51 protein-coding genes (1 of these 51 cut by a window edge) are annotated in these 56,618 nt (G+C 72.9%); 34 read left to right on the forward strand and 17 right to left on the reverse strand.

Annotated elements, in window-relative coordinates:
- On the reverse strand, positions 1-199 hold a 199-nt coding region (locus ACFQQI_RS15595), incomplete at its 3' end, for a hypothetical protein (RefSeq protein WP_378565128.1).
- Between the two features lie 377 nt (positions 200-576).
- Here ACFQQI_RS15595 and ACFQQI_RS15600 point away from each other — a divergent pair.
- The 6 genes from ACFQQI_RS15600 (at position 577) to ACFQQI_RS15625 (ending at position 8,279) form a co-directional block, all read left to right on the forward strand.
- Positions 577-1,560 carry a hypothetical protein gene (locus ACFQQI_RS15600; protein ID WP_378565131.1) on the forward strand — a complete coding sequence of 328 codons (984 nt, stop codon included), beginning with the start codon at positions 577-579 and terminating at the stop codon, positions 1,558-1,560.
- A gap of 69 nt (positions 1,561-1,629) precedes the next feature.
- Positions 1,630-3,579 (forward strand): M13 family metallopeptidase, encoded by a 1,950-nt coding sequence (locus ACFQQI_RS15605; RefSeq protein ID WP_378565134.1) that lies wholly within the window; start codon positions 1,630-1,632, stop codon positions 3,577-3,579.
- Positions 3,576-4,307 (forward strand): 2-phosphosulfolactate phosphatase, encoded by a 732-nt coding sequence (locus ACFQQI_RS15610; RefSeq protein WP_378565137.1) that lies wholly within the window; start codon positions 3,576-3,578, stop codon positions 4,305-4,307. The genes ACFQQI_RS15605 and ACFQQI_RS15610 overlap by 4 nt, the downstream gene beginning before the upstream one ends.
- 14 nt (positions 4,308-4,321) lie before the next feature.
- Positions 4,322-4,771 carry a pyridoxamine 5'-phosphate oxidase family protein gene (locus ACFQQI_RS15615; protein WP_378565140.1) on the forward strand — a complete coding sequence of 150 codons (450 nt, stop codon included), beginning with the start codon at positions 4,322-4,324 and terminating at the stop codon, positions 4,769-4,771.
- A gap of 201 nt (positions 4,772-4,972) precedes the next feature.
- Positions 4,973-7,069, forward strand: coding sequence for a RecQ family ATP-dependent DNA helicase (locus tag ACFQQI_RS15620; protein ID WP_378565143.1), 2,097 nt, complete (start codon positions 4,973-4,975; stop codon positions 7,067-7,069).
- A 52-nt stretch (positions 7,070-7,121) separates the two neighbouring features.
- Positions 7,122-8,279, forward strand: a complete 1,158-nt coding sequence (locus ACFQQI_RS15625) for a CDP-glycerol glycerophosphotransferase family protein (protein ID WP_378565146.1) — start codon at positions 7,122-7,124, stop codon at positions 8,277-8,279.
- Here the strand turns inward: ACFQQI_RS15625 and ACFQQI_RS15630 are convergent, their stop codons facing one another.
- The 3 genes from ACFQQI_RS15630 to ACFQQI_RS15640 all read right to left on the reverse strand — a co-directional run bounded on the left by ACFQQI_RS15630 (position 8,280) and on the right by ACFQQI_RS15640 (position 10,680).
- Entirely contained in the window at positions 8,280-9,773 is a 1,494-nt protein-coding gene (locus tag ACFQQI_RS15630; protein ID WP_378565149.1) for a DHA2 family efflux MFS transporter permease subunit, read from the reverse strand. It lies immediately after the preceding gene.
- 96 nt (positions 9,774-9,869) lie between these two features.
- Positions 9,870-10,358 (reverse strand): glutathione peroxidase, encoded by a 489-nt coding sequence (locus ACFQQI_RS15635; RefSeq protein ID WP_378565152.1) that lies wholly within the window; start codon positions 10,356-10,358, stop codon positions 9,870-9,872.
- Positions 10,359-10,383: 25 nt separating this feature from the next.
- Entirely contained in the window at positions 10,384-10,680 is a 297-nt protein-coding gene (locus ACFQQI_RS15640) for a DUF2249 domain-containing protein (RefSeq protein ID WP_378565155.1), read from the reverse strand.
- 55 nt (positions 10,681-10,735) lie between these two features.
- On the opposite strand from ACFQQI_RS15640, the gene ACFQQI_RS15645 reads away from it, so the two are divergent.
- From ACFQQI_RS15645 to ACFQQI_RS15710, 14 genes are all read left to right on the forward strand, one after another.
- Entirely contained in the window at positions 10,736-11,440 is a 705-nt protein-coding gene (locus ACFQQI_RS15645; protein ID WP_378565158.1) for a helix-turn-helix transcriptional regulator, read from the forward strand.
- Positions 11,437-12,534 carry a hypothetical protein gene (locus ACFQQI_RS15650; protein ID WP_378565161.1) on the forward strand — a complete coding sequence of 366 codons (1,098 nt, stop codon included), beginning with the start codon at positions 11,437-11,439 and terminating at the stop codon, positions 12,532-12,534. The genes ACFQQI_RS15645 and ACFQQI_RS15650 overlap by 4 nt, the downstream gene beginning before the upstream one ends.
- Complete coding sequence (locus tag ACFQQI_RS15655) at positions 12,531-15,056, forward strand: multicopper oxidase domain-containing protein (RefSeq protein ID WP_378565164.1); 2,526 nt, start codon at positions 12,531-12,533, stop codon at positions 15,054-15,056. Before ACFQQI_RS15650 ends, ACFQQI_RS15655 begins: the two co-directional genes overlap by 4 nt.
- A 333-nt stretch (positions 15,057-15,389) precedes the next feature.
- Positions 15,390-19,094, forward strand: a complete 3,705-nt coding sequence (locus tag ACFQQI_RS15660; RefSeq protein ID WP_378565167.1) for a nitrate reductase subunit alpha — start codon at positions 15,390-15,392, stop codon at positions 19,092-19,094.
- Entirely contained in the window at positions 19,094-20,764 is a 1,671-nt protein-coding gene (narH, locus tag ACFQQI_RS15665) for a nitrate reductase subunit beta (protein WP_378565171.1), read from the forward strand. The genes ACFQQI_RS15660 and narH overlap by 1 nt, the downstream gene beginning before the upstream one ends.
- A 115-nt stretch (positions 20,765-20,879) precedes the next feature.
- A complete protein-coding gene (gene narJ / locus ACFQQI_RS15670) occupies positions 20,880-21,488 on the forward strand; it encodes a nitrate reductase molybdenum cofactor assembly chaperone (protein ID WP_378565174.1) in 609 nt (202 codons plus the stop codon).
- Positions 21,489-21,513: 25 nt separating this feature from the next.
- Positions 21,514-22,269, forward strand: a complete 756-nt coding sequence (gene narI, locus ACFQQI_RS15675; protein ID WP_378565177.1) for a respiratory nitrate reductase subunit gamma — start codon at positions 21,514-21,516, stop codon at positions 22,267-22,269.
- Positions 22,266-23,489, forward strand: coding sequence for a nitrate/nitrite transporter (locus ACFQQI_RS15680; protein ID WP_378565181.1), 1,224 nt, complete (start codon positions 22,266-22,268; stop codon positions 23,487-23,489). Before narI ends, ACFQQI_RS15680 begins: the two co-directional genes overlap by 4 nt.
- A 36-nt stretch (positions 23,490-23,525) precedes the next feature.
- Positions 23,526-24,473 (forward strand): hypothetical protein, encoded by a 948-nt coding sequence (locus ACFQQI_RS15685; protein WP_378565184.1) that lies wholly within the window; start codon positions 23,526-23,528, stop codon positions 24,471-24,473.
- 118 nt (positions 24,474-24,591) lie between these two features.
- On the forward strand, positions 24,592-25,617 hold the full coding sequence (locus ACFQQI_RS15690; RefSeq protein WP_378565579.1) for a zinc-binding dehydrogenase: 1,026 nt from the start codon (positions 24,592-24,594) through the stop codon (positions 25,615-25,617).
- Between the two features lie 9 nt (positions 25,618-25,626).
- Positions 25,627-28,317, forward strand: coding sequence for a DEAD/DEAH box helicase (locus ACFQQI_RS15695; protein ID WP_378565187.1), 2,691 nt, complete (start codon positions 25,627-25,629; stop codon positions 28,315-28,317).
- Entirely contained in the window at positions 28,317-28,973 is a 657-nt protein-coding gene (locus ACFQQI_RS15700; RefSeq protein WP_378565190.1) for a hypothetical protein, read from the forward strand. The genes ACFQQI_RS15695 and ACFQQI_RS15700 overlap by 1 nt, the downstream gene beginning before the upstream one ends.
- Before the next feature lie 29 nt (positions 28,974-29,002).
- Positions 29,003-29,452, forward strand: a complete 450-nt coding sequence (locus tag ACFQQI_RS15705) for a potassium channel family protein (protein ID WP_378565193.1) — start codon at positions 29,003-29,005, stop codon at positions 29,450-29,452.
- 2 nt (positions 29,453-29,454) lie between these two features.
- Positions 29,455-30,513 carry an FUSC family protein gene (locus ACFQQI_RS15710; RefSeq protein WP_378565196.1) on the forward strand — a complete coding sequence of 353 codons (1,059 nt, stop codon included), beginning with the start codon at positions 29,455-29,457 and terminating at the stop codon, positions 30,511-30,513.
- On the opposite strand, the gene ACFQQI_RS15715 is transcribed toward ACFQQI_RS15710, so the two are convergent.
- From ACFQQI_RS15715 to ACFQQI_RS15725, 3 genes are all read right to left on the reverse strand, one after another.
- A complete protein-coding gene (locus tag ACFQQI_RS15715) occupies positions 30,479-31,036 on the reverse strand; it encodes a TetR/AcrR family transcriptional regulator (RefSeq protein ID WP_378565199.1) in 558 nt (185 codons plus the stop codon). The two genes, ACFQQI_RS15710 and ACFQQI_RS15715, sit on opposite strands and share 35 nt — an antisense overlap.
- 20 nt (positions 31,037-31,056) lie before the next feature.
- Positions 31,057-31,446 carry a thioredoxin gene (gene trxA, locus ACFQQI_RS15720; RefSeq protein ID WP_378565202.1) on the reverse strand — a complete coding sequence of 130 codons (390 nt, stop codon included), beginning with the start codon at positions 31,444-31,446 and terminating at the stop codon, positions 31,057-31,059.
- Between the two features lie 84 nt (positions 31,447-31,530).
- On the reverse strand, positions 31,531-34,851 hold the full coding sequence (locus ACFQQI_RS15725; protein WP_378565204.1) for a hypothetical protein: 3,321 nt from the start codon (positions 34,849-34,851) through the stop codon (positions 31,531-31,533).
- A gap of 154 nt (positions 34,852-35,005) precedes the next feature.
- Here ACFQQI_RS15725 and ACFQQI_RS15730 point away from each other — a divergent pair, with 154 nt between their 5' ends.
- From ACFQQI_RS15730 to ACFQQI_RS15755, 6 genes are read left to right on the forward strand one after another with little or no spacing between them, the layout of a single operon-like run.
- Positions 35,006-36,517 (forward strand): carboxyl transferase domain-containing protein, encoded by a 1,512-nt coding sequence (locus tag ACFQQI_RS15730; protein ID WP_378565582.1) that lies wholly within the window; start codon positions 35,006-35,008, stop codon positions 36,515-36,517.
- A complete protein-coding gene (locus ACFQQI_RS15735; RefSeq protein WP_378565207.1) occupies positions 36,517-38,256 on the forward strand; it encodes an acetyl/propionyl/methylcrotonyl-CoA carboxylase subunit alpha in 1,740 nt (579 codons plus the stop codon). Before ACFQQI_RS15730 ends, ACFQQI_RS15735 begins: the two co-directional genes overlap by 1 nt.
- Positions 38,253-39,188: a hydroxymethylglutaryl-CoA lyase gene (locus tag ACFQQI_RS15740; RefSeq protein ID WP_378565210.1), complete on the forward strand. Its 936-nt coding sequence runs from the start codon at positions 38,253-38,255 to the stop codon at positions 39,186-39,188. Before ACFQQI_RS15735 ends, ACFQQI_RS15740 begins: the two co-directional genes overlap by 4 nt.
- Positions 39,185-40,279, forward strand: coding sequence for a hypothetical protein (locus ACFQQI_RS15745; RefSeq protein ID WP_378565213.1), 1,095 nt, complete (start codon positions 39,185-39,187; stop codon positions 40,277-40,279). Before ACFQQI_RS15740 ends, ACFQQI_RS15745 begins: the two co-directional genes overlap by 4 nt.
- On the forward strand, positions 40,276-41,382 hold the full coding sequence (locus ACFQQI_RS15750; RefSeq protein WP_378565216.1) for a hypothetical protein: 1,107 nt from the start codon (positions 40,276-40,278) through the stop codon (positions 41,380-41,382). Before ACFQQI_RS15745 ends, ACFQQI_RS15750 begins: the two co-directional genes overlap by 4 nt.
- Entirely contained in the window at positions 41,379-42,593 is a 1,215-nt protein-coding gene (locus tag ACFQQI_RS15755; RefSeq protein WP_378565219.1) for a hypothetical protein, read from the forward strand. The genes ACFQQI_RS15750 and ACFQQI_RS15755 overlap by 4 nt, the downstream gene beginning before the upstream one ends.
- Here ACFQQI_RS15755 and ACFQQI_RS15760 read toward each other — a convergent pair.
- Positions 42,554-43,246, reverse strand: a complete 693-nt coding sequence (locus ACFQQI_RS15760) for an EcsC family protein (RefSeq protein ID WP_378565222.1) — start codon at positions 43,244-43,246, stop codon at positions 42,554-42,556. The two genes, ACFQQI_RS15755 and ACFQQI_RS15760, sit on opposite strands and share 40 nt — an antisense overlap.
- Positions 43,247-43,296: 50 nt before the next feature.
- On the opposite strand from ACFQQI_RS15760, the gene aat reads away from it, so the two are divergent.
- The gene (aat, locus tag ACFQQI_RS15765; RefSeq protein WP_378565225.1) at positions 43,297-43,974 is read left to right on the forward strand and encodes a leucyl/phenylalanyl-tRNA--protein transferase; all 678 of its coding nucleotides are present in this window, start codon (positions 43,297-43,299) and stop codon (positions 43,972-43,974) included.
- Here aat and ACFQQI_RS15770 read toward each other — a convergent pair.
- Together ACFQQI_RS15770 and ACFQQI_RS15775 are read right to left on the reverse strand one after the other, a co-directional pair.
- A complete protein-coding gene (locus tag ACFQQI_RS15770; RefSeq protein ID WP_378565228.1) occupies positions 43,971-44,306 on the reverse strand; it encodes a rhodanese-like domain-containing protein in 336 nt (111 codons plus the stop codon). The two genes, aat and ACFQQI_RS15770, sit on opposite strands and share 4 nt — an antisense overlap.
- Before the next feature lie 10 nt (positions 44,307-44,316).
- Entirely contained in the window at positions 44,317-45,183 is an 867-nt protein-coding gene (locus tag ACFQQI_RS15775) for an Fpg/Nei family DNA glycosylase (protein ID WP_378565231.1), read from the reverse strand.
- A 54-nt stretch (positions 45,184-45,237) separates the two neighbouring features.
- Between ACFQQI_RS15775 and ACFQQI_RS15780 the strand changes: the two genes are divergently transcribed.
- The 4 genes from ACFQQI_RS15780 to ACFQQI_RS15795 all read left to right on the forward strand — a co-directional run bounded on the left by ACFQQI_RS15780 (position 45,238) and on the right by ACFQQI_RS15795 (position 48,615).
- Positions 45,238-45,507, forward strand: coding sequence for a hypothetical protein (locus tag ACFQQI_RS15780; RefSeq protein WP_378565234.1), 270 nt, complete (start codon positions 45,238-45,240; stop codon positions 45,505-45,507).
- Positions 45,508-45,661: 154 nt separating this feature from the next.
- Positions 45,662-46,849 (forward strand): ATP-binding protein, encoded by a 1,188-nt coding sequence (locus tag ACFQQI_RS15785; protein ID WP_378565237.1) that lies wholly within the window; start codon positions 45,662-45,664, stop codon positions 46,847-46,849.
- 13 nt (positions 46,850-46,862) lie between these two features.
- Positions 46,863-47,669: a glycerophosphodiester phosphodiesterase family protein gene (locus ACFQQI_RS15790; protein ID WP_378565240.1), complete on the forward strand. Its 807-nt coding sequence runs from the start codon at positions 46,863-46,865 to the stop codon at positions 47,667-47,669.
- A 10-nt stretch (positions 47,670-47,679) separates the two neighbouring features.
- On the forward strand, positions 47,680-48,615 hold the full coding sequence (locus tag ACFQQI_RS15795; protein ID WP_378565243.1) for a DUF5926 family protein: 936 nt from the start codon (positions 47,680-47,682) through the stop codon (positions 48,613-48,615).
- Between the two features lie 140 nt (positions 48,616-48,755).
- On the opposite strand, the gene ACFQQI_RS15800 is transcribed toward ACFQQI_RS15795, so the two are convergent.
- From ACFQQI_RS15800 to larB, 5 genes are all read right to left on the reverse strand, one after another.
- Entirely contained in the window at positions 48,756-49,127 is a 372-nt protein-coding gene (locus ACFQQI_RS15800; RefSeq protein WP_378565246.1) for a Crp/Fnr family transcriptional regulator, read from the reverse strand.
- A 71-nt stretch (positions 49,128-49,198) separates the two neighbouring features.
- Positions 49,199-50,401 (reverse strand): arginine deiminase, encoded by a 1,203-nt coding sequence (locus ACFQQI_RS15805; RefSeq protein ID WP_378565249.1) that lies wholly within the window; start codon positions 50,399-50,401, stop codon positions 49,199-49,201.
- A 9-nt stretch (positions 50,402-50,410) separates the two neighbouring features.
- Positions 50,411-50,995 carry a TMEM165/GDT1 family protein gene (locus tag ACFQQI_RS15810; RefSeq protein ID WP_378565252.1) on the reverse strand — a complete coding sequence of 195 codons (585 nt, stop codon included), beginning with the start codon at positions 50,993-50,995 and terminating at the stop codon, positions 50,411-50,413.
- Positions 50,995-52,146 carry a nickel pincer cofactor biosynthesis protein LarC gene (larC, locus tag ACFQQI_RS15815; protein ID WP_378565255.1) on the reverse strand — a complete coding sequence of 384 codons (1,152 nt, stop codon included), beginning with the start codon at positions 52,144-52,146 and terminating at the stop codon, positions 50,995-50,997. Before larC ends, ACFQQI_RS15810 begins: the two co-directional genes overlap by 1 nt.
- Positions 52,143-52,829: a nickel pincer cofactor biosynthesis protein LarB gene (gene larB, locus ACFQQI_RS15820; RefSeq protein ID WP_378565259.1), complete on the reverse strand. Its 687-nt coding sequence runs from the start codon at positions 52,827-52,829 to the stop codon at positions 52,143-52,145. The genes larC and larB overlap by 4 nt, the downstream gene beginning before the upstream one ends.
- A 143-nt stretch (positions 52,830-52,972) precedes the next feature.
- Between larB and ACFQQI_RS15825 the strand changes: the two genes are divergently transcribed.
- A complete protein-coding gene (locus ACFQQI_RS15825) occupies positions 52,973-53,752 on the forward strand; it encodes a VOC family protein (RefSeq protein ID WP_378565263.1) in 780 nt (259 codons plus the stop codon).
- Here ACFQQI_RS15825 and ACFQQI_RS15830 read toward each other — a convergent pair.
- Positions 53,739-54,587: a prephenate dehydratase gene (locus ACFQQI_RS15830; RefSeq protein ID WP_378565266.1), complete on the reverse strand. Its 849-nt coding sequence runs from the start codon at positions 54,585-54,587 to the stop codon at positions 53,739-53,741. The two genes, ACFQQI_RS15825 and ACFQQI_RS15830, sit on opposite strands and share 14 nt — an antisense overlap.
- A 101-nt stretch (positions 54,588-54,688) precedes the next feature.
- Between ACFQQI_RS15830 and ACFQQI_RS15835 the strand changes: the two genes are divergently transcribed.
- The gene (locus ACFQQI_RS15835) at positions 54,689-55,084 is read left to right on the forward strand and encodes a DUF4446 family protein (RefSeq protein ID WP_378565269.1); all 396 of its coding nucleotides are present in this window, start codon (positions 54,689-54,691) and stop codon (positions 55,082-55,084) included.
- Between the two features lie 17 nt (positions 55,085-55,101).
- Positions 55,102-55,569, forward strand: coding sequence for a nitroreductase family deazaflavin-dependent oxidoreductase (locus tag ACFQQI_RS15840; RefSeq protein ID WP_378565272.1), 468 nt, complete (start codon positions 55,102-55,104; stop codon positions 55,567-55,569).
- A 7-nt stretch (positions 55,570-55,576) separates the two neighbouring features.
- Here ACFQQI_RS15840 and ACFQQI_RS15845 read toward each other — a convergent pair whose 3' ends face one another.
- A protein-coding gene (locus ACFQQI_RS15845) for a diacylglycerol kinase family protein (RefSeq protein ID WP_378565275.1) crosses the window boundary here: on the reverse strand, positions 55,577-56,618 show its 3' portion. Its footprint extends 530 nt past the window's final position; the window shows 1,042 of its 1,572 coding nt (coding positions 531-1,572); its start codon lies off the right edge, out of view; the stop codon is at positions 55,577-55,579.

Here is a 56,618-nt window from a genome sequence, read left to right on the forward strand (position 1 = left end):
GGCGGACCGCGCGGGCCGGGGACTCCCGCCGCGCGTGCGCGACCAGCCCGGCGGCATCGTCGGGACGCAGTGCCGCGAGCCGGACGGTGAGGTCGGCCTGCTCCGCCGCGGCCCGGGACTTGCGGTCCTCGAGGTCCCGGATCGCGTCCACCAGTGCAGCCGCCTCGGCGGCGGTGTCGGTGTGCGGGTGCGGGGCCATGCTCCATTGTATCGAACATATTTTCGATCAGTCAAGATCGTGTGCACCCAGATCCGCGTCGTGGGTGCGGTCGGAAAGCCGGCGACGGACCGCAACCCCGCGCCCGCCGTCCCCGCTTCGCTGCCTGTCGGTCAGAAGCCCAACGAACCCGCAGGGTGCCCACTCACCGCGCGCGCACGCGCTGAAGGGGTCTCGACAAGCTCGACCACCGGGTGCGCACGCAAGCCGGCGACGGACCGCAACCCCGCGCCCGCCGCCCGGCTTCGCTGCCTTTTGGTCGCAAGCCCAACGAACCCGCAGGGCGTCGGCCCTCACCGTGGGCACAGTGGCTTCTGGGGTCTCGACAAGCTCGACCACCGGTGCCTGAGGTGACCACCATGTCCGTGTCCGCCGCCCCGAGCGCCCCGAGCGGGTCGAGCCTGACCGAGCGCTACCTCCACGCCGTCACGCGACGGCTGCCGGAGGACCAGCGCGCCGATGTCGCCGAGGAGCTGCGCGCGACCATCGCGGACCGGATCGACACGCTGGCCGCGCAGCGTTCCGACGCAGACCACGCGGCGAACGAGCGACTCGCGCTCCAGGAGCTGGGCGATCCCGACCGTCTCGCCGCCGGCTACACCGGTCGCCGGCTCCAGCTGATCGGGCCGGACCTCTACCCGGCGTACGAGCGACTGCTCAAGCCGGTGCTGGTGATCGCCGTGCCGGCGGTGACGATCCTGGTGGCGGTCATCGACGCGCTCTCCGGGGAGTCGCTCGGCGACATCGTCGGAGGTGCGGTCGGCCTCGCCGTGTCGCTCGTCGTCCAGGTCGCCTTCTGGGTCACCCTCGTCTTCGCGATCGTCGAGCGGACCGCGGACGGCGCCGCGAACCTGCCTTCGTCGCTGGGCGTCGCGTCGACCGTCGACCAGCTCCCCGACCTGCCGAGCCGGCGCGGCTCCCTGAGCGACCTGATCGCGAGCCTCGTCTGGCTCGGGCTCATCGGCCTCGCGATCGTGTGGCAGGAGGTCCAGTCGCCGCTGGACGGCGGGGTGCCCCTGCTCGACCCCGACCTGTGGAGCTTCTGGCTGCCGCTGATCCTGGTGCTGCTCGTGGCGGAGGCGGTGTTCGAGGTGGTCAAGTACCGCATCGGTCGGTGGACCCCCGCGCTGGCGACCGTCAATGCGGTGCTCGGCGCCGTGTTCGCCGCGCCGATCGCCTATCTGGCGGCGACCGACAAGCTGCTCAACCCGGCTGCGGTCGCCGAGATCCAGGACGGCTGGGCCGGCTTCGATCCCGACACGGTGAACACGGTCGTCGTGGTCGTCGCGCTGGCGATCTGGCTCTGGGACGCCGTGGACGGCTTCCGGCGCGTCGAGCGGTGATGCCCGGACCACCGAACCGACGTCGCCTCCCTACGGCGGATCGTGGCAACGCGGGCTAGGGTCGGCCCCGTGAGTATTCTCGACGACGCCCGCGAGGGCATGGACCCCACCGTCCGGCCGCAGGACGACCTGTTCGGCCACGTCAACGGCCGCTGGCTGGTGGAGACGGAGATCCCGTCCGACCGCTCGAGCTGGGGGCCGTTCGTCCAGCTCGCGGAGGTCGCCGAGGAGCAGGTGCACGCGATCATCGAGGATCTCGCGCAGCGGGTCGCCGCGGGTGAGGACGTCGACGAGGACGCGCGCAAGATCGGCGACCTCTTCCACTCGTTCATGGACACCGAGACGATCGCCGCGAAGGGCCTCGCGCCCGTGCAGCCGCTGCTGAACGCCGTCGCCGGGCTGCGCGACGTCCGCGACCTCGCGGCGTTCCTCGGCGAGTTCGAGCGGGCCGGCGGGCACGGCCTCTTCGGGTCGTACGTCGACACCGACAGCAAGAACTCCGACCGCTACCTCTTCAACCTGGTCCAGGGCGGGCTCGGGCTGCCGGACGAGTCCTACTACCGCGAGGACAAGTTCGCCGAGGTCCGCGAGAAGTACGTCGCCTACCTGACGCGCCTCCTCACCCTCGCCCGGCACGCCGACCCGGAGGCAGCCGCGGCCACCGTGCTGGCCATCGACACGAAGCTCGCCGCCGGCCACTGGGAGCGGGCCGAGACCCGCGAGGTCCAGAAGACCTACAACCTGAGGACCAAGGCGGAGCTCGTCGAGATCTGCCCGGGCTTCGACTGGGACGCCTACGTCACCAACCTCGGCGGCAGCGACGAGACGCTGGCCGAGGTGTGCGTGCGGCAGCCGTCGTACTTCTCGCACCTCTCGACCGTCCTCGGCGAGGTGCCGATCGACGAGTGGCGCGAGTGGCTGCTCTCCCACGTGCTGCGCGCGGCGGCCGGCTACCTGACCGACGACTTCGTCGAGACCAACTTCGACTTCTACGGCCGCACGCTCAACGGCACCCCGGAGCTGCGGGCGCGCTGGAAGCGCGGGGTCTCCTTCGTCGAGGGCGCGATCGGCGAGTCCGTCGGCAAGGAGTACGTCGCGCGGCACTTCCCGCCCCGGTCCAAGGCGATGATGGACGAGCTGGTGGCGAACCTGCTCGCCGCCTACCGGCAGTCGATCTCCAAGCTCGACTGGATGACCGAGGAGACCAAGCAGCGGGCCTACGAGAAGCTCGACACGTTCCGCCCGAAGATCGGCTACCCCGAGAAGTTCCGCGACTACTCGCGCCTGCACGTGCGCCGCGACGACCTGCTCGGCAACGTCGCGGCCGCGTCGGCCTTCGAGACCGACCGCGAGCTCGCGAAGATCGGTGCGCCGGTCGACCGCGACGAGTGGTTCATGCTCCCGCAGACCGTGAACGCCTACTACAACCCGGGCACCAACGAGATCTGCTTCCCGGCCGGCATCCTGCAGAAGCCGTTCTTCTCGGCCGACGCCGAGGAGGCCGAGAACTACGGCGGCATCGGCGCGGTCATCGGCCACGAGATCGGCCACGGCTTCGACGACCAGGGTGCGCAGTACGACGGCGCCGGCAACCTCAACGACTGGTGGACGCCCGACGACAAGGCCGCGTTCGAGGTCAAGTCGAAGAAGCTCATCGAGCAGTACGACGGCTTCGAGCCGCGAGCCCTGCCCGGCGAGCGCGTCAACGGCGCCCTCACGGTCGGCGAGAACATCGGCGACCTCGGCGGCCTGACCATCGGCCACACGGCGTACCTCATCGCCCGCGGTGGCGAGGCGGCCGTCGAGGACCGCCGCAGGCTGTTCATGAACTGGGCCTTCTGCTGGCGCTCGAAGCGCCGCAAGGAGCTCGACCAGCAGTACCTCACGATCGACCCGCACAGCCCGCCGGAGTTCCGCGCCAACATCGTGCGCAACCTCGACGAGTTCCACGAGGTCTTCGAGACCTCGGACGGAGACGGCCTCTGGCTCGACCCGTCCGAGCGCGTGCGCATCTGGTGAAGCCCGTCCACCGGCAGGCGACGTACGACGTCCGCCTCGAGTGGGGCCCGACCGGCGCCGCGGCCGTCGCGGCGCCGGTGACCGTGGTCGTCGACGTGCTGTCGTTCACCACGACGCTGACGGTGGCGGTCGAGCGCGGCATCACCGTCCATCCGTTCCGGTGGAAGGACGAGCGGGCGGCGGCGTACGCAGCGGAGCGCGACGCCGTGCTCGCAACCGGCCGGTCGCGCCGGGAGGGCGTGAGCCTGTCGCCGGTGTCGGTGCGGGAGGCGGTCGGTGTCGAGCGACTGGTGCTGCCGTCGCCCAACGGCTCCGCGATCAGCTTCGGGCTCGCGGACGCCGGCGCGTCGGTCGTCGGTGCCTCGCTGCGCAACCGGTCGGCGGTCGCCCGCTGGCTGGTGGACCGGCCCGGCCCGGTCGCGGTGGTGGCGGCCGGCGAGCGCTGGGAGGACGGGTCGCTGCGGCCGGCCGTCGAGGACCTCTGGGGTGCGGGCGCCGTCGTCGCCGCGCTGGTCGCCCTGGGGGTCGACGGCCTGAGCCCGGAGGCACGCGTGGCCGAGCAGGCGTTCCGGGCGGTCGAGCCGAGGCTGGCCGAGGAGCTGTACGCGTGCGCGAGCGGGCGGGAGCTCGTCGAGATCGGGTTCGCGGGCGACGTCGCCCTGGCGGCCGAGCTCGACGCCAGCGACGTCGTACCGGTGCTGCAGGGTGACGCCTTCGTCGCGGGCTGACAGACTCCGGGCCCATGACCGGACCTCGAGACGCGGCCACCCGCAAGGCCGACACGCTCGCGATGTGGGCGACCCCGGCGATCGACGTCTGGCTCGCGACGGCGTCGACCGACGGGACCCCGCACCTCGTGCCGCTGTCACTGGCCTGGGTCGACGAGCGCCTCGTGGTGGCGGTGCAGGCCAGGTCGCGGTCGGCCCGCGACCTCGCCGTGAGCAGACGCGCGCGGCTGGCGGTCGGGCCGACCCGCGACGTGACGATGGTCGACGCCGTGCTCGAACGGCAGGTGGGCGTGGACGAGGAGGTCGCGCTGGGCGAGGCGTACGCCGCGCAGGCCGACTGGGACCCGCGCGGCGACGCGGCGTACGTCTTCCTCGTGCTGCGGCCCGAGCGCGTCATGGCGTGGCGTGAGGCGAACGAGATCGCCGGCCGGACCCTGATGCGCGACGGTCGCTGGCTGGTCTGAGAGAGAAGGGGCGGGTGCCCTGCGCCGGTGGGGCCAACGCAGGGTCACCCACCCGGGTGTGACCCCTGCCAGCGACACACCCCCGTGTTGTGCGCTGACACTCCTCAAGAGCGCGGGTCCGGCGCCCAGATACCTCGGTCCAGACCATCGCCTGTGGAGGGCGGGGATCCGCCGTCGGCACCCGCTGGTAGACAGGTCGGCATGGACACCACCGTCACCGACGTCCGGGCGAGCGCCGAGGCCCACCTGCGCGCGCTGGTCGGCACCGATGACGCGGTGCTGCGCGAGGACCAGTGGTCGGCGATCGAGGCGCTCGCGGTGCACCGCCGCCGAGCGCTGGTCGTGCAGAAGACCGGCTGGGGCAAGTCGGCGGTCTACTTCGTGGCGACCCTCCTCCTGCGCGAGCAGGGCGCCGGCCCGACGGTGATCGTGTCGCCGCTGCTCGCGCTGATGCGCAACCAGATCGCGGCGGCCGAGCGTGCCGGCATCCGGGCGGTGACGATCAACTCCACCAACATGGAGGACTGGGAGCCGATCCAGGAGTCGATCCGGGCCGGCGACGTCGACGTGCTGCTGGTCAGCCCCGAGCGGCTCAACAACCCCGGCTTCCGCGACGAGGTGCTGCCCCGGCTGGCCGCGACCTGCGGGCTGCTCGTCGTCGACGAGGCGCACTGCATCTCCGACTGGGGCCACGACTTCCGCCCCGACTACCGGCGCATCCGCACGCTGCTCGACGACCTGCCCGACGGCATCCCCGTGCTCGCGACGACCGCGACGGCCAACGCGCGGGTCACCCAGGACGTCGCCGAGCAGATGGGCACGGATGTCCTGGTGCTTCGCGGCTCGCTGGACCGGGAGTCGCTGCGTCTGGCCGTCGTCCGCCTGAAGACCCCCGAGCAGCGGCTCGCCTGGCTGGCCGACCACCTCGCCGAGCAGCCCGGCTCCGGCATCGTCTACTGCCTGACCGTCGCCGCCACCCAGGAGGTGGCCGACTATCTCCGCTCGCGCGGCCACGACGTCGCGGCGTACTCCGGCCAGACCGAGACCACCGAGCGGCACGCCCTCGAGCAGGATCTCGCGGCCGGCCGGGTCAAGGCGCTCGTCGCGACGAGCGCCCTCGGCATGGGCTTCGACGCGACGCTCGGCTTCGTCGTCAACCTCGGGGCGCCGTCGTCGCCGGTGTCCTACTACCAGCAGGTCGGTCGCGCAGGCCGTGGACTGCCCAACGATCTGGAGAGCGCCACGGTCGTGCTGCTGCCGGCGATCGAGGACCGCGACATCTGGGCCTACTTCGCCTCGCTCGCGTTCCCGCGCGAGGAGCAGGTGCGCCGCACCCTCGACGTGCTGGCCGACCAGGGGCGCCCGCTGAGCACCGCCGGCCTCGAGACGTACGTCGACCTCAACCGCACCCGCCTCGAGACCATGCTCAAGGTGCTCGACGTCGACGGCGCCGTCCGGCGGGTGCGGGGCGGCTGGGAGGCGACCGGGCAGCCGTGGAGCTACGACGAGGAGCGCTACCGCCGGGTGCGCGAGGCCCGGGAGCGCGAGCAGCAGGCGATGCTCGACTACATCGCCACCGACCGGTGCCGGATGCGCTACCTGCGCGAGCAGCTCGACGACCCCGACGCCGTCGACTGCGGCCGGTGCGACAACTGCGGGGGCCTGAGCGTGGCCACCGAGATCTCCGCCGCCGCGGTCGAGGAGGCCGAGGCCCGGCTGGCCCGGCCCGGCGTCGTGGTCGAGCCGCGCAAGATGTGGCCGACCGCGCTCGCCAACCTCGGCGTCGACCTCAAGGGCAAGATCCGGGAGGCCGCCGAGGAGGGGCGCGCGGTCGCCCGGCTGACCGACCTCGGCTACGGCAACGCGCTGCGCGAGCTCTTCTCCCCGGCGACCCCGGACGGGCCGGTGCCGGTGTCGCTGGTCCGTGCCGTGATCGAGGTGCTGGGCGACTGGCGGCCGCCGGTCGACGGCATCGTGGTGGTCGAGTCCGCGACCCGGCCGACGCTGACCGCCGACCTCGCCGACGGGCTCTCCCGCTACCTGAAGGTGCCGGTCGTCGGACGCTGGGCGATCGTCGATCCCGACGTCGTACCCGGCCAGGGCGCGGCCAACTCCGCCCAGCGGATCGCCGCGGTCGGGCGCCGCTTCGACCTGCACGCCGATGTCCCCGAGGGCGCCCGGATCCTGCTCGTCGACGACCGCGTCGGCACCGGCTGGACGGTCACCCTGGCCGCCCGCGCGGTCCGCGCGGCAGGCGCCGCCGAGGTGCGGCCGCTGGTGCTGGCGACGTCGACCTGACGACCGCGTAGCCGGTTACGTCGCGGTGACATTCCGGCCGTAAACTTGGCCGGTGCACCACGTCTCCACCCTCGCGTACTTCGCCGACGACCCCTCCCGCACCTACCAGCTGATCCAGTGGCTGCCCGTCCTCGAGCTGCTCGACCAGCAGCAGCCGGTCGGGCTGGTGCTGCGCAGCCACGCGTCGGCGGAGATCATCCGGGAGCGCACGCAGCTCCCGGTCGCGGTGGTGCCGGCGTTCACCGAGCTCGCGGAGCTGTACGGCGAGGTCGACGCCAGGGTCGTCCTCTACGTCAACAACTCGATGCTGAACTTCCAGTCGCTGCTCCACGGCCGCAAGCTCCACGTGCACATCAACCACGGCGAGAGTGACAAGCAGAGCATGGCGAGCAACAACGCCAAGGCCTACGACCGCGTCTTCGTCGCCGGCGAGGCCGCCGTGCAGCGGTACGCCGCCGAGCTGCTCGAGCTCGACACCGGCAAGCTGGTCCGGATCGGCCGCCCGCAGCTCGACCTGCGCCCGGCGTCCCTCCTCGAGCCCACCGGGCTGCGCACGGTCCTCTACGCCCCGACGTGGGAGGGCGATGCGGAGTACAACGACTACACGTCGGTCGACACGCTCGGCATCGACATCGTCCGGGCGGTGCTGGCGATCCCGGGCGTGCGCCTGGTCTACAAGCCGCACCCCAAGGTCATCACGAGCCGGACGCCGTCGGTCCGCGACGCCCACCAGGCCATCCTGACGATCGTCGCGGAGGCGGGCCGCCGCGATCCGTCAGCGGGCCACGCCGCGATCACCGCCGGCGACATCCTCGCGGTGATGCCCGACTGCGACGCGATCGTCACCGACGTCTCGTCGGTCGGGCTGGACTGGCTCTACCTGCGCACCGAGTGCCCGATCTTCATCACCGACCGGCACCACGACGCGGAGCGGCTGCGCCGCGAGGTCCCGGTCAGCCGGTGCGCCGACGTGCTCGACACGGCCGACGGGCTCGACGTACCGGACCTGACCGCGCTGTTCGCGGCCCGGCTCGAGCACGACGAGCACCACCTGGCCCGGGTGGCGATGCGGCACCACTACTTCGACGACCTCCAGGTCGGCGACAGCACGACCCGGTTCCTCGAGACCGTCTCCGAGCTGGTCGCGCTGCGCGACCGCCTCGTCCTCGGCGGCGTGGCCACCGAGGACGAGGCTGCGATCATCGCCTGATCAGTGCCCGGCCATCAGGGCCGGGTCGACCTGGTGCTCGATCTTCTTGCGCGGCAGGAAGAACGCCGGCACCAGGACCACCGCAACCATGACCGTCGCGACCACGAACACGTCGGCGAACGCGTCCGCGAGCCCGGGGACGTACGTGGCCGGGTCGGTCGGGTCGAGGTCGATGGTGCCGCTGGTCAGCAGCACCGAGAAGACCGCGGTGCCGATCGAGGCCGCGACCTGCTGGACGATGTTCATCAGCGTCGAGCCGCGCGCGATCGTGTGCGCCTTCAGGGTCGCCAGCGCCGCCGACATGATCGGCATCATCGTGCTGCCCATGCCGAGGCCCATGATGAAGAGGGCGGTGAGCAGATACGCGTACGACGTGTCCGCCTCGAGCTGGGTGAACATCGCCATGCCGATGGTGATGACGCTGATGCCCGTCATCACGATCTTGCCGGGGCCGATCCTGTCGGCGAGCACGCCCGCGATCGGCATCGTGATCATCGCGCCGATGCCCTGGGGCGCCAGCAGCAGGCCGGCGCTCATGGCGTCCTCGCCGCGCACCGACTGGAAGTAGAGCGGGAACAGCAGGCTCGCACCGAAGAACGCGATCGCGAACAGCGACATCGCGACGACCGCGACCGTCATGGTCCGGTTGGCGAACAGCCGCAGGTCGACGAGCGGGTGGATGTTCTTGCGGTTGAGGGCCCACGGCACGAACGCCGCGATCAGCACCACGCCGACGACGGCCGGCCCGACCACCTGGGCGGTCCACACGGTGCCGTGCTCCTCCTTCGCGGCGGGGATCGACGAGACGCCGTACAGGAACGCGGCGAGACCGGGGGAGAGCAGCACCATGCCGAGCCAGTCGAAGGTCTCGGACGGCTCGACGTGGTCCTTGGGGAGCACGACGGAGGCGTAGAACAGCGCGAGGATGCCGATCGGCAGGTTGATGAGGAAGATCCAGTGCCAGCTCGCCGAGTCGATCAGCGCGCCGCCGAGGATCGGGCCGAAGATCGGGCCGAGCAGCATCGGGATGCCCATGATCGCCATCACGCGGCCCACGCGCTCGGGGCCGGCGGCGCGGGTCAGGATCGTCATGCCGAGCGGCATCAGCATGCCGCCGCCGAGGCCCTGGAGGACGCGGAAGGTCACGAGCATCTCGAGCGAGGTCGCGGCCGCGCACAGCACGGAGCCGAGCGTGAAGAGCAGGACCGCCAGCAGGTAGAGCCGCTTGGTGCCGAACCGGTCGGCGGCCCAGCCGGTCAGCGGGATCACCGTGGCGAGCGCCAGCGTGTAGCCGGTCATCGTCCACGCGACCTGCGCGGACGTCGCCTCGAACTCCTTCTGGAAGGTCTGCAGGGCCACCGAAACGACGGTGATGTCGAGGATCGACATGATGGCGCCGAGCACGACGACGCCTGCGGTCAGCAGCACGCCGCGGTCGAGCTTGTCGGGCGCCCCCGCGGTGGCGGGAGGAGTGGGGGTGGTCTCTGTGGTCACCCGATCGAGGCTAGGTGGCGCCACCGACAGTGGCATCCGACTTTCGTCGTCCGCACACGTGGGCTGCGTCACCCACGCTGCGTCACCCGCGTCGTGTCAGCCCAGCTGTGCCTCGATCGCGTCGACGACGCGCTCGTCCTGGGGCTCCACCTGCGGGGAGAACCGCTGGACGACCCGGCCGTCGGCGGAGACCAGGAACTTCTCGAAGTTCCACTGGACGTCGCCGGCCTCGCCCTTCTCGTTCGTGGTCTCGGTCAGGGTCCGGTAGATGTCGTGCCGGGCGTCGCCGTTGACCTCGATCTTCTCGGTCATGGGGAAGGTGACGCCGTACGTCGCGGAGCAGAACTCCTGGATCTCCGCGGCCGTGCCCGGCTCCTGCCCCATGAACTGGTTGCAGGGCAGGCCCACGACGGTGAACCCGCGCTCGGCGTACTTCTCCTGCAGCTGCTCGAGGCCGGTGTACTGCGGGGTCAGCCCGCACTTGCTCGCGACGTTGACGAGGAGGGCGGGCCGGCCGCCGGTCAGCTCGCCGAGGGTGGCGGGCGTGCCGTCGAGCCGCGCGATCGAGGAGTCGAGGATGCTCATGCCCCCGACCCTACGGGTCGGCCGATCAGCGTCGGACGAAGGCGATGCGCCAGGACTCCGGGCCGCGCTCGACGTACTCGAAGCCGAAGACGCCCGGCTGCTCGGCCTCGACCTGTTGGAGGAGCGGGATCGGGTCGTGCGGTGCGACGAGCACCATCCCGGCGCCCGGCTGGAGCGAGCCGAGCGCTCCCTTGATGGCGGCGTGCCGGATCGCGTGGGGGATCGCCCGCGCGTCCAGCTCGGGCAGCGCCTCGTCGACCGCGCCGCAGCCGCAGCCGCCGTGCCCGCTCTCCCGCAGGCCGAGGTCCTCGCCGATTCCCATGTCGTCTCCTTCGTCACAGCCGATCCGCGTGACCGGCGTCCGCCATTTTGGCACAATGAACTCCGTGGAAAATAATCAACCGGGGAGACGTGGCCCACGTCCGGCCCGCGCGGCGAGCGGCCGGCGGCTCTCGCCGACACGGGCCTCGTTGCTCGAGACGCTGCAGGCGCAGCCCGAGCCGACCAGCCTGCCGGCGCTCGTCGCGATGACGGGCCTGCATGCCAACACCGTGCGCGAGCACCTGGATGGGCTCCGGCGCAGCGGGCTCGTCGACCGGACGCCGGCGCCGCCCACGGGGCGCGGCCGCCCCGGCTGGCTGTACGAGGCGACGCCGCAGAGCCACGAGGATCCGCGCCCGGAGTACGCCGGGCTGGCGGCCGCGCTCGCAGCGGTCGTCGTACGCACGAGCCCGGAGCCTGCCGCCGACGCGCGCCGCGCGGGGGCCGAGTGGGGCCGACGGCTGGCGCACGACGCCGGCGTGCCCGGGAAGGGCGGCGAGCGGGCGGCCCGGCAGGGTGTCGTCGGGCTCTTCGACGACATGGGCTTCGCACCCGAGCCGGACCGGGAGGCTCGCGAGGTACGGCTCACCCGGTGCCCGCTGCTCGAGGCGGCCCACCAGCAGCCCGAGGTCGTGTGCGCCGTGCACCTGGGCATCGCGCAGGGCGCCCTGGAGACGTACGACGCGTCGACGGACGGCCTCGACCTGCTGCCGTTCGTGGAGCCCGGTGCCTGCCTGCTGCGTCTCGGCCGGCGCGGATGAGCACCGTCGTCGACGCCCCGCGTGGGCGCACCGCCGCCTGGCGGCCGGTGCTGCTCGTGCCGGCCGGCGTCTCCCTGCTCGCCGGCCTCGACGCCGCCCTGCTCCTGCTCGACCTGCCGGCGCCGGTCGACGCCGACCGGCTGCCCGACGTGCACGGGATGCTGCTCGTGCTGGGCTTCGTCGGCACCCTGATCTCCCTCGAGCGGGCCGTCGCGCTCCGCACCCGGTGGGCACTCGCGGCGCCCGTGTTGCTCGGCGCCGGGGCGGTCCTGACCCTGACGCCGGCTCCGCTGCGGGTCGGCCAGGCCGTGCTGGTCGCGGGTGCCGCGGCGCTGGTCGCGGTCTACGTGCCGCTCTGGCGCCGGCAGGCCGACGAGGCCGTGCTCGTGCAGGCGCTCGGTGCTGCCCTCGCCGCCGGCGCAGCCGTGCTGTGGCTCGGTGGCGTCGACGTGCCGGTCCTGCTGCCCTGGCTGATGGCGTTCGTGGTGCTGACGATCGCCGGGGAACGGCTCGAGCTCGCCCGGCTGGCGATGGGGCCGTCGGCGGGCCCGGTGCTGGTGCTGCTCGCGACCGCGCTGAGCGCCGCGGTCGTCGCCGCGCTGCTGGTGCCGCAGGCCGGGTCGGTGCTGCTCGGCGCCGCCCTGGCCGGGCTCGTGGTCTGGCTGGCGACCCACGACGTGGCGCGGCGTACGGTCCGGGCGACCGGCCTGCCCCGCTACATGGCGGCCTGCATGCTGGCGGGCTACGCCTGGGCACTGGTCGCGGCCGCCGTCTGGCTGACGGGAGGGAGCGTCACCGACGGCGGTCGGTACGACGCCGTCGTGCACGCGGTGTTCCTCGGCTTCACCCTCTCGATGATCATGGCGCATGCGCCGGTGATCCTGCCGGCGGTGACCGGCCGCTCGCTGCCCTACCACCCGGCGCTGTACGCCCCGGTCGCGTCGCTGCACGGCTCGCTCGTCGTGCGGGTCTGGCTCGGGGACGGGCTCGGCGTACCGCATGCCTGGCGGGTGGGCGCGGTGCTCAACATCGTCGCTCTGCTGGGATTCGTGGCCCTTGCGGCGTCGCGGGTCGTGGTCGGAGCGCGGCGATGAGCCGCGGCTTCTCGCCGTGGCGGGACCTGCCGGCGCTGGTCTGGCTGCTGGCGATCCCGGGTGTCGCGTTCGCGCACCCGTGGATCCCCGAGCCGCGCTGGCTGATCCTGCACCTGCTGCTTCTGGGCGCGGTCACGCACTCGATCGTCGTGTGGAGCCAGCACTTCGCCGACACCCTCCTGCACGCCCCGTCGACGCAGCGGCCCCGGCTGCTGGCCCTGCTCAACCTGGGCGCGCTGGCGGTGATGGTCGGCACCCAGACGGCCCGCTGGCCGGTGACCCTGGTCGGCGCCTGCGCGGTCACCGGCGCCGTCGTCTGGCACGCCGCTCGCCTCGGTGGACAGCTCCGTCGCGCCCTCCCGGCCCGCTTCGCCGGCGTCGTGCGCTTCTACGTCGCCGCCGCGGCCCTGCTGCCCGTGGGCGCCGCGCTCGGCGTGCTGCTCGCGCGCGGCCCTGCGGAGCCGTGGCACTCGCGAGTGCTCCTCGCCCACGTCGCGGTCAACCTGCTGGGCTGGGTGGGCCTGACCGTCGCGGGCACGGTCGTCACGCTGTGGCCGACGATGCTGCGCACCCGCCTCGGGGCCGGCTCCGACGCGGCGCTGCAGCGCGCCCTCCCGGTGCTGCTGGCCGGGGTCGTCGTGACCGTCGTGGCCTGCCTGCTCGGCCGCTGGCCGCTCGCGGCGGCCGGCATCGCGACGTACGTCGTCGGCGCGGTGCTCATCGGGATCCCCATGGTCGAGGCGGCGCGCCGGAAGCCTCCCGCCGGCCACCCGACCTGGTCGGTGGCCGCGGGGCTGCTCTGGCTGCTGGGGTGCCTGGTCGCGTGGGCGGCGATCCTCGCCGCCGGGGGCGACGGCCATGTCGTGCACGACCGATTCGGGGCCCTGGTGCCGTTCCTGGCGGCGGGCTTCGCGGCCCAGGTGCTGCTCGGCGCGATGGGGCACCTGATCCCGACCGCGCTCGGCGGTGGCGGCACGGCCGTACGCGCCGCCGGTGCCGTGCTGGACCGGGCCGGCGCGTTCCGGATCGCCGCCGTCAACCTCGGGCTGCTCGCCTGCCTGCTGCCCGCCCCCAGCGCCGTCGTGGTGGCGTGCTCCGCGGTCGTCCTGCTCGCGCTGGCCGCCGAGCTCCCCCTGCTCGTGCTGGCGATCCGGGCGTCGCGGGTCGCGCGGCGTACCGGAGCCGGACCGGCGCTCCCCGACGAGGCATCGGCCGGTATGCGACGCCGCCGCGCCCTGGGCTCCGCGGTCGCCGGCGTCGCCGTGGTGACGGTGACCGTCGCCGCCGGGGTCGCCGTCGACCCGTCCGCGCTCGGGACCGGCCGGGTGGCGTCGGCTGCCGCCGGGGTCGCGGCGACGGGGCACACGACGACCGTGCGGGTCGAGGCGGCGGACATGCGGTTCGTGCCGTCGTCGATCACGGTGACCGCGGGCGACCGGCTCGTGATCGAGGTCGTGAACACCGACTCCGACGTCCACGACCTCGTGCTCGAGACCGGCGCCGACTCCGGCCGAGTCTCGCCCGGGGAGACGGCCCGGGTCGACGTGGGCGTCGTCGGTCGCGACCTCGACGGCTGGTGCTCCCTCGTCGGCCACCGGCAGATGGGCATGACGCTGGACGTGAAGGTGGCCGGGGCGCACGAGCACGGGTCCGACCACGGATCGGAGGGTGTGCTCCCGGCCCGCGACGCTGCGCTGCCGCAACTACCCGACGGAGGCCCGCGCACCCACCGGCTGACGCTCACGGTGGGCGAGGTCGAGCGTGAGGTGGCGCCCGGCCTCACCCAGCGGCTCTGGACGTACAACGGGCAGGCGCCCGGCCCGGTACTGCACGGCCGCGTCGGGGACCGGTTCGTCGTCACGCTGGTGAACGACGGCACGATCGGCCACTCCATCGACTTCCACGCCGGCGCGTTGGCGCCGGACCGCCCGATGCGGACCCTCGAGCCGGGGCAGTCGCTCACCTACCGGTTCACCGCCGAGCGGGCCGGGATCTGGATGTACCACTGCTCGACGATGCCGATGAGCGCGCACATCGCCAACGGCATGTTCGGCGCGGTCGTCATCGAGCCCCGCGACCTGGCGCCCGTCGACCGCAGCTTCCTCCTGGTCCAGAGCGAGCACTACTACGGACCGGACGGCGGCACCGTCGACGCCGACAAGGTGCAGGCCGAGCAGCCCGACGCCGTCGTCTTCAACGGGTACCCGAACCAGTACGACCACGACCCGCTGCACGTGCGGTCCGGCGAGCGGCTGCGCATCTGGGTGCTGGACGCCGGCCCCAACCGGTCGACGTCGTTCCACGTGGTCGGCGGCCAGTTCTCGACGACGTACGCCGAGGGCGCCTACCTGCTCCGCGACGGCGGACCGCGCGGCGACGGTGGTGCCCAGTCCCTGGCGCTCGGCGCCGCCCAGGGCGGCTTCGTGGAGCTGGAGCTGGACGAGCCCGGTCGCTACCCGTTCGTCTCGCACGTGATGGTCGACGCCGAGCGCGGGGCGCACGGGGTCATCGAGGTGCGCTGACTCCGCTGGGCGGTGGTTTCGAGACGGTTGCTAGCGCAACCTCCTCAACCACCGAGGCCGGCGGTTTCGAGACGGTTGCCAGCGCAACCTCCTCAACCACCGAGGCCGGCGGTTTCGAGACGGTTGCCAGCGCAACCTCCTCAACCACCGAGGCCGGCGGTTGAGGAAGGCGCCCTGGCGCCTGTCTCGAAACCACCCCGCGGTGGTCGATCCAGCGGGGCCCATCGGCACTGGAGCGAGGGACTTCCGTCCCTGATCGGCAGGGTCAACGACACGCCACGATCACCGCATCTTCCTTGTCACGGCCCGTGGAGGTTCCCTAACTTGAATGGCATGACCGACACGTCTCGGGCACGTCTGGACGGTCTCGGCAGCGATGCGCTGCTGAAGACCGGGCGCTTCTTCACGAGGTGGGAGGAGACCGACGACGGCAGGGCGGTCTTCCGCGAGGGCGGCCGCGCCGGCGACGTCTTCTACCGGGACAGGTGGAGCCACGACAAGGTCGTCCGGTCCACCCACGGCGTGAACTGCACGGGCTCCTGCTCGTGGAAGGTCTACGTCAAGGACGGGATCATCACCTGGGAGAGCCAGGAGACCGACTATCCCTCGGTCGGGCCCGACCGTCCCGAGTACGAGCCCCGCGGCTGCCCGCGGGGCGCTGCCTTCTCCTGGTACACCTACTCGCCGACCCGGGTCCGCTACCCGTACGCCCGCGGGGTCCTCGTCGACATGTTCCGCGAGGCCCGCGAGCGGCTCGGTGACTCCGTCGAGGCGTGGGCCGAGATCGTCGGCGACCCCGCGAAGCGCAAGCGCTACCAGCAGGCCCGCGGCAAGGGCGGCCTGGTGCGGGTCAGCTGGCGCGACGCCGTCGACATGATCGCCGCGGCCCACGTGCACACGATCAAGACCCACGGGCCCGACCGCTGCACGGGCTTCTCGCCGATCCCCGCGATGTCGATGGTGTCCCACTGCGTCGGCACCCGCTTCATCCAGCTCATCGGCGGCGTGATGACGTCGTTCTACGACTGGTACGCCGACCTGCCCGTCGCGAGCCCGCAGGTGTTCGGCGACCAGACCGACGTGCCGGAGTCCGGCGACTGGTGGGACGCGACGTACCTGATGATGTGGGGCTCCAACGTCCCCGTCACGCGCACGCCCGACGCGCACTGGATGGCGGAGGTCCGCTACCGCGGCACCAAGGTGGTCACGGTCAGCCCGGACTACGCCGACAACACCAAGTTCGCCGACGAGTGGATGCCCGCCCAGGCCGGCTCCGACGCCGCGCTGGCGATGGGCATGGGCCACGTGCTGCTCAAGGAGTTCTTCGTCGACCGGCGCACGCCGTTCTTCGTCGACTACGTGCAGAAGTACACCGACCTCCCGTTCCTGATCCGGCTGGAGGAGCACGAGGAGGGCGGGCTGGTGCCCGGCAAGTTCCTCACCGCCGCCGACCTCGGTGGGACCGCGCCGGAGGACGCCTGGAAGACCGTGCTCATGGACGGCGCGTCCGGGCAGCCGGTGGTGCCGAACGGCTCGATGGGTTTCCGGTACGCCGAGTCCGGCAAGGGCAAGTGGAACCTCGACCTCGAGGGCGTCAGCCCCACGCTCACCCTCGCCGGCGAGGGGAGCGAGGCCACCGAGGTGCTGCTCCCGGCGTTCGTCGAGGCCGACGGCACCGGCTCGGTGGTGCGCCGCGGCGTGCCGACGCGGACGGTGGGCGGGCACCGGGTCACCACGGTGTTCGACCTGATGCTCGCGCAGTACGGCGTCGGGCGCGACGGCCTCCCGGGCGAGTGGCCGACCGGCTACGACGACGCGAGCACGCCGTACACCCCGGCCTGGCAGGCGGAGCGCACCAGCGTGCCGGCCGAGCAGTGCATCCGGATCGCCCGCGAGTTCGCGCGCAACTCCGAGGAGTCCGGCGGCCGGTCGATGATCATCATGGGCGCCGGCATCTGCCAGTGGTTCCACGGCGACGCCACCTACCGCGCGATCCTCTCGTTGCTGATCCTCACCGGCGCGATGGGCCGCAACGGCGGCGGCTGGGCGCACTACGTCGGGCAGGAGAAGTGCCGCCCGATCACCGGCTGGATCTCGCTGGCCAACGCCCTCGACTGGGGCCGGCCGCCGCGCACGATGACGGGCACGTCGTTCTGGTACATGCACACCGGGCAGTGGCGCAACGACGGCTACTCCGCCGACTCGCTCAGCTCGCCGCTGGCGAAGGGCCACCTCAAGGGCAAGCACACCGCCGACACGATCGCGCAGTCCGCGCGGCTGGGCTGGATGCCTTTCTATCCCCAGTTCGACCAGAACCCGATGGACGTCGCCGAAGCCGCCACCGCCGCGGTCGAGAACGGCGAGGCGGAGGACGCCGCGTCGTACGTCGTCGACGCGCTCCAGACGGGCAAGCTCAGCCCGGCGATCGCCGACGTCGACGCCCCCGAGGCGTGGCCGCGCACGCTGGTGCTGTGGCGGTCGAACCTCTTCGGCTCGTCGGCGAAGGGCAACGAGTACTTCCTCAAGAACCTGCTCGGCACCCACTCCAACGTGATGGGCACCGAGAACCCCGAGGCACCGCGGCCCGCCGACGTGGCCTGGCACGACGAGACGCCGGAGGGGAAGCTCGACCTGCTGGTGTCGGCGGACTTCCGGATGACGTCGACGACGCTGCTCTCCGACGTCGTGCTGCCGGCCGCCACCTGGTACGAGAAGCACGACCTGTCCTCGACCGACATGCACCCCTTCGTGCACGCGTTCAGCCCGGCGATCGACCCGCCGTGGGAGGCGCGCACCGACTTCGAGGCGTTCCACGCGATCGCCCGCCGGCTCTCCGAGCTCGCCAAGGACCACCTCGGCACCCGGCGCGACCTGGTCGCCGTACCGCTGCAGCACGACACCCCCGGCGAGACCCAGCAGGCCGGCGGCGTCGTGCGCGACTGGAAGGACCCCGACGTGCCGGCGGTGCCGGGGGTCAACACGCCGGTCTTCCAGGTCGTCGAGCGCGACTACACCGCCATCGCCGACAAGCTGGCCAGCGTCGGTCCGCTCGCCGACAGGCTCGGCTTCACGGTCAAGAACGTCACCTACCGGCTCGAGGAGCAGACGGCCGCGCTGGCCCGCAGCAACGGCGTCATGTCCGCCGGCGCGGGCGCGGGCCGACCCGCGATCGACACCGACAAGAAGCTCGCCGAGGCGATCCTGCGCTTCTCCGGTACGACGAACGGCGCGCTCGCCGTCCAGGGCTTCCACGACCTCGAGCAGCGGGTGGGCAAGCCCCTGCACGACCTCGCGGAGGGGTCGGAGGAGAAGCGGATCAGCTTCGCCGACACCCAGGCCGCGCCGGTGCCGGTGATCACGTCGCCGGAGTGGTCGGGCTCGGAGACCGGCGGGCGCCGCTACGCGCCGTTCACCGTCAACATCGAGCGGCTCAAGCCGTTCCACACGCTGACCGGCCGGATGCACTTCTACCTCGACCACGACTGGATGACCGACGTCGGCGAGGCGCTCCCGACGTACCGACCACCCCTGGACATGCAACGGCTCTTCGGCGAGCCCGCGCTCGGCCCGGACGGGCAGCTCCAGGTGACCGTGCGCTACCTGACGCCGCACTCGAAGTGGTCGATCCACTCGGAGTACCAGGACAACCTGTTCATGCTGTCGCTGAGCCGCGGCGGGCCGACGGTCTGGATGAGCCCGCAGGACGCGGCGTCGATCGACGTCCACGACAACGAGTGGGTCGAGTGCGTCAACGAGAACGGCGTGCTCGTGGCCCGCGCGATCGTGAGCCACCGGATGCCGCAGGGCGTCGTGTACGTCTACCACGCGCAGGAGCGCACGATCGACGTACCGAAGTCCGAGGCGACCGGCCGGCGCGGCGGCATCCACAACTCCGTGACCCGATTGCTGGTGAAGCCGACGCACCTGATCGGCGGCTACGCCCAGCTGTCCTACACGTTCAACTACCTCGGCCCCACCGGCAACCAGCGCGACATGGTGACCACGGTCCGCAAGCGCTCGCAGGAGGTGACCTACTGATGCGCGTCATGGCCCAGATGGGCATGGTGATGAACCTCGACAAGTGCATCGGCTGCCACACGTGCTCGGTGACCTGCAAGCAGGCGTGGACCAACCGCGCCGGCACCGAGTACGTCTGGTTCAACAACGTGGAGACGCGGCCCGGGCAGGGCTACCCGCGGCGCTACGAGGACCAGGAGAAGTGGCGCGGCGGCTGGGAGCTCAACCCGCGCGGCCGCCTCCAGCTCCGCACCGGCGGCCGGCTCAAGCGGCTGCTGTCGATCTTCGCCAGCCCCGTGCAGCCCGAGCTCGGCGACTACTACGAGCCGTGGACCTACGACTACAAGACGCTGGTCGAGGCGCCGCTCGGCGACGACTTCCCGGTCGCCCGGCCGAAGTCGCTGATCACCGGCGAGGACACGAAGATCACCTGGTCGGCCAACTGGGACGACAACCTCGGCGGCGCCTCGGAGATGGGCCACCTCGACCCGCTCGTCGAGAAGGTCCGCAAGGAGTCCGAGGACAAGATCAAGTTCGAGCTCGAGCAGACCTTCATGTTCTACCTGCCGAGGATCTGCGAGCACTGCCTCAACCCGTCGTGCATGGCCTCGTGCCCCTCCGGCGCCATCTACAAGCGCTCCGAGGACGGCATCGTCCTCGTCGACCAGGACCGCTGCCGCGGCTGGCGCCAGTGCATCACCGGCTGCCCGTACAAGAAGATCTACTTCAACCACAAGTCCGGCAAGGCCGAGAAGTGCACGTTCTGCTACCCGCGCATCGAGGTCGGCATCCCGACTGTCTGCGCGGAGACGTGCGTGGGCCGGCTGCGCTACCTCGGGCTCTTCCTGTACGACGCCGACGCCGTCACCGCGGCCGCGTCGGTCGAGGACGAGAAGGACCTCTACGAGGCGCAGATGGACCTGCTCCTCGACCCCGAGGACCCGGCCGTCATCGCCGCGGCGCGGGAGCAGGGCATCCCCGAGGACTGGCTCGACCACGCCCGGCGCTCGCCGGTCTACGCGCTCGCGAAGAAGTACCGCGTCGCGCTGCCGCTGCACCCGGAGTACCGCACGATGCCGATGGTCTGGTACGTCCCGCCGCTCTCGCCGGTGGTCGACCTGCTGTCCGAGCAGGGGCACGACGCCGAGGACCGCGACGTGCTCTTCGGCGCGATCGACTCGCTGCGGATCCCGGTCGAGTACCTCGCCGAGCTGTTCACCGCCGGCGACACGGCGGTGATCGAGGGCGTGCTCCGCAAGCTCGCCGCGATGCGCTCCTACATGCGCGGGGTCAACCTCGGCCGCGAGCCCGACGGCTCGATCCCCGACTCGGTCGGGATGACCGAGGAGTCGATGTACGAGATGTACCGGCTGATGGCGATCGCGAAGTACGAAGAGCGCTACGTCATCCCGAAGGCGCACGTAGAGCAGGCCCACGACCTCGAGGAGCTCGGCTGCTCCCTCGACTACGACGAGGGCCCCGGCATGTACGACTCCGGGCCGTTCGGCGAGGCCAGCGGCCGGCCGGTGCCGGTCGCGGTCGAGACCTACCACGCCCTGCGGCAGCGCCAGACCACCGACGAGCCGACCGGCAACGAGGAGCTCCGCGGCCGGGTCAACCTGCTCAACTGGGACGGCAACGGCACCCCGGCCGGGCTGTTCCCCGACAAGCGCGAGGAGCCGTGGTCATGAGGTGGCCGAGTGGCTTCGAGACAGGCGCTAGCGCGCCTTCCTCAACCACCGGGGCGCCACGGTGGTTGAGGAGGTTGCGCAGCAACCGTCTCGAAACCACCCCGGCGGTGGCGTCATGAAGGCGCGGGTCGTGCGGCAGGCCGCGTCGTACCTGCTCTCCTACCCCGACCAGGCCCTGCTCGACCGGGTGCCGGTCCTCCGGGCCGCGCTGGCCGAGCAGCGCGTGACGACGCTCGACGCGCTGCTCGACCACCTCGAGCGCACGCCGCTGCGCGAGCTCGAGCGCCAGTACGTCGACGTCTTCGACCTGTCCCGGCGGCACGCTCTCTACCTCTCCTACTGGACCGACGGCGACACCCGCCGCCGGGGTGAGGTGCTGGGCCGGTTCAAGGCGGCCTACCGGGCCAGCGGGTACCTCGTCGACACCGCCGGCGAGCTGCCCGACTACCTGCCGATGGTGCTCGAGTTCGCGGCGATCGCCGACCCCGACACGGGCGAGGAGATCCTGCGCGACTACCGCCCCAGCCTCGAGATGCTGCGGATCGGCCTCGAGGAGGACGGCACGCCGTACGCCGCCGTCGTCGCCGCCGTCTGCGCGACCCTGCCCGGCGCCCCGCCGAAGGACCGGGCCGCGGTGCAGGCGATGGCCGACGGCCCGCCGACCGAGTCCGTCGGCCTCGAGCCCTACGACCCCCGACTCCTCCCGATGGCCGGCCAGAGATGAGTTGCCCAGAGATGAGCTCACAGCGATGAACACACTGCTCTGGGGCGTGCTGCCCTACCTGGTGATCGCCACCCTCGTGCTGGGCACGATCTGGCGCTACCGCTACGACAAGTTCGGGTGGACGACGCGGTCGTCGCAGCTCTACGAGTCGCGGCTGCTGCGCATCGGGTCGCCGCTCTTCCACTTCGGCATCCTGGTGGTCTTCATCGGCCACGTCGGCGGGCTGCTCATCCCCGAGGACTGGACCGAGGCGGTCGGCATCTCCGAGGGCATGTACCACTTCAACGCGCTGCTCTTCGGCGGGATCGCCGGCGTCTGCACGCTGGCCGGCATCGTGATCCTGGTGATCCGGCGGCGGAAGACGGGGCCGGTCTTCATGGCCACCACCATCAACGACAAGGTGATGTACGTGCTGCTCGTCGGCGCCATCACCCTCGGGCTCTGGACCACCCTCGTCGCGGTCGGCGCCGGCCACGACGCCCACAACTACCGCGAGACCGTCTCGCCGTGGTTCCGCTCGATCTGGCGGCTCAACCCCGACGTCCACGCGATGTCCGAGGCGCCGATCCAGTTCCACGTGCACGTGCTGGTCGGGATGCTGCTGTTCGCGGCATGGCCGTTCACGCGCCTGGTGCACGCCTTCACCGCGCCGGTGCACTACCTCTTCCGGCCCTACATCGTCTATCGCAGCCGCGACGCCCGGGTCCCGGCGCCGACCGGCCGCCCGCGCGCCGGCTGGAGCCCCGTGGGCACGCCCGACCGGGACAGGAGCACCCGATGACCGACGCCACCGCCGCGTCCGCCGTACCCGACCTCCGGCAGGGGCAGGGCCGCAACCTCGCGCTCGCGACGCTCGCCTTCGCCATCAGCTTCTGGGCGTGGAACATGATCGCCCCGCTGGGCGTGCGGTACGCCGAGAGCATGGGCCTCTCCTCGGGCGAGAAGTCGCTGCTCGTGGCGACGCCGGTGCTGGTCGGCTCGCTCGGCCGGATCGTCACGGGAGCGTTGACCGACCGCTTCGGCGGCCGGCTGATGTTCACGCTCCTGCTGCTCGCGACCGCGCCGTTCGTGCTGCTGGTCTCGATCGCCGGCGACCGGGACTCCTACGGGCTGATGCTGCTCTTCGGCTTCTTCCTCGGCATCGGCGGCACCACGTTCGCCGTCGGCATCCCCTTCGTCAACGCCTGGTACGCCGCCGACCGGCGCGGCTTCGCCACGGGCGTCTTCGGCGCCGGCATGGGCGGCACCGCGCTGTCGGCGTTCTTCACCCCGCGGTTCGTGAACTGGTTCGGGTACGGCGTGACGCACCTGATCATCGCGGCAGCCCTGGTCGTCGTCGCCTTCCTGGTGTGGTCGGCGATGCGGGACTCGCCCGCGTGGCGCCCCAACACCGACGCGGTCGTGCCCAAGCTCGTCGGCGCGCTGAAGCTCCCGGTGACCTGGCAGATGTCGTTCCTCTACGCGGTCGCGTTCGGCGGGTTCGTGGCGTTCTCGACGTACCTGCCCACCTACCTCAAGGACGTCTACGAGTTCGACATCACCGAGGCCGGCACCCGCACGGCCGGGTTCGCGATCGCCGCGGTGATCTGCCGCCCGATCGGCGGCGTGCTCTCCGACCGGGTCGGCCCGCGCCTGGTGGCGGCGGTCTCCTTCGCCGGCGCCGCGGTGCTGGCCGTCGTCGAGACCCTCCAGCCCGAGCCGGAGGTGCCCGCCGGCATCTCGTTCGTCCTGCTGGCTGCCTTCCTCGGCCTCGGCACGGGCGGCGTCTTCGCCTGGGTCGCCGCGATGGCGCCCAAGGAGCGGGTCGGCAGCGTCGCCGGCATCGTCGGCGCCGCCGGAGGCCTGGGCGGCTTCTTCCCGCCGCTGGTGATGGGCGCGACGTACGACGAGGCCGACCACAGCTACACGATCGGCCTGCTGCTGCTGGCCATCACCGCCACCATCGCGCTCCTCTACACGCTGTTCGGGATCAAGAGGCGGAAGGAGCCTGCCGCCGCCTGACTGCAACCATTCGGCGGCGGCGCGCGTCTCCCTGGCATGAGATCCCGGTTCCTGCTCCTCGTCGCGCTCGCGGCGCTCGTCCTCGTGCCCGGCTCGCCCGCGGTCGGTCGTGCCGACGCCCCGACCGTCCCGATCCGGCCCGGTTCGCTGCCGCTGGGGGAGGGGCCGGCGATCCCGGCCCAGGCCGGCCGCCACGTCCTCGAGGGCGACGCCCGGGTGCCATTGCCGGCGAGCTCCTACCTGCTCGGCAGGTCCGGCACGGCGTACGTCGTCGCCGCGAGCGGACGCCTGCTGCGCATGGAGGATGACGGCACCAGGACGCAGATCGCGTCGACCGCCGACGACGCCGAGCTCCAGCTCAGTGGCGACGGAGCGCACGTCATCGTCACGCGCTTCCAGCGTGGCGGCCGCAGCCAGGTGACGGTCCTCGACGCCGAGACCGGCGCGAGGGTGGCGCGGCGGACGTTCCCGGACTACGCCGCCGTGATCGACGCCGACGGGGGTCGCGCGGTGCTCTCGACCTGGTCGCCGGGCCGGACCCTGTGGTGGGACTTCGAGGAGGACAGCACGTCCCGGATCGTCGGCCGGCCCGCCGGGCACGCCGACATCCGTGCCGACCGGCTCGCGACGTTCACGGGCGACCCGTACGACGGCGGCTGCACGGTCGTCACCTCGCTGACCCGGCCGCGCCGGGAGCTGTGGCGCTCGTGCCAGGAGGCCGTCATCGCGTTCTCGCCGAACGGGCGCCGGATGGCGACGGTCCACATCCTCACCGACGGCCTCGGCCCCGGTGAGGTGCACGCCCGCACGATCGGCGGCCGGAGGATCGCCACCTACGCGGCGTACTGGTTCGGCAGCGTCGAGTGGGAGACCGACCGCGTCCTGCTCGTCGACGCGCACACCAAGCGTCGGGCCGCCCTGGTCCGGTGCGACGCCGCCGAGTGCGAGCGCGCGTCCGCCGTCCGGCGCGACGCGGTCGGCTGACGGCCGATTCCCACCGGCCTGCGGGTCGCTGGGCTCGCGGCCGACAGGCAGCGAAGCGGGGTACGGCGGGCGCGGGGTTGCGCTGCTCCCTGGCTGACACGATTGCCTCGTGCGAGCCATGGTCGTCGATGCGGTCCGAGCCCTGCCCGAGGTACGGGAGGTTCCCACCCCGACGTCGCCGGACGGCGGCGTCGTGGTCCGGGTGATGGCGACCGGCATGTGCCGCAGTGACTGGCATGGGTGGGCCGGGCACGACGACGACATCGTGTTCCCCCACGTGCCGGGCCACGAGCTCGCCGGCGTCGTGGTCGAGGTCGGGACCGGCGTCGAGCGATGGGGCATCGGTGACCGTGTGACGGTGCCGTTCGTGTGCGGCTGCGGCCGCTGCGAGTGGTGCCTGGTCGGGGACGCCCAGGTCTGCCCGCACCAGCAGCAGCCGGGCTTCACCCACTGGGGGTCGTTCGCCGAGCGCGTGGCCCTGCACGCGGCGGACGCCAACCTCGTGGCGCTGCCCGACGAGGTCGACTTCGCCACCGCCGCCGGCCTGGGCTGCCGGTTCGCCACGGCGTACCGCGCCCTGGTCGGGCGAGCGCGGGTGCGCCCGGGCGAGTGGGTGGCGGTGGTCGGCGCGGGTGGCGTCGGGCTCAGCGCAATCATGATCGCCCGGGCCGTGGGCGCACACGTCGTCGCCGTCGACCGGAACCCGGAGGCCCTCGCCCTCGCGGTCGAGCTCGGCGCGGAGCGCACCGTGCTGGCTGACGCCGACGTGCCGGCGGCGATCGCCGAGCTCACCGGCGGAGGGGCGCACGTGTCCGTGGACGCCGTCGGCAGCGAGCAGACCTGCGCCGACGCGATCCTCGGCCTGCGTCGCCGCGGGCGGCACGTCCAGGTCGGGCTGCTGCCGCCGGTGGACGGCCACCCGCGAGTACCGATGGCGCGGGCGATCGCCTGGGAGCTCGACCTGCTCGGCAGCCACGGGATGGCGGCCGCCGACTACCCCGAGATGCTGGCGCTGATCGAGCAGGGTGCGCTGCAGCCCCAGCGGCTCGTCGAGCGCACCATCGGCCTCGAGGAGGCGGCCCGGCTGCTGCCGGTCTTCGATCGCGCGACGCTCGCCGGCATCACTGTCGTCGCGCCCGGCTAACGTCTCAGCGTGTCCTTCGTCCCCCTCACCGGCCCGGCGACGTTCCGCGCCGGTGACCCGCCGCGGGAGGGGGTCGTCGAGTTCAGCGACGCACGACGCACGGTCGCGCTGCCGATCCGGGCGGCGCTCCCGGTGCTCACGAGGGCCCGCAACCGCGACGACCTGCACCCGACGGTCGGGCTGCTGAGTGGAGCCGCGCTGCTGGGCATGCGACTGGTGGCGGCGGGGAAGTTCGCGCCGAGCGCCGCGGGGGCGGGCAGCCAGCCGAGCTGGCGGGTGAGTGGTCTCGACGCCGACGACGAGGACCGCATCGAGATGCTCGCCCGCGCGCAGCGGGACGACGAGGCGCTGGTGCGCGACCTCATCGACGCGATCGTCGACGCGATGCCGCGGCAGCCACCGGTCGAGGTGCCCGAGCGCGTTCCTGCGCGGCGGGGACCGACGTTCGAGGAGCGGCTGCAGGCGCGGCTGGCCCGGCACCGGCGCGTGGAGCCGAGCGACCTGCCGCAGCTGGTGCGGCTGTCGGTCCGGGTCGAGGCCGACGAGGAGGAGCTCGTCGCGGGCGCCGTACGCCTGGTCCCCCAGGCACACGACGAGCAGAACCCCCTGCACCTGTGCGACCTCGCCCTGCTGTGGACGCACGGGCCGGAGGAGCACGGGTTCGGCGAGCGCGCCCGCACCCACGCGACGATCGCGCTGCGGGCCGCCGCCGACGCGTGGCCGGTGCTCGACCGGCTGCTCGAGCTGCGCGTCCCCGACCAGATCACGCTCGACACCGACGAGCTGGTGGGCCTGCTCGACGAGGGCGTCGGCGCGCTGCGTGACCGCGGCGTCGACGTGCTGTGGCCGCGCAGTCTCGGCCGCGACCTCAGCGCGACCGCGACCCTCGACCGTGCGAGCCCGGCCGCGCCCGGCGAGATCCGCGAGGAGCCCCTCAACGAGCCGCTGCTCGGCACAGAGTCGCTCTTCGCCTTCCGGTGGCAGGTCGCGCTGCACGGCGACCCGCTCACCGAGGCCGAGATGGACCAGCTCGCCTCGTCGGCCACCCCGCTGATGCGGCTGCGCGGCAACTGGACCGTCGTCGACCCGGCGATCGTCCGCAAGGCGCGCAAGCGGCTGCTGCGCACGGTCAAGCCGGCCGAGGCGGTCGCCGCCGCCCTGACCGGCGTGGTGCAGACCGGCCCGGAGGACCAGGAGCAGGTGATCGTCGGCGCCAGCCTCCTGAAGGTGCGCGAGCAGCTGCTCACAGCGGCCACCCGCGAGCCGGTCGCTCCCCCGACCGCGCTCGCCGCGGAGTTGCGCGAGTACCAGCAGCACGGCCTCACCTGGCTGGCCGAGCTCACCTCGCTCGGGCTCGGCGCCTGCCTCGCCGACGACATGGGCCTCGGCAAGACCATCACGCTGATCGCGCTCCACCTGCACCGTCGCCAGGAGGGCGCGACCGGCCCCACGCTCGTCGTCTGCCCGGCCAGCCTGCTGGGCAACTGGGAGGACGAGGTGGGCCGCTTCGCGCCCGGCACCCCCGTGGTGCGCTTCCACGGGAGCGCTCGCGACCTCGACGCGATGGGTGACGGGTTCGTCCTGACGACGTACGGCACCATGCAGCGCGACGCCGAGCGGCTCGCCTCCGTCGACTGGGACCTCGTGGTCGCAGACGAGGCGCAGCACATCAAGAACCCGCGTACGTCGACCGCGCGGGCGCTCCGCTCGATCCCCAGCCGTGCCCGGGTCGCGCTGACCGGGACGCCGGTCGAGAACAACCTGACCGAGCTCTGGGCGATCCTCGACTGGGCGATCCCGGGGCTGCTCGGCAGCCGCAACGCCTTCCGGAAGGCGTGGGCCGCGCCGATCGAGTCGGGCCGGGAGCCCACGAAGGCGAAGCAGTTCGCCGACCTGATCGGGCCGTTCCTGCTGCGCCGCCGCAAGTCCGACCCCGGCATCGCGCCCGAGCTGCCGGCGAAGACCGAGACCGACCACCGGATCGGGCTGACCCGCGAGCAGGTCGTGCTCTACGAGTCGTTCGTGCGCGACATCATGGAGCGCATCGAGCGCGCCGACGAGGACACCCGGCGCGGGCTCGTGCTCAAGCTCCTCACCGGGCTCAAGCAGATCTGCAACCACCCGGCCCACTTCTTGAAGCAGGGCGCGGTCCGCCTGTCCGGTCGCTCGCAGAAGATCGACCTCCTCGACGAGCTGCTCGGCACCGTGCTCGCCGAGGACGGCGCGGCGCTGGTGTTCACCCAGTACGTCGAGATGGCCCGCCTCCTCGAGTCGCACCTCGGGCGGGCCGGCGTGCCCCACCAGCTCCTGCACGGCGGCACGCCGGTGCGGGAGCGCGAGGCGATGGTGCGGCGCTTCCAGGGTGGCGACGTCCCGGTGTTCCTGCTGTCCCTCAAGGCGGGCGGCACCGGCCTCAACCTCACCCGCGCCGACCACGTCATCCACGTCGACCGGTGGTGGAACCCCGCCGTCGAGGAGCAGGCGACCGACCGCGCCTACCGGATCGGCCAGACCCGGCCGGTGCAGGTGCACCGGATCATCACGCGCGGCACGATCGAGGAGCGGATCGCCGAGCTGCTGGGCCGCAAGCGGGCGCTGGCCGACGCGGTCCTCGGCCGCGGCGAGGCGGCGTTGACCGAGCTCAGCAACGACGAGCTCCGCGACCTGGTCGCGCTGCGCCCCGACGCGATGGAGGAGTAGTGCCGGCCGTCCTGCACCCGCGGGTCCAGCCCCGGCGCGGCGCCGCCCGCGCCACGACGTGGTGGGGCAAGGCGTGGGTGCGCGCGGTCGAGGAGGCGGCGTACGCCGACGCGGACCTCAAGGCCGCCCGGGCGCTCGCGCGCGGTGGCCACGTCGGGCAGATCGCGACCGAGCCGGGACGCTTCGTCGCGTCGGTCGACGACGCCCGCGGCCTCTGGACCGTCGACGGCTCGCTGCCGGTGCTCGACGGCGCGGGCCTCGACGCGCTGGTCGAGACGGTCGCGGCGGAGGCCGGCCGGATCGCGTCGCTGCTGGCCGGCGACCTCCCGCACGACCTGGTCGAGCAGGCGGAGGAGGCCGGCGCCGAGGTGCTGCCGAGCGGGTGCGACCACTGGGCCGACCCGTGCGTCCACGCGCTCGCCGTGCTCCACCAGCTGGCGTGGCTGGTCGACGCGGACCCGCTGCTGCTCCTGCAGCTGCGCGGGCTGCCGCGCGACGACCTGCTGGCGCGCCTGCACGCGCGGCAGGCTCCCCGCGAGACCGACACCGAGACCGATGCCGACCGCGACCTCGACCTCGCCGTCGAGGCCGCGCTCTACGCGGCGCGAGTGCTGGAGGAGGACGGGTCTGGCCCTCCCGTGTCGCCGGCGGGATGATGAGCCCGGCGGGAGGAGGTCCGGCGATGGTGTCCCGATTCCGTGTGGTCGAGCGCCAGTTCACGAAGTTCCTGCGCGCACCCCTGTCGGTCCGGCGAGCGATGGCGGTGATCGTCACGGCGACCTTCGTGAGCGTCGTCGCCGGCGGCATCCTGATCCGCCTCCTCGACCCCGAGGAGTTCCCCGACCTCGGGACCGGCCTGTGGTGGTCGCTGCAGACGGTCACGACGGTCGGGTACGGCGACGTCGTGCCCCAGGACGCCTGGGGTCGCGTCATCGGCGCCGTGATCATGCTGGAGTCGATCGCGTTCGTCGCGATCGCCACCGCCGCGATCACCTCGAACTTCGTCGAGCGCGCCCGGCGCCAGTCCGCCGCTGCGGCGGGTGACGCCGACGTCGCGGCGGAGCTGGCCGCGATGCGCGCCCAGCTCGACCTCATCCAGCGCCGGCTCGACGAGCTCGGCTCCGACCGGTCCTGACGATGAGCAGCGGGTCGCGGCTGCGGGCGGCGATCGCCAGCAACGCCGCGCTGCCGACCGTGTGGCCGGTCGCGGTGATCGTCCTGCTCAGCGTCGGCTGCGGAGCCGGGGTCGCCGCGGCGCTCGGGTACGCCGACGTCGCACTGTCGGCCGGGTTCGTGGCGGCGCTGGCGACCGTGGGCGGGGTCCTCGTGCCGCCCGCCCTGACCACGCAGGTCGCGCTCCCGGCCGGTGTCGCCGTCGCCCTCGCCCCGCCGCTCGCACTCGCCGGGGAGGGGCGCCCGGTGGTGGCCGCGCTCGTCGCGGCCGTGGTGTTCGCGGTGACCGCGCTCGCCCAGCAGGACGAGCCGACCGGGCGGCTCGTCGGCGCGCTCGGCGGCACGGCGTACGTGCTCGCGGTCGGCCTCGGGCTCGTGCGCGACGCGCCGCTCTCGCACACGTTCGTCGCGGGCGCGGTCGGCCTGGGCACGGCCGCCGCGCTCATCGTCGGTGTCGCGGCGCTCCGGGCGCGGCGCGAGGAGCCGGGCGACGCTCCGGACCGCCTGCCGGGGCGGTTCGCGACCCGGCTGGGCGCCGCGATCGCGACCGCGCTCCGCGAGCGACAGCACAACCAGTGGGCGCGGCTCGCCGTACGCCGGGTCGTCGTTCTCGTGCCGATGGTGGCGGTGCTCGAGGCGTGGCGCGACCCCGTCGCGCTGTACGCGCTGGTGGTCGCCTTCTCGGTGACGCAGCCGGTTGCCTCCGACACCGTCGACCGCGCCCTCGCGCGCGTGGCCGGGGTCGTGGCCGCGGTGCTCGTCACGGGCGCGGTCGGGCTGGTGGCGCCGGACTGGGCGGTCATCGCCTTCGGCGTGGTCGCGATGGTCGCCGGCCTGGCCTACCTCCTGCGGAGCCCGTTCCTGACGACGCTGGGCACGACCGTCCTCACGGTGGCGGGCAGCGTCGTCTCCGGCAGCTCGTCGGCCGTGACCGGCCGGCTCGTCTCGACGCTCGCGGGCGCCGCCGTCGGCCTGCTGGCCAGCGTGCTCATCCGCGGAGCGCCCCCACCGCCATCCGGGTGAGCACCTCGCGCATCTGGGCGTCGGGGAGCAGTGAGCTGTGCGGGGTGGAGTTGATGAGGCCGAAGGCCGCGTGCGCCATGGCCCGGGCGGTGGGGAGGTCGCGCGCGGGGTCGACCAGCCGCAGCTGGGCGGCCCAGAGGTCGACGTACTCGCGCTGGAGGCGGCGCACCTGCTCGCGCGCGTCCTCCGGGAGCGACTCCCAGTCGCGGTCCTGCACGACGATCAGCGGCCGGTGCCGGAGCGCGAAGTCGACGTGCCAGTCGACGAGTGCGGCGAGGGCGGCCGCGGGGTCGGCGGCGTCCGCGGCGCGCTGCCGGCCCACGCGCAACAGTTCCTCGCTGATCGAGACCAGCATCTCCGCGAGCATCGCCTGCTTGGACTCGAAGTGCTTGTAGAGCGCCGGCCCGGAGATCCCGCACGCGGCGCCGAGGTCGGCGACCGAGACCCCGTGGTAGCCGCGCGCCGCGAACAGCTCCGCCGCGGTGTCGAGGATCTGACTGCGTCGATCCGGGCGGCGGCTCATGCCGCCAAGGTTAGCGGCTGTTAACCCTGCTGCTCGTCCCCCTGAGCGGCAGACTCTTGCGCGGCGATCTGACGGCGTACGTCGTCCATGTCGAGGTCCTTGACCGCCGTGATCACCTGCTCGAGTGCCGGGGCCGGGAGGGCGCCGGGCTGGGCGAAGACGAGGATGCCGTCGCGGAAGGCCATCAGCGTGGGGATCGAGGTGATCTGCGCGGCCGCCGCCAGGGACTGCTCGGCCTCGGTGTCCACCTTGCCGAAGACGACGTCGGAGTGCTGGTCGGACGCTGCCTCGAAGACGGGCGCGAACTGGCGGCACGGGCCGCACCAGGACGCCCAGAAGTCGACGAGCACGATGTCGTTGTCGACGACGGTCTGCTCGAAGGTGTCGGCGGTCAGCGCTACTGCGGTCATGCCGTTCCAACGGCTCGACGGCGGGGATTGTTCCGGGGGGAGGGCCGCCGCGCGGGCGGCCCTCCCCCGGAAGCTGCTCCGGGACTACTCCTTCACGAACGTGACGTAGCTGGCGTCGCCCTGTCCGGTCCCGGAGTTCGGCCCGAGCGTCACCCGTCCGGCGGGCACCTGCTTGGCGAAGACGACGAGCGGCACGTCCTCGCGGCGCGGCGGCAGGTCCCACGCCGACAGGTCGCCGGAGAAGTCCTCCTCGAAGAGCGTCGCTCCGGCGGGCGTCGACACCGACAGGTCGTCGTACTCGCCGACGTCCGAGCCGCCCAGGTTGAAGCCGACCCGGCCGGCCGCGAACGTACCGTCGGTCCGCTCGTCCACGAGCTTGCCGTCGAGGAAGGTCCGGATGCGGTCTCCGACCGCCTCGATCCGCAGGTGGTAGGTGTTCCCCGGTGCGGGCTCGATCGGCACGACCCGGCCGAGCAGGGTGGTGCGCCCATCGACCATCTTGCTCATCCTGAGCTGGCCCAGGCCGCCGTCGCTGCCCAGGGAGCCGCCGATCTGCCACACGTAGCCGTTCCGGCTGTCGGGCGCTCGGAACACGAGGCTCGCGCCGACCTGGATCTGCCGGAGCGTCACGTCGACCACCTGGTCGCCCCAGTCCACCCCCTGCTTCGAGAGCGTCACGCCGCCGCCGGAGGCGCGCAAGTGACCCTGCTGGATGTCGAACCGGCGGAGGTAGTTGCGGGTGCCGACGGTCAGCGGCGTCCGCTCGAACCCCTGCTGAGCCAGCCAGCCCGGCCACCAGGTCCCCTCGCCGCGGGCGTCGAAGGCGGCGTACACCGTCGCCGGGCGCGCGAGGTCGAAGGACAGGTAGTCGGCCGGGGTCGTCGCCCGGGCGTCGGCCTGCGCGCCCTGGACCTGGACGGCGCCGGCGAGCTGTTGCGGGAGGGTCGCGATGGTGTCGCTGCGGTCGACGTAGAGCGGGTTCCCGGAGCGGGCCCGGACCAGGGCGTGGAGCTTCTCCGGCGCCACGTCGGTCACCAGGTCGGATTCGATCTGCGGGATGCCGTCGTCGACGCCGAGCGTCCGCTCACCGAGGTGCTTGGCGGCGCCGGCGGCGGCGCCCGTCACCGCGGCGAAGCGGTACGACGTGACCGGGTGGGCGACGCGCTCGAGGAGGTACGAACGCCCCGCCACGACCGGCACGTCCACGGTGTCGACCCGGCTCGGCGCCACGACGGTCGTGTCATCGCTCACCACGCGCACCGCCTCGCCCGGCCACGGGTTGGCGACCGTCAGCGTCTCGTCGGAGCCCGCCTCGATGCCGAGGTAGAGCGGCGATCCCGAGCGGACCTGGGTGCTCGCCCGGTGTCCGCCGGGCAGCACCACCGTGCCGTCGACGTCCCAGTCCTCCGGCACCGAGGCGGCCACCCGGACGGTGCCGTCGTACGACTGGACGAGACCCTCCTGGAGGGCGCCGGCGACGATGCCGTTCCACGAGCTGTAGAGGTTGTGGCTGGCCTGGGGGTCGTCGTTCTTGCCGTGGACGGTGAAGCCGTTGGCGTACTTCTGCAGGTCCTCGGTGCCCTGCACCAGCAGCTCCTTCATCTGGTCCGGCAGGTGCAGGCGGGCCGCCCAGATCGGGTCCTCGTTCCACTCGCGGGTCAGCGGGAAGACCCGGTCCCGGAACGTCCGCTGGGCGAGCGGGGAGGAGGCCTCGGCGAGACCCCAGGGGTAGACCGCCTCGAGATCGGTGTTCTGGGTGTTCTTCGCCGGCTCGTTGGTGGCGGACCAGCCGTAGACGTCGTTGCCGCGGCGCGTGGTCGTCGGCAGGTCGGGCAGCTGCGGCACCGCGGCGTCGAGCCGCTCGGCGAGGTCGCTGTCGCCGCGCTGCTCGGCGAGCCGCGCGATGATCGGGAACATCACCTTCATGCCGGCGACGTCGGGCATCGGGTCGGTGGTGTCCCACTGGGTCTCGAACGAGTTGACGTGGTGGAGGTGGAGGCGGCCGTCGTCGCCGGGCTCCAGGATCGACAGGTAGAAGAGGGCGACCTCGCGCATCAGCGGGTAGCCCTCGCTGAGGTAGGTGTCGTCACCGGTGTAGCGGTAGGTCTGCCAGGCGTTGTGGGCGACCTCCAGGCCACCGCTCAGGATGCGGTTCGTCCAGGTGGGGCCGGCGTCGCTGTCGCACCCGTCCGGCGTCGTCCCGTCGTAGTCGATGAGCTCGGGAACGCAGACGCCCTCGGCGCCCGCCCAGTGCTCCCGGGTCACCTGCCGGAGCTGCTCGAGGTGCGTGGTGAAGAGGCGCAGGTAGGGAGCGTTGAAGGCCGCGGTCCCGGCGCCGAGGTTGGCGAAGACCTGCTGGCGCACGTTGAAGTGGAACCAGGTGGACGGGGACACGGCGGAGTCCGGCCAGGGGTAGAGCATGTTCGCCGCTCCGGCCTGGCCGGTCGGGAGCTCGTTCCGCTGGGTCGCGGCCGTCGTGTACAGCTGCTGCGCCCGCAGCGCCTCCATGTACTCGCCCACGCCGTCCGGGGACTCGATCCGCAGCGGCGCGACCTCGCGGTCCCAGAACCGGTGCCACCAGGTGAGGTGGTGCCGCTCGGGGGCCGCGCCCGAGGCGCCGGCGACGGCGTTCGTGGTCGCGGTGGCGAGGTCACCACCCGTGTACGACGGGGCGCCGACGACGAGGCGGAAGCTGCCGTCGGGCGCCGGCGTGAACTCCAGCCGGACGGTCTGATCGTCGACGACCGTCGCGGTGACGTTCCGGGCCTGCGCGGTCATCGCGGCGACCGCGCCCGTCGTGCCGTTGCGGGCCGTGAAGGTCTCGGCGAGGGCAGCGACGTCGCCCGCCGCGTAGGTGCTGGGCTTCCGGTTCGCCGGGAGGCGCAGCTCCGCCGTCTGGCGCACCCCCGCCGGCGCACCGGTCACGTCGAGGACGAGCTGGTCGGTGTCGGCGCGCACGAAGGCGGTGGCGGACATCCCGCGCCCGCGCTGCTCGAGCTCGGCGTCGTAGAGGTCGACCCGGCCGCGGTAGTCGCCGGCTGTCGCCAGCCGCATCAGCCCCGGTACGACGAGGCGCCCGGCGGTCCGGAGGCTGGGGAAGGTGTCGTTGCGGTTGAGCTGGGCGGTGAAGCCGTCGCGGTTCCACACCGCGGCGCCGAGCCGGCCGTTGCCGAGCGGCATGCTCTGCTCGTCGCGCCAGGCGGGCTGCTCGAGGACGAGGTCCGAACGGGCGACGACCTTCGCCGTGTCGACCCGGAGGTCGTCCCCGCGCCAGGCGACCGAGGTTCCGGCCCGGTCGGCTGCGGGGGGTGCGGCCGCGGCCGCGGCGGTGGTGAGGCAGGGCAGGCCCGCCGATATCAGGGTGAGGGCGGCCAGCGCGGCCGCGCGTGCACTACAGGTCGACATCCAGAGCTCCCGAGACTCGATGGTTGATCAAACGATTGCGCGCTCTGCACAGTAACGGGGGTCACACCCGGCTTGTCAATCGTTTGATCACGAATGGTTGGCGGCGTTCTGGCGCCGGCGGTTAACGATCGCTAACCTTGACCCGGTGAGCCACATGAAGGAGCTGGTGGACGAGCTGCGCGAGCGGCTGGCGATCGCCCGGCTGGGCGGCAGCGAGGCGGCGCGGCAGAAGCACACCGACCGGGGCAAGCTGCTGGTGCGCGACCGGGTGGACCGGCTGCTCGACCCGGGCAGTCCGTTCCTCGAGCTGAGCCCGCTGGCGGCGTACGAGATGTACGGCGGCGGGGTGCCGAGTGCCGGCGTCGTCACCGGCATCGGCCGGGTGGCCGGCCGCGAGGTCGTCGTGGTCGCCAACGACGCGACCGTGAAGGGCGGCACCTACTACCCGATGACGGTCAAGAAGCACCTGCGCGCGCAGACCGTCGCCTCCGACAACCACCTGCCGTGCGTCTACCTCGTCGACTCCGGCGGCGCGTTCCTGCCGATGCAGGACGAGGTGTTCCCCGACCGCGAGCACTTCGGCCGGATCTTCTTCAACCAGGCCAACCTCTCCGCGCGCGGCATCCCGCAGGTCGCCAGCGTGATGGGCTCCTGCACCGCCGGCGGCGCCTACGTGCCCGCGATGTCCGACGAGACAGTGATCGTGCGCAACCAGGGCACGATCTTCCTCGGCGGCCCGCCGCTGGTGAAGGCCGCGACCGGCGAGGTCGTCACGGCCGAGGAGCTCGGCGGCGGCGACGTGCACGCCCGCACCTCCGGCGTCGTCGACCACCTCGCCGAGGACGACGGGCACGCGCTGGCCATCGTCCGCAGCATCGTCGGCACCCTGCCCCGCTCGACCGCCGCGCCCTGGGAGGTCCTCGAGGTCGAGGAGCCGCACGACGACCCGAGCAGCGTCTACGACGTCGTGCCGGCGGACACCCGCACGCCGTACGACGTCCGCGAGGTGATCCGCCGGGTCGTCGACGGCAGCCGCTTCCACGAGTTCAAGAAGCTGTACGGCGAGACGCTGGTGACCGGCTTCGCGCACATCTGGGGCCACCCGGTCGGCATCGTCGCCAACAACGGCATCCTCTTCAGCGAGTCCGCGCTCAAGGGCGCGCACTTCATCGAGCTCTGCAACCAGCGCGGCATCCCGCTGGTGTTCCTGCAGAACATCACCGGCTTCATGGTCGGCAAGGAGTACGAGAACGGCGGCATCGCCAAGGACGGCGCCAAGCTCGTCACCGCCGTCGCCTGCTCGGTGGTCCCGAAGTTCACCGTCGTCATCGGCGGCTCGTTCGGCGCCGGCAACTACGGCATGTGCGGCCGCGCCTACGACCCGCGATTCCTCTGGATGTGGCCGAACGCCCGGATCTCCGTGATGGGCGGCGAGCAGGCGGCGTCCGTGCTCGCGACCGTCGCCGGGAAGCCGGACGACGAGGACTTCAAGGCGCCGATCCGCGACCAGTACGAGACCCAGGGCTCGCCCTACTACGCCACGGCCCGCCTGTGGGACGACGGGATCATCGACCCCGCCGACACCCGCCGCGTCCTCGGCCTGGGCCTCGCGGCCGCCGCCAATGCCCCCGTCCCCGCGCCGTCCTACGGCGTCTTCCGGATGTGATGGCGGTGTTCACCAACGTCTTCATCGCGAACCGCGGCGAGATCGCCGCCCGCATCGCCCGCACCTGCCACCGGCTGGGCATCGACGCGACCGCCAGCACCGGTGACTACCTCGACCCCGCTGCCCAGGTCGCGCAGGCGGTCGCCGCCGGTGCCGACGCGGTGCACCCCGGCTACGGCTTCCTCTCCGAGAACCCCGGCTTCGCGCGCGCCGTCACCGCGGCCGGACTCGCCTGGATCGGGCCGCCGCCCGAGGCCATGGAGGCGATGGCCCGCAAGGACCACGCGCGTGAGATCGCGGTCGCCGCCGGCGTGCCGGTCGTCCCGCGCGGCGAGGACGCCGGCTTCCCGGTGCTGGTGAAGGCGGCCTCCGGCGGTGGCGGCAAGGGCATGCGCGTCGTGCGCGACGAGGCCGACCTCGAGGAGGCCAGGGCAGCGGCCGCGCGCGAGGCGCGCAGCGCCTTCGGCGACGACACCCTCCTCGTCGAGAAGTACGTCGAGCGCGGCCGCCACATCGAGGTCCAGGTGCTGGCCGACGCCCACGGCAACGTCCTGCACCTCTGGGAGCGCGACTGCTCCACCCAGCGACGGCACCAGAAGGTGCTCGAGGAGGCACCCGCCCCGACGATCACGCCCGAGGTCCGCGACCTCGTCACCAGCAGCGCCGTCGCGCTCGCGAAGCAGGTCGGCTACCGCAACGCCGGCACCGTCGAGTTCCTGCTCGACGAGAGCACCGGCGAGCCCTACTTCCTGGAGATGAACACCCGCCTGCAGGTCGAGCACCCCGTCACCGAGGCGATCGTGCTGATCAAGGGGCAGGGCCTCGACCTCGTCGAGCTCCAGCTCCTCGTCGCCGCCGGCGAGCCGCTGCCGATCGAGCAGGGCGACGTCACCGTCAGCGGCCACGCCATCGAGGCGCGGGTGTACGCCGAGGACTCGTTCGGCGGCTTCCTGCCCCAGGCCGGCAAGGCCACCGAGGTGCGCTGGCCGGACGACGTGCGCGTCGACCACGCCCTCGAGAGTGGCCAGGTCGTGAGCACGTCGTACGACCCGATGCTCGGCAAGGTGATCGCCCACGGCGCGACCCGCGAGGAGGCGCGCACGGCGCTCGTCGACGCGCTCGACGCGACCGCGATCCTCGGCCTCACCACCAACACCGGGTTCCTGCGCGTGCTGGTCGCCAGCGACGAGTTCCGCGACGCCGCGATCGACACCGCCTGGCTGGACCGGCACGACGTACCCGCGCCGGACCCGGGCGAGGCCCGACGACTGGCGGCGTGGGAGGTCCACCTGACCCGGCGTGAGGAGGAGGGGCCGTTCCGCTCGGACGGCTTCCGGCTCGGCGCCGAGCCGGCGCCGGTCGTGATCGAGCTCGACGAGCCGGTGACGCTCAGTGGATCCGAGCCCCGGCACCGCCCGGTGGCCGAGGTCGGCACCGACCACGTGGAGATCGTCCACCAGGGCCAGCGGTTCGTCTTCCAGCGGCCCGACGTCTTCGGCGACCACGCGCTCGACCTCGGCGACGGGGCGATCACCTCGCCGATGCCGGGCACCGTGCTCGACGTCCGGGTCGCCGACGGCGACCGGGTGGAGGCCGGCCAGGTGCTGGTCGTGCTCGAGGCGATGAAGATGGAGCTCTCGCTCAAGGCGCCGTTCGACGGCACCGTCGCCGGGCTGACCGCCAGCACCGGCGTTCAGGTCGCGCTCGGCGCCACGCTCCTGGAGGTGCAGCCGGGATGAGTGACCTGCCGATGACCGTGCGCGCCGACGGCCTGCCGGAGCGGGTCACGATCTACGAGGTCGGCCCCCGCGACGGCCTGCAGAACGAGAAGGCGCTCGTGCCCACCGGCGTGAAGGCGGAGTTCGTGCAGCGGCTGCTCGCGGCCGGGCTGCCGGTCGTCGAGGCCACCAGCTTCGTGCACCCGAAGTGGGTGCCCCAGCTCGCCGACGCCGCCGACCTCATGGAGCTGCTCGGCGAGGCGGGCCGCGACTGCCCGGTGCTGGTACCCAACGAGCGCGGCCTCGATCGCGCCCTCGAGCTCGGGGCGCGGCACATCGCGATCTTCGGCTCCGCCACCGAGACGTTCGCGCAGAAGAACCTCAACCGCAGCCTCGACGAGCAGTTCGCGATGTTCGAGCCGACCGTGCGCCGCGCCCGCGACGCCGGCCTCGACGTCCGCGCCTACGTCAGCATGTGCTTCGGCGACCCGTGGGAGGGCGCCGTGCCGGTCGAGCAGGTCGTGGGCGTCGGCAAGCGGCTCTTCGACCTCGGCGCCAGCCAGCTCAGCCTCGGCGACACCATCGGCGTCGGCACGGCGGGCCACGTCACCGCGCTCGTCGAGGCGTTCGGGCAGGCCGGCATGAGCCTGGACCAGCTCGCGATGCACTTCCACGACACCTACGGCCAGGCGCTCGCCAACACGTACGCCGCGCTGCGGGCCGGCGTCACGACGTACGACGCGAGCGCCGGCGGGCTCGGCGGCTGCCCCTACGCGAAGAGCGCCACCGGCAACCTCGCCACCGAGGACCTGGTGTGGATGCTGCGCGGCCTCGGCATCGAGACCGGGGTGGATCTCGAGCAGGTCGTCGCGGCCAGCGTGTGGATGGCCGGGCACCTCGGACGGCCCAGCCCGTCCGCCGTGGTCAGGGCGCTGGCAGAATCCCCTTCATGAGTCGGAGGGTCTACCTGCACGTCGGTGCGCCGAAGACCGGGACGACGTACGTGCAGGACCGGCTCTCGCTCAATGCCCGGTCGCTGGGGTCGCACGGCGTCCACTTCCTGGGCGCCCCGACGGCCAGCCCGGCGCTGTTCAACTTCCGCGCCGCTCTCGACCTGCTCGGCCAGGACTGGGGCGGGCCCGCCGGCCACGCCGAGGGCGGCTGGCCGGCCATGGTGCGCAAGGTCAAGCGCCGCTCCGGCACGGTGGTGATCAGCCACGAGGTCCTCGCGCCGGCGACGTCCGACCAGGTGGCCCGCGCGATGCGCGACCTGGCCGGCGCCGAGATCCACGTCGTCTACACCGCGCGCGACCTGGCGCGTCAGGTGCCGGCCGCGTGGCAGGAGAGCATCAAGCAGGGCCGCGCGTGGACCTACGAGCGGTTCCTCGAGCGGATGGTGCAGAACAAGACCTGGTTCAGCCGCGCCTTCGACCTGCCTCGGGTGCTCGGCACCTGGGGCGCGGGGCTGCCGCCCGAGCGGGTGCACGTCGTGACCGTGCCGCAGTCCGGCGACCACCGCCGGCACGGCGACCCGCTGTGGGACCGGATGTGCGAGGTGTTCGGCATCGACCCCGCCTGGGCCCCGCTGGACAGCAACCGCTCCAACCGGTCCCTCGGCCGGTCCGAGACCCAGGTGATCCGCCAGCTCAACAAGCGCATGAAGCGGGCCACCCGCCACGAGGGCGCGTACGACGAGCTGATCCGCAACCTGCTCGACCAGGGCGAGCTGGTGCGCCGGGAGTCGGCCGCCGTACGCCTGCCCCCCGACCACTTCGACTGGGCCGAGGAGCGTGCCGAGCGCTGGATCGAGTGGATCCAGGGCAGCGGCGTCCACCTCGTCGGCGACGTCGAGGAGCTGCGGCCGGTGCGGCCCGATCCCGAGGAGCGCTACCGGCACCCCGACCGGGTCGGCCGCAAGCGCCAGCTCGACACCGCGCTCAACGCGCTCGCCGCGATGACCCGCGAGGCCGCGCGCCGACCCGACCCCGACCGGACGCTGGTCTCGCGGGTGCGCACCCAGGCCGAGCGGCTGCGCGAGCGGTGACCCCCGACGCCGACCCCGGCGGCCTCCGGCGCGCCTGGGGCTGGCACACCCACCTGCACGACGGCGGCACCACGCCCTGGCGCGACTGGGCGGGCGCTGTCGAGCCCCGCGGCCGCTACCTGCCGGGAGCCCAGCAGCTCGAGCTGCTCCGCCGGCTGAACCTCACCGGGGCCGTCCCGCCCGCTCTCGCGACCCGCGTCCTCGAGGCCAGCGCGCCCGGCCGTGGCCGGCCCGACCTCGAGCTCGTCGGCGCGGTCGAGCCGCGGTCGTTCGGCCCGGCCCCCGTCGACCCCGCCGACCTCCCCGATGACGAGCTGCTGCGCGTGCTCGCCGGCCTGCTCGCCGAGGACGTCGTCGCCGCCGGCCTGCCCACGCCGCCGCGGCCCCGCGCGATCCCGCCGTGGCGGCAGCGCTACCGCCTGGTCGGCGACCCGGTGCTCGCCGACCCCCGACGCGACGACCTGATCGCCCGTGGCCGGCCGCCGGGCGGCGGCCGGTCCGTGGTGCTGGTGCTCGGCACCGACGTCGGCCGGATGCTCGTCCACGAGTGGACCGCCCGCAGCCTCGGGTACGGCGCGCCGCCCTTCCGCGAGTGGGTCGCCCGGGCGGCCCTCGAGCTGCCGCACCGCATCGACCTCGCCCGCACGGCCGACTTCTGGGCCGGACAGGTCGGCGCCGCGCGCGTCCGGGTCGTGCTCGACGTCGCCGCCCTGCCGCGGCTGGTCCGGGTCCGCCGGGCGCCGGCTGGGGCGCCGCCGCTCACCGCCGACGCCGTCGACCTGGCCCGCCGGGTCGGCCAGGTGATCGGGCTGCTCGCCGTACCCCCGGTGCGGCGCGAGCTGCTGCGCAGGACCTTCCTGCCGCGGCTCACCGCCGCCGAGGGGCCGGCGCTCGTGCTGCCCGCACGGCACCTCGAGAGCGCGCACGGGCAGGCGACGCGGATGCGGGATGCGGTGCTCCGCGGTGGATACGCTGTCCACGGCGACCCGGACAGCCTCCTGCCCGTCGATCGCCCCGGAGTCCCGGAGCCGTCGGACGCCGGCGCGCTGGCGCTCGGGATGCGCCTGCTCCTGGAGAAGCCGGAGAACGGGAGAGTGAAGTGAGCACGCGGGTCCTCCTGCACGTCGGCACCCCGAAGACGGGCACGTCGTACCTGCAGGACGTGCTCTTCCGGAACCGCCGGCGGCTGCTGCGGGACGAGATCCTCTACCCGGCCGACCGCTTCGACGCCCACTTCCTCGCGGCGCTCGACCTGATGCGGATGCCGTGGGGCGGGCTCGAGGCCGAGGCCGTCGGTGCGTGGGACCGCCTCGCCGAGGAGGTACGCCGGCACCGCGGCACGGCCATCGTCAGCCACGAGATCCTCGCGACCGCCTCGCGGGCGCAGGCCGGCCGGGCACTCACCTCGCTCGGGCACGGCGACGGCGCCGAGGTCCACCTGGTGATCTCCGCGCGCGACCTGGTGCGCCAGATCCCCGCCGAGTGGCAGGAGAACGTCAAGCACCGGGCGGCGCTGCCCTACCGCGCGTTCCTCGAGCAGATCACCGACCCGGCCCGCGACACCCGGATCTCGACGTGGTTCTGGGGCGTGCAGGAGCTGCCCGACATCCTCGACCGGTGGGGCCACGACCTGCCGCCCGAGCGCATCCACGTCGTCACGGTCCCGCCGGCCGGCGGCCCGCAGCAGCTGCTGTGGAAGCGGTTCAGCGTCGCCTTCGGCCTCGACGGCATCGACCTCGACCTCGAGGCCGAGCGCGCCAACCCGTCGCTCGGCGTCCCGGAGACCACGCTGGTGCGGCGCATCAACCGCGCCGTCAACCAGCAGCTCGACCCGGCCGACTACCGGCCGCTGGTGCGCGAGCTGCTGGCGCACAACACCCTGTCGGAGCGCACCTCGTCGCCGCGGCTCTCCTTGCCGCCCGACCTGCACCCGTGGGTCAGCGAGGTCACCGCGTCGTGGATCGCCGAGGTCGAGAAGCGCGGGTACGACGTGATCGGCGACCTGCACGACCTCGTCGGAGCTCCGCCCGCGGCCGACTACGTCAGCCCCGACCACCCCGACGAGGCCCAGGTGGCAGAGGCGGGCGTCGACGCGCTCAAGGCGGTGCTTCTGGAGACCGCGCGGCTGCGGCACGTCGAGGCCCAGCTGCGTGGCGAGCTGCTCGACACCCAGCGGGCGCTGGAGCGCTCCTACCTGCGCCCGACGTACCGCTGGCGGCAACGCACGGTGCGCCGCCTCCAGGACAGCAAGCCCGGCCGCACCCTGCTGCGGGCCTACCGGCGGGCGCGTGGGCGGAGCTCGGACCCGGCGTAGTCGCCGATCCGCCAGGTGTCGAAGCCGTCGACGCCCATGCCGACGACGCCGCCGACGATCGGGATCTTGCGGGTGAACGCGACCGCGGCGCGCTTGCCGCCGACCTTCGTCATCAGCTCCGCGGTCACCTCGGCCGCCAGCACCCGGTGGGTGTCGGGGTCGTGGGCGGGCGCGGTCGCCAGCGCCATCGGGGGCGCCGGGATCTTCTGATCCCGCACCAGCGCGTCGACCTTGGCCTCGCCGAGGAGGCAGGCGAGCACGGCGTCCTGGACCCGCGGGTCCTCGAGGTCGTAGCCGCGCAGGTGGGCGATCGCCGACACCATCCGGGTCTGGATCAGCGCCAGGCCGGTGATGTTCGTCGGCATCGCGACGACCGCCGTCAGCGCGCCGCCGACGCTGGTCAGCATCCCCTGGGCGCCCGCGAGGCGGACGTGGTCGTCGACGATCGCGTCGAGCGCCCGGTCCTGCCGACCGTTGGTGTCGCGCAGCCGGCGCTCGGCCGCGACCGCCGCCGGGGCCAGGGGACCGACGCCGTGGATCGCGCGGTTCAGCGCCTCGCGTACGAAGGTCGCGTTGAGGTCGGGCGCCAGCGCCGGCAGCCGCGGCACGACGTACCGCCCCGCCATCCGGCCCACGCTGTCCTTGCCCGCCATGTGCTCGATCCTACGGAGCCGGGGTGGGACGGACCGCTACCGTGCCGGTTGTGCCACCTGTCGAGCCTCCGCCATCGCGCTGGACGTTCGGCGATCCGGCCGCCTACGACCCGCTCGACGACCTGGTCGGCATCGGCGCGGACCTGGAGCCGGGCACCCTGCTGGCGGCGTACCGCCGGGGGCTCTTCCCGATGCCGTCCGGCACGCGCGGGGACCCGATGTACTGGTTCAGCCCGGTCCGCCGCGGTGTGTTGCCGCTCGACGAGCTCGTGGTGTCGAGGTCGCTGCGCCGCTCGTGCCGGGACTTCGAGATCCGCGTCGACTCGGCCTTCCCCGCCGTCGTCGACGCCTGCGCCGACCCCGGCCGGCCGCAGGGCTGGATCGACGGGGACATCCGGGCGGCGTACGTGCGGCTGCACGAGCTCGGCTGGGCGCACTCGGTCGAGGCCTGGCGCGACGGCCGCCTCGCCGGCGGGCTATACGGCGTCGCGATCGGCGGGCTCTTCGCCGGGGAGTCGATGTTCCACCACGACCGGGACGCCTCCAAGGTCGCACTCGTCGGACTGGTCGACCTGCTGCGCGACCGCCACGCGGAGGCGCGACTCGTCGACGTGCAGTGGGTGACGCCGCATCTGGCGTCGCTCGGCGTGGTCGAGGTCAGCCGGTCGGCGTACCTGCGGCGGCTGGCGCGCGCCCTGCAGGCGCCGCTGCCTGCGGGGTGGAGCTAGACCACGTGCGGAGCGTGTCCGGTCTCGCTGACCATCGGCCGGCCGGCGGCCTCCCAGTCGAGCATGCCGCCCGCGAGGTTGACCGCGTCGTGCCCCTGGTGCTGGAGCCAGGCCACCGCCTGCGCCGAGCGGCCGCCGATCTTGCAGACCACCAGTGTCTGCCCCGCGGGCAGGTCGCCGAGGCGCACCGGCAGCAGCGAGAGCGGGATGTGCACGGCACCCTCGATGTGGCCGTACGCCCACTCGACCGGCTCGCGGACGTCGAGGACCACCAGCCCGTCGGGCAGCGGGTCGGGCACGCCGTCGACGGCGACGGTGGGGATCTGCGACATCGGAGGCCTCCTACTTGAGCAGCTTGCTCATCCGCCGGTCGGCGAGCGGCTTGCCGCCCGTCTGGCAGGTCGGGCAGTACTGCAGGCTTGAGTCAGCGAACGACACCTCACGCACGGTGTCGCCGCAGACGGGACAGGGCTGGCCGGTGCGGCCGTGCACGGCGAGGTTGGACTTCTTCTCGCCCTTGAGCTCGCTGGCCGCGAGCCCGCGGGAGCGGGCGACCGCGTCACCGAGGGTGGTGCGCAGCGCGTCGTACAGGATCGTGAGCTCGTCGTCGGTGAGGTGGCCGGAGGGCTTGAACGGCGACATCTTCGCCGCGTGCAGGATCTCGTCGGAGTAGGCGTTGCCGATGCCGGCGATCGTGCCCTGGTGGCGGAGCACGCCCTTGAGCTGCTTGCCGCCCTCCTTCTCGAGGATCTCCTTGAGCCGGTCGATCGTGAACTCGTCGGTGAGCGGGTCCGGCCCGAGGCTGGCGATGCCGGGCACGTCCTGGGGGTCGCGGACGACGTACGCCGCGAGGCTCTTGCGGGTGCCGGCCTCGGTGATGTCCAGCCCGGACTGGTCGTCGAGGACGACGCGGATCGCGAGCGTCGACTTGGTGCTCGGCTTCGGCGGGATCGTCGGCACCTCGTCGCGCCAGCGCACCCAGCCGGCGCGGGCGAGGTGGAGCACGAAGTGGAGGCCGGAGGCCTCGATGTCGAGGAACTTGCCGTGCCGCGTCACGTCGTCGACCAGCGTGCCCTCGAGCGCGCTCAGCGGCGGGTCGAACGTCTTGAGGGCACTGAACTGGGCGACGTGGATCTTCGCGATCGCGTGACCGTCCAGCCGGCCCCGCAGGTCGAGGGCCAGCGCTTCCACCTCGGGCAGCTCGGGCACGTGCCGAGTGTAGAACCGGTGACACGCTCAGGGTGCCGGGAGCATCATGGAGACGTGGCCACCGTCCGCCCGCTCCCGGAGCTGGGGTCGATCTACCTCGACGCCCGCGGCGGCGAGCGCGCCCTCCGGGTGAGCTGGCACCAGGAGTCCGGCGTCGTCGTGCTCTCGCTGTGGCGCGACAACGTGTGCGCCGGATCCTTCCGGCTGACCATCGACGAGGTCCCCCAGCTGATCGAGCTGCTGCGGGCCGGGCTGGTGCGCTCCTACGAGGACGCACGCGACCGGCTCGGCGTCGTCGGGCCGGAGGCGGCCGAGCCCGCCTGACCCGTCTGCACCACAGCTGTAACGGGGTGTTAGGACGTCTGCTGACCCGTTGTGACGGGTGATCAGAAGCCACAACACCCCGTTACAGCTGCCGCGCCGCCGCGCCCGAGTCGAAATCTAACGAATCCGCTAGACATCCGGATACCGTCCTGACATGGACCCGATCCGCAACCCCTACGCGCCGGGCGCCGGCCAGCGACCGCCCGAGCTGGCGGGCCGCGACCGGGAGCTCGAGCAGTTCGAGGTCACGCTGGAGCGGGTGGGAGCGGGCCGCCCCGAGCGCAGCATGGTGCTCTCGGGGCTGCGCGGGGTGGGCAAGACAGTGCTGCTCAACGCGCTCCGCGGGCAGGCGGTACGCCGCGCGTGGGGGACCGGCAAGATCGAGGCCCGCCCCGACCAGAGCGTGCGGATCCCGATCGCCCAGGCGGTGCACGCCGCCGTGCGGGAGGTCGCCCACCGGCACCGCGACCCCGACCGGGTCGACGAGGTGGCCGGCGTGCTGAAGAGCTTTGCGCTCAAGACCACCGTCGACGACCGGCGCGGGATGCGGTGGACGCCGCCGGTCGACGTCACCGCCGCCAAGGGGCGCGCGGACTCGGGCGACCTCGAGCTCGACCTGGTCGAGCTGTTCTCCGACGTCGCGACCCTGGCCGGCGACCTCGGCGTCGGGATCGCGCTCTTCGTCGACGAGATGCAGGACGTCGCCACCCCGGAGCTCGCCGCCCTCTGCGGCGCCTGCCACGAGATCAGCCAGCAGGGCGCTCCGCTCATCGTGGTCGGCGCCGGCCTGCCGCACCTCCCCGTCGCGCTGGCCGCGTCCAAGTCGTACGCCGAGCGCCTGTTCCGCTACGTCTCCGTCGACCGGCTGCCGCGGGAGATGGCCGACCGCGCCTGGCGGGTGCCCGCCGGCACCGAGGGAGCGGACTTCGAGCAGGAGGCGCTCGACGAGCTCTACCGGCTCACCGACGGCTACCCCTACTTCGTGCAGGCCTACGGCAAGGTGACGTGGGACGCCGCGGTCGGCTCGCCGATCCGCGCCGCCGACGTGCACGCCGCCGCGCCGGAGGCGGAGGCGGAGCTCGCGGTCGGGTTCTTCGGAGCGCGCTACGACCGGGCGACGCCGGCCGAGCGCGACTACATGTCGGCCATGGCCGACCTCGGCGCCGAGCACGGCGACGCGGCGGTCCCGACGGCCGAGATCGCCCGCCACCTCGCGCGCAAGCCGCAGTCGCTGTCACCGGCGCGCGACGGGCTGATCAAGAAGGGCCTCGTCTTCGCCGCCGAGCGGGGGAGCGTCGCATTCACCGTGCCGCACTTCGGCAAGTTCCTCAGAAGTCGCTGACTCACACGCGAGAATGGTCCTCGTGAGACCCGAGGTCGTCGCCCATCGAGGCGCGAGCCACGAGAACGCCGAGCACACCCTGCGCGCGTACGTCGCCGCCCTCGACGCCGGCGCCCAGGCGCTCGAGTGCGACGTGCGGCTCACCGCCGACGGGCACCTCGTCTGCGTGCACGACCGCGACCTGCGGCGGACGGCCAGCACCCGCGCGCTGATCTCCAACACCGAGCTCGCCGACCTCGACGCCCTCGACTTCCACTCCTGGAAGAACCCCTGGGCCGACCTCGACGACGAGGCGCCCGACCCCGACGAGCGGCTCGACCGGGTGCTGACCCTGCGCACCCTGCTCGAGACCGTCGCCGACTACGACCGCCGGGTCGAGATCGCGATCGAGACCAAGCACCCGACGCGGTACGGCGGCCTGGTCGAGCGCCGCCTCGTCGAGCAGCTCAAGCACTTCGGCTGGGAGGGCGCCGAGTCGCCCGCGCGGGTGATGAGCTTCTCGTGGACGGCGCTGCAGCGGGTGCAGCGGCTGGCGCCGGACCTGCGCCTGGTGATGCTGGTCGAGCACGCGCGGAACTGGTCGCTGCTGCGTCGCATGGTCGGCCGTGACTGGCTGGTCGGGCCGGGCATCGCAGAGCTGACCGCGCACCCCGAGCTCGGCCGCCGGATCACCGCCGCCGGCCACGACCTCCACGTGTGGACGGTCAACACCGAGGCGCAGCTCGAGCTCTGCCTCGACCTCGGCGTGCGCGCCGTCATCACCGACCGGCCGGCGTACGTGCTCGACCTGCTCGACCAGCGGGACGGCGACCACCGATAGCCTCGCGCGCATGGCCAAGAAGTCGCGCACCAAGTCCCGCCCGCAGACCGCGCCCGGCGAAGTCGGCCCGCGCCAGCCCTGCCCCTGCGGATCGGGCAAGCGCTACAAGGCCTGCCACGGTGCGCCCGGGGGCGCCGCCGACGTGTACGTCGCGCGGCCGTTCGCGGACCTGGCGTCGGAGTGCGACATCGTCGCGATGCGCGAGCTGGTCCCGGCCGCCACTGCGCGGCTGACCCTCACGGCCGACCCGGAGCGGGTGGTGCGGCTCTGCACGCTGCTGCCGATGGCCACCCCGGCGATGGTCCGCGACAGCGGCGAGATCTGGCTCGGCCTCCAGGTGCAGCACAGCTTCGGGGACCCGTCGCGCGACCTCGGGGCGGTGCTCGAGGCCGCGCTCGAGTCGGAGCCGGGCGTCGTGGGCCTGACGGCTCCTCCGGGGCCGGGTGCCCGCCTGCAGGACCTCGTGGACGACGGGCCGCTGACGATCGACGTCCACGAGGGGTTCGACTTCTGGTTCGACGACGTCGACGAGGACGAGCGGGCCGCCGCGACTGCCGCGATCGAGCAGGCAAACACCGCCGCCAACCCGACGGCGCGGCTGACGAGCGTCGAGGCGGCGTACTGGACCGATGTCGGCACCAAGGAGCACCTGCGCTGGGTGATGCCGGAGCCCGAGGACCGCCTGCTCGACGCCCTCGCGCGGCTGCACGCGGCCGGCAAGGACGTGCTCGTCGAGGACTCGCGCTTCGTCGGCATGTTCCGCGCCCACGGCCTGCTGGCGCCGGTCTGGGACCTGCCCCTCGGCACCGGCCCCGAGGCGCTGGAGGAGCCGGCCGCGCGGTTCGCCGCCGACCTCGCGGCGGCGCTCGCCGACGACTCCGACCTGACGGCCGAGGAGCGCGCCGCGCGGTCCGGCCTCGCGAACCGCCAGGTCACGATCCGCTGAGCCCGGACTTCCGACCGGGTTTTGTTACCCCCGAGTTGGGAAGGTTGTGGTGGGCCGCGTAGGCTCACGGAGCCCGGTCGTTGGCGCATCCCCCGTCGCCGACGACCGGGCTTTCCATGTCCCGGACCGGCTGGGTCCGGTCAGGCCGGGAAGCGGTCCTCCGCGATCTCGCCGAGCACCTCGCTGAAGGCCGGCATCTCCTCGGAGAGCTGCTCGATCTCCCCGCCGGTGAAGTGCACCATGTCGAGGCCCGTCAGGGCGACGACGGACGCCGTACGCAGCGAGTGCTTGACCAGCGCCGTCTCGCCGACGACGTCGCCGGGCCCGAGCCGGGCGACCTCGTGCCCGTCGCGGCGTACGGCGACGGCGCCGTCCAGGATCACGTAGGCCTTGTCGGCCGGTGTCTCCTGCCAGATCGGCGACCAGCCCTCCGGGACGTGCACGTGCGTGCCGACCGCACAGATCTGTGCGATCTCGCGAGGGGAGAAGCGGTCGAAGAAGGTGTCGGGCACAGGCGCTCGCCTTTCACGTCGAGCCCTCCCCAACCTCCACGGTGCCCCGGGAGGGGCTGCGCAAAACGCGCTCAGTCCGTCGGGAGCGGCTCCCGCGTGACCGGGCAGCTCATGCAGCGCGGCCCGCCGCGGCCGGAGCCGAGCTCGGAGCCCGCGATCCGCACGACCTCGATGCCCGCCTCCTCGAGCCGGGCGTTGGTCTCGACGTTGCGCTCGTAGGCGACCGCCACCCGTGGGGCGACCGCGAGCGTGTTGTTGCCGTCGTCCCACTGCTCCCGCTCGGCGGTGACCGGGTCGAGGCCGGTGTCGATCCGGTGCAGGGTGTCGATCTCCATCGCCTTCGCAGCCGCCACCAGGAACGGTTCGGCGTCGGAGACCGCGAGGCTGCCGTCGTCGAGCGGGGTCACGGCGTAGGCCTGCAGGGAGTCGGCGACGTTGGGGTACATCACGATCTTGTCGACGTCGACCATGGTGCAGACCGTGTCGAGGTGCATCGTGGCGCGCTCCTGGGCGATCGGGACCGCGAGCACCGTGTGCGCCAGGCCGTCGGAGAACACCTGCCGGGCGAACCGCTCCACGCCCGCCGGCGTCGTGCGCTCGCCGACGCCGACCGCGATGACGCCCGGCGCGAGCAGCAGCACGTCGCCGCCTTCGACGTGCTCGTTGCGCCAGCCGTGGATGGTGCGGGTGCCGCGGAAGCGCGGGTGCTCGGCGTAGATCAGCTCCGTCAGCTGGGTCTCGCGCGAGCGGGCCGGCATCGCGAGCGACGTGACCGCCACCCGGTCGCGCACCCAGACCGAGGAGTCGCGGGTGAAGAGCAGGTTGGGCAGCGGGTCGACGAGGAAGTCGTCGTGCGCGAGCAGCGACGTCACCAGCCCGAAGCCGCCGCGCACCTCGTCGTTGCGGATGCCCGCGGTCAGGTAGCCGGTGAGGTCCTCCGGCGACGCCTCGCGCAGGAACCCCGTGAGGTGGTCGCGCAGCGTGTCGCCGAGGTGCAGGCCGCCGAGCGCGGTCGTGATCGCGCCCTCGCGAGCCGTCTCGCTCTGGAGCGCCTCGGTGAGCAGGTCGGTCAGGTAGAGCACCTCGACGCCGCGGTCGCGCAGCGCCTCCGCGAAGGCGTCGTGCTCCTCCTGCGCGCGGGCGACCCAGGGGATCCCGTCGAAGAGCAGCCGGTCGTTGTTGCGCGGCGTCAGCCGCCGCAGCTCGTTGCCCGGCCGGTGGAGCAGGACGGTGCGGAGACGGCCGACCTCGCTGTCGGCGCCGTGGGTGTTCATGGGCCGAGCCTAGGTCAGGAGCTCGTACGCCGTGAGCGCGGCCAGCAGCAGGCAGACCGTCGCCCCGACGTAGTGCAGCACGTGCAGCTTCACGAACCGTTGGAGCTGCCGGCCGGCGATGACGGCGAGCCCGCTGACCACGAGGAGCGCGGCCAGGGCGCCGACGAACACCGACGCGGGCTCGGCGTACTTCGCGACCAGCGAGATCGTGAGCAGCTGGGAGAGGTCTCCCCACTCGGCCGCGAAGAGGACCAGGAAGCTCGCGATCACGGCCTGGATGCCGTGCACGTCCTTCGTCTCGATGTCGGCGCCCTCGTTCGCCTGGTGGCTGCGGCCCTCGCGGATGAGGATGACGGCGCCGGCCAGGAACATCGCGCCGGCGGCCGCGCGCACGACGTCGTCGGGGAGGAACGACACGGCGTGCCCGAGCAGCACCGCGACCGTCGTCTGCACGGCGAAGGCGAGCCCGACGCCGATCCAGACGAGGACGGGGCGGTACCTCGTCGTGAGCACGAGGGTCGCCAGGAACGTCTTGTCCGGCAGCTCGACGACGAAGATGGCGAGGAAGGTCAGGCCGATGACGACCGGGTCCATCAGAGGAAGATCCTGGCCAGCGACGTCGCCTCGGCGAGCACGTCGGCCACCGGGCGGCCGAGGGACCCGGCGGCGCGGACGACGTCGTCGTACTCCGGCTGGGCGTTGACGACCACCCCGTCGTGGCGGGCCACCTTGACGGCGACGACCTGGCCGCCGACGTCGACGCTGACCATCTCGCGGTCGAGGGCGTGCTTGGTCAGCGGCTGCTCGCGCAGCCCGATCGTCGTGGTCTGGCGGAAGATCTCCGCGCGCACGGCCCCGGCGCGGGCGGCGTCGACCAGGGCACTGAGCGTGTGGGCGGGCCGGCCCTTCTTCATCAGGATCGGCGTCAGCCACGCGTCGGACGCGCCCGCCTCGAGCAGCGCGGCGATCACCGCCGGCCAGACCCGCGGGTCGAGGTCGTCGACGTTGCACTCCAGCAGCAGCGGCCCCTCGGTGGTCGAGCCTGTCGCGACCCCGGCACCGACGAAGAGGCGTACCACGTTGGCATGCCCCTCGGGGTCGCGCCCGCCCGCGCCGACACCGATCCGGTCGACGGCCATGGACGGCTGGGGGCCGTACGCCGTGGCCAGCGAGGTCAGCAGCGCGGCGCCCGTGGGCGTGCACTGCTCCATCGCGACGGGGCCGGCGTGCGTCGGCACGCCCCGCAGCAGCTCGGCCACGGCGGGCGGGGGGACGGGCAGGGTGCCGTGGGTGGTCTCGACCGTCCCCGAGCCGACCGCGACGGGGGAGACGGTGACCGCGGTGGCGCCGAGATGGGCGAACCCGGCAGTGACGCCGACGATGTCCGCGATCGCGTCGAGGGCGCCGACCTCGTGGAAGTGCACCTCGGCGGGCGTCGTCCCGTGCACCGCCGCCTCGGCGACCGCGAGCCGCTCGAACGCGGCCAGCGCGAGGTCGTGCCCGTCGAGCAGCGACCGCACGTCGCGCCAGGTGCGGTGCGTGTGGGAGTCCGCGACGTCGACGTGGACCCGGGTGGCGGCCAGCCCGCCACGCCGTACCTCCTCGACGCGGAGCGCGACCGGCTCCGGTGACACGGCGTCGACGGCCGACTGGAGCACCTCGACGGGCACGCCGGCGCCCACGAGCGCGCCGAGCAGCATGTCGCCGCTGGCCCCGGCGGAGGCGTCGATCCAGACCGCGGTCATCGAGGCACGCTCTGCCGCGCCACCCTGGCGGCGTGGACGCCCGCGCCGTAGCCGTTGTCGATGTTGACGACCGTGATCCCCGGCGCGCAGGAGTTGAGCATGGCGAGCAGGGCCGCGACCCCGCCGAGCGAGGCGCCGTACCCGACGCTGGTGGGGACGGCGACGATCGGGACGCCGGTCAGCCCGCCGACCACCGACGGCAGGGCGCCCTCCATGCCGGCGACCACCACGAGGCAGTCGGCGGCGTCCAGGCGGTCGCGCACGCCGAGCAGCCGGTGCAGGCCGGCGACCCCGACGTCGCTGATGCGGTCGACGGCCGCGCCGTGGACCGCGATGCTGAGCGCGGCCTCGGCGGCGACCGGCGCGTCGGAGGTGCCGGCGCTGACAACCGCGACCGTGCCGCGCGGCTCCGGGAGCGGGCCGAGGGTTGCGGCGCTCGCGACGAGGTGGACGTCGGCGTCCGGGATCGCCTGAGCGAGCACCTCGAGCGTCTCGGGGGCCAGGCGGGTGGCGAGCACGGCCCGCTCGGGGTGCCGCTCGTGCAGCGTACGGAGGATCGCGACGACCTGGTCGGGCGTCTTGCCCGCGCCGTACACGACCTCGGGGTCACCCGTGCGCGCCGCGCGGTCGACGTCGACGCGCGCGAAGCCGAGGTCGGCGATCCGGGGGTCGGAGTGGTCCACGGAAGGAACCTACTCGGGTACGGAGACTCGGTGGTTGAGGAGGTTGCGCAGCAACCGTCTCGAAACCCACCTCGAGGCCGTTGCCACTGTCGGTGCCCGGGTGTTGTCTGGCCGGTGGGGTCGCACGAGTGAGGAGCAGGGAGATGCCGAAGTTCGAGAAGTACGCCCAGGGCACGCCGAGCTACGTCGAGCTGGTGACGCCCGACCAGGCCGCGGCGAAGGAGTTCTACGGCCCGCTGTTCGGGTGGGACCTGGAGGACGTCCCGATGGGTGACGACGGCTACTACGTGGCCGTCGGCAAGGGTGGCGACGCGGTCGCCGGGATCAGCGGGCCGATGCCCGGCCTGGAGGAGCACGCGGCGTGGTGGGGCGTCTACCTCACCGTCGACGACGTGGACGCGGTGACGGCCAGGGTCGTCGAGGCCGGCGGCAGGGTCGACGCCGAGCCGTTCGACGTCTTCGACATGGGTCGGATGTCCGCGATCGCCGACCCGACGGGCGCCCGGGTCAACCTCTGGCAGCCCGGCACGTCGATCGGGACCGAGGTGGCCAACGAGCCCGGTACGCCGTGTTGGAACGAGGTGATCACCGACGACGTCGCGAGGGCCACGGCCTTCTACGCCGACGTGCTCGGCGTCGGTTGGGAGGAGATGCAGATGGAGGGCGGGCCGGCCTACACCTGCCTCGTCGTCGAGGGCCGCCAGGTCGGTGGGGCGATGCCGCTGATGATGGACGGCGTGCCGCCGCATTGGAACGTCTACTTCAACGTCGAGTCCGTCGACGACACCGTCACCAAGGCGACCGGGCTCGGCGGCACCGTGGTCGCGCCGGCGTTCGACGTGCCCACCGTCGGTCGGCTGGCGATCGTCGCGGATCCGCAGGGCGGGATGTTCTGCCTGATGGAGGCGCCTACGACGACCTGACCTCGCCGCGGAACGGGGCGGCGGGGTAGACGCCCAGGATCTTGACGTCGGTCGTGAAGAACGCGAGCTCGTCGAGCGCGCGGCGTACGCCGATGTCGTCCGGGTGCCCGTCGACCTCCGCGAGGAACTGGGTGGCGGTGAACTCGCCGCCGACCATGTAGCTCTCGAGCTTCGTCATGTTCACGCCGTTCGTGGCGAAGCCGCCGAGGGCCTTGTAGAGCGCCGCCGGCAGGTTCTTCACGTTGAAGATGAAGCTGGTCACGACCGGCCCGTTGCCGGCCGGCGCCTCGATGAGCTCGGGGGAGAGCACGACGAAGCGCGTGGTGTTGTGCTCCTCGTCCTCGACGTCCTCGGCGAGGATCTCCAGGCCGTAGATCTCCGCGGCCAGCGGCGGCGAGATGGCACCCATGGTCGGGTCGCCGAGCTCCGCGACCTCGCGCGCGGCCCCGGCCGTGTCGCCGGAGATGACCGGCTTGAAGCCGTGCTCTCGGATGATCTTGCGGCACTGGCCGAGGGCGTGCACGTGGCTGTGCACGCTCTCGATCCGGTCGATGCCGGTCCCCGGCAGCGCCATCAGGCAGAAGCGGATGCGCAGGAAGTGCTCCGCGATGATGTGCAGGCCGGAGCCGGGCAGGAAGTGGTGGATGTCGGCCACCCGGCCGGCGATCGAGTTGTCGATCGGGATCATCGCCAGGTCCGCCTCGCCGTTCTCGACAGCGGCGAAGACGTCCTCGAACGACGCGCACGGCACGGCCTCCCAGTCGGGGTAGTGCTCCTTGCACACCTGGTGGGAGTTCGCGCCGGGTTCGCCCTGGTAGGCGATGCGTCGGGTCACGGGCGTCATGGTCCCACGGGGCCCGAGACCCGGAGTCGTGCTGCCCAGAGTGCGGCATGGCGCCCCGTGGGCGCCACGACGCGGCGTCTAGTGTCGGAGAGGTGGAGGTCCTGTCCGTCGTCGCGCTCGTCGTGGCCGTCGTCGCGCTCGCGCTGGCGCTGCAGTCCCGACGTACGCCGAGGTCGCGCGACGGCGGGGTCGACGCGCTGCCCGAGGACGTCCAGGGCCTGCGCCAGGAGGTCGCGGCGCTCCGCCGGGAGGGCACCGACGCGCTGCGCCACCTCGCCGTGGTGCGCTACGACGCGTTCGGCGACATGGGCGGCCACCTGTCGTGGTCGGTCGCCCTGCTCGACGACGACGGCGACGGGGTGGTGCTGACCTCGATCCACGGCCGCAGCGACGCCCGCACCTACGCGAAGAGCATCAGCGGCTGGACGTGCGACCAGCAGCTCTCGCCGGAGGAGCTCGAGGCGATCGACCGCGCGCGTCCCGCCTGATCGCTATCGTCCGGAGCGTGAACCCGTTGCGATGGGCCGCGATCCGGCTCGGTGCGCAGCCGTGGCTGCCGCGCTACGCCGGCCTGATCGTCGGCACCGACAAGCTGATCCAGCGGCTCTCGCGCGGCCGCGTCACGATCACGCTGATGTCGGGCCTGCACGAGCTCGTGCTCCAGGTGCCGGGCCGCAAGAGCGGGATCCTGCGCACCACGCCGCTGCTCACGGTGCCGCACGGCGGCGGCTGGCTGATCGTCGGCTCCAACTGGGGTGGGCCGAAGCCGCCCGCCTGGGTCGGCAACCTGCGTGCGGCGCAGGACCCGACGATCACCTTCCGGGGCCGCACGCTCGCGGTCGACGCCCGCGAGCTCGCCGGCCCCGAGCGCGACGAGAAGTGGGAGATCGCCGTCGCCGGGTGGCCCAACTACGCGAAGTACGCCGAGCGCACCGACCGGGAGCTCCCGGTCTTCTGGCTCACGCCCCGGTAGCGCCCCGTCAGCGGGGGACCCGGACCAGCAGGCGCCCGTGCACGCAGGTCATCCGGAGCTCCCGCCCCGGGCCGATCGAGTCGCCGTCGAGCTGGCGCGGGGTGTCGGTGCTGGCCCGGACGACGATGGTGTGCCCGGTCATCCGGTTGACGAGCTCGTCGGTGCGCGGTCGGCGGGCGAGCACCCGGTAGGCGAGCGGGATCCAGGAGAAGAACTTCCGCGGGTGGAGCATCACCACGTCGATGACGCCGTCGTCGATGGCGGCCTCGGGCAGCAGCGGCATGCCGGCCTGGAGGAAGCCGACGTTGCCGACGACGATGGTGCGGGCGCGGTGCCGGGTGAACTCGCCGTCGTCGACGGAGATCTCCACGCGCACGGCCGGGAACATCAGCGACTTGAGGGCCGAGAAGACGTAGGCCACCCAGCCGATCTTCTTCTTGATGTCCTCGTTGACGCCCTCCATGATCGCGGCGTCGAAGCCCATGCCGGCCATCACCATGAAGTTGGTGTCCTCGAAGCCGTCGCCGGAGACCTCGACGAGGTCGATGGCGCGGTCCTGCCCGTGCAGCGCGACGTCGATGGCCGCGCGCAGGTAGAGCGGGATGTCGAGGTTGCGGGCCAGCAGGTTGCCGGTGCCGGCGGGGATGATCCCGACCGGGATGCCCGTGCCGGCGAGCTCGGCGCACACCTCGCGGACGGTGCCGTCACCGCCGCACACCAGCACCAGATCGGCGCCGGCGACGGACGCCGCCTCGGCCATGCCGGTGCCCGGGTCCTCGACGGTCGTGAGGTGCCACGAAGGGGCGGACCAGCCCGCCTCGGTGGCCATCGTGGTGACGATCGACTTGAACTGGCCGACGTCCTCGACCTTGATCGGGTTGAGGACCACGGCCAGCTGCTTCTCGGAGACGTAGACCTCCGGCAGCGGCTCGACGACGGTCGCGATGCTGCGCGGCAGCGGTGTGTAGAGCGCGATCCCGAGCAGCACGAAGCCGGCGCCCAGCATCACGCCCCCGACGACGTCGGACGGGTAGTGCCGCCCGAGCAGC

Origin of the sequence: Nocardioides sp. GCM10030259, assembly GCF_042666375.1 — a bacterium.
Taxonomy (GTDB): domain Bacteria; phylum Actinomycetota; class Actinomycetes; order Propionibacteriales; family Nocardioidaceae; genus Nocardioides.

What these genes read in the sequence shown, in the direction of transcription:
- ACFQQI_RS15770 (WP_378565228.1), bottom strand. Translation starts at nt 44,306, where the DNA reads ATGTCGCAGATCCCCACCGTCGCCGTCGACGGCGTGCCCGACCCGCTG.
- ACFQQI_RS15805 (WP_378565249.1), bottom strand. Translation starts at nt 50,401, where the DNA reads ATGAACACCCACGGCGCCGACAGCGAGGTCGGCCGTCTCCGCACCGTC.
- ACFQQI_RS15760 (WP_378565222.1), bottom strand. Translation starts at nt 43,246, where the DNA reads ATGGCGGGCAAGGACAGCGTGGGCCGGATGGCGGGGCGGTACGTCGTG.
- larC (WP_378565255.1), bottom strand. Translation starts at nt 52,146, where the DNA reads ATGACCGCGGTCTGGATCGACGCCTCCGCCGGGGCCAGCGGCGACATG.
- ACFQQI_RS15635 (WP_378565152.1), bottom strand. Translation starts at nt 10,358, where the DNA reads ATGAGCATCCTCGACTCCTCGATCGCGCGGCTCGACGGCACGCCCGCC.
- narI (WP_378565177.1), top strand. Translation starts at nt 21,514, where the DNA reads ATGAACACACTGCTCTGGGGCGTGCTGCCCTACCTGGTGATCGCCACC.
- ACFQQI_RS15685 (WP_378565184.1), top strand. Translation starts at nt 23,526, where the DNA reads ATGAGATCCCGGTTCCTGCTCCTCGTCGCGCTCGCGGCGCTCGTCCTC.
- ACFQQI_RS15725 (WP_378565204.1), bottom strand. Translation starts at nt 34,851, where the DNA reads ATGTCGACCTGTAGTGCACGCGCGGCCGCGCTGGCCGCCCTCACCCTG.
- ACFQQI_RS15615 (WP_378565140.1), top strand. Translation starts at nt 4,322, where the DNA reads ATGACCGGACCTCGAGACGCGGCCACCCGCAAGGCCGACACGCTCGCG.
- trxA (WP_378565202.1), bottom strand. Translation starts at nt 31,446, where the DNA reads ATGACCGCAGTAGCGCTGACCGCCGACACCTTCGAGCAGACCGTCGTC.
- ACFQQI_RS15660 (WP_378565167.1), top strand. Translation starts at nt 15,390, where the DNA reads ATGACCGACACGTCTCGGGCACGTCTGGACGGTCTCGGCAGCGATGCG.
- ACFQQI_RS15690 (WP_378565579.1), top strand. Translation starts at nt 24,592, where the DNA reads ATGGTCGTCGATGCGGTCCGAGCCCTGCCCGAGGTACGGGAGGTTCCC.
- ACFQQI_RS15650 (WP_378565161.1), top strand. Translation starts at nt 11,437, where the DNA reads ATGAGCACCGTCGTCGACGCCCCGCGTGGGCGCACCGCCGCCTGGCGG.
- ACFQQI_RS15740 (WP_378565210.1), top strand. Translation starts at nt 38,253, where the DNA reads ATGAGTGACCTGCCGATGACCGTGCGCGCCGACGGCCTGCCGGAGCGG.
- ACFQQI_RS15810 (WP_378565252.1), bottom strand. Translation starts at nt 50,995, where the DNA reads ATGGACCCGGTCGTCATCGGCCTGACCTTCCTCGCCATCTTCGTCGTC.
- ACFQQI_RS15735 (WP_378565207.1), top strand. Translation starts at nt 36,517, where the DNA reads ATGGCGGTGTTCACCAACGTCTTCATCGCGAACCGCGGCGAGATCGCC.
- ACFQQI_RS15730 (WP_378565582.1), top strand. Translation starts at nt 35,006, where the DNA reads ATGAAGGAGCTGGTGGACGAGCTGCGCGAGCGGCTGGCGATCGCCCGG.
- ACFQQI_RS15645 (WP_378565158.1), top strand. Translation starts at nt 10,736, where the DNA reads ATGAACTCCGTGGAAAATAATCAACCGGGGAGACGTGGCCCACGTCCG.
- ACFQQI_RS15620 (WP_378565143.1), top strand. Translation starts at nt 4,973, where the DNA reads ATGGACACCACCGTCACCGACGTCCGGGCGAGCGCCGAGGCCCACCTG.
- ACFQQI_RS15680 (WP_378565181.1), top strand. Translation starts at nt 22,266, where the DNA reads ATGACCGACGCCACCGCCGCGTCCGCCGTACCCGACCTCCGGCAGGGG.
- ACFQQI_RS15710 (WP_378565196.1), top strand. Translation starts at nt 29,455, where the DNA reads ATGAGCAGCGGGTCGCGGCTGCGGGCGGCGATCGCCAGCAACGCCGCG.
- ACFQQI_RS15785 (WP_378565237.1), top strand. Translation starts at nt 45,662, where the DNA reads ATGGACCCGATCCGCAACCCCTACGCGCCGGGCGCCGGCCAGCGACCG.
- ACFQQI_RS15600 (WP_378565131.1), top strand. Translation starts at nt 577, where the DNA reads ATGTCCGTGTCCGCCGCCCCGAGCGCCCCGAGCGGGTCGAGCCTGACC.
- ACFQQI_RS15790 (WP_378565240.1), top strand. Translation starts at nt 46,863, where the DNA reads ATGGTCCTCGTGAGACCCGAGGTCGTCGCCCATCGAGGCGCGAGCCAC.
- ACFQQI_RS15715 (WP_378565199.1), bottom strand. Translation starts at nt 31,036, where the DNA reads ATGAGCCGCCGCCCGGATCGACGCAGTCAGATCCTCGACACCGCGGCG.
- narH (WP_378565171.1), top strand. Translation starts at nt 19,094, where the DNA reads ATGCGCGTCATGGCCCAGATGGGCATGGTGATGAACCTCGACAAGTGC.
- ACFQQI_RS15745 (WP_378565213.1), top strand. Translation starts at nt 39,185, where the DNA reads ATGAGTCGGAGGGTCTACCTGCACGTCGGTGCGCCGAAGACCGGGACG.
- ACFQQI_RS15640 (WP_378565155.1), bottom strand. Translation starts at nt 10,680, where the DNA reads ATGGGAATCGGCGAGGACCTCGGCCTGCGGGAGAGCGGGCACGGCGGC.
- narJ (WP_378565174.1), top strand. Translation starts at nt 20,880, where the DNA reads ATGAAGGCGCGGGTCGTGCGGCAGGCCGCGTCGTACCTGCTCTCCTAC.
- ACFQQI_RS15655 (WP_378565164.1), top strand. Translation starts at nt 12,531, where the DNA reads ATGAGCCGCGGCTTCTCGCCGTGGCGGGACCTGCCGGCGCTGGTCTGG.
- ACFQQI_RS15795 (WP_378565243.1), top strand. Translation starts at nt 47,680, where the DNA reads ATGGCCAAGAAGTCGCGCACCAAGTCCCGCCCGCAGACCGCGCCCGGC.
- ACFQQI_RS15825 (WP_378565263.1), top strand. Translation starts at nt 52,973, where the DNA reads ATGCCGAAGTTCGAGAAGTACGCCCAGGGCACGCCGAGCTACGTCGAG.